The following is a 45237-nucleotide window of genomic DNA, read 5'->3' as shown; positions in this document are numbered from 1 at the left end:
TACGTTGAGCTAACCAGTACTAATGACCCGAGAGGCTTAACCTTACAACACCGAAGGTGTTTTAAAGACTCATAGAGAACGATATTCAGCTTGTTCAGAGATTGGTTCTGGTGGTTGTGTGACACAAAAAAGTGAAACATAACGGCTGGAATGAAACAGAATTTGCCTGGCGGCGATAGCGCGGTGGTCCCACCTGACCCCATGCCGAACTCAGAAGTGAAACGCCGTAGCGCCGATGGTAGTGTGGGGCTTCCCCATGTGAGAGTAGGGAACTGCCAGGCATCAAATAAGTGGAAAGCCCTCGTCGAAAGACGAGGGCTTTTTGCTATGGGGAATTTTGGAGGTTATCTGCAACGATTTACTCACCGTTGTGGATCTATTGCGGTTTATCCGGCAGATAACCTGACCGCCAAGAGATATGGGGGCGAAAATCGACGTCCTACTAGACATTACCCAATGGTTCAGTGTGAGCGGTAGTCTATTCCGCACTACAGACTGTTATTTTTGAGCCATTGTCGGATAAAAGCAGCAACCTGTTCTGGTTGATTGATATCGAGCACAGGAAGTCGGGTGTCTATCTCCGTATCCGCTGCAATCGCAATGACATATTCATCGATCAAATCACTTAATTCTCTACCCAACGATTGGCGAAACAAGGTTATTTTAGCGATCTTCTCGTATTTGAATCCCTCAACCAGCACTAGATCGAGAGCTGATGCATCCATTTTCCCTGCTAGATCGTAAATATTGGGTTCTTCCTGATCAGGCGTCTCCGTCATCAGCGCCCACCGTTGGCTGCTGGCGACAATCGTTTGTGCTGCGCCTGCCTTACGGAGCTCATAGTTATCTTTACCTGGCGTATCAATATCCATCTGATGATGTGTATGTTTAATAAGCCCGACTCGAACGCCATGATGCGTCAGCAGCGGGATGACGTGTTTAAGTAATGTCGTTTTACCTGTACCGCTATAAGCAGTAATAGCGAGCAAGGGGACACGATTAGGATTCACGGTGTTGCTTCTCCCAATTGGATAAATCTTCAGGCGAATTCATATTGCGAAAAGCTTCAGGCTGATCGCTAAATGAAACGGCGTTTGCTCCAACCTGTTCCATAAATAGCATCAGCTTACGGTTTCCGAGATGCAGATAGGCCTCTAGTGATTCAATAAGGTTTTTATTGATTAAGAGTAATGTGGGATGTGGCCGTTCTCCATCAGTGGCATAAGCCGCATTAGCTTCCCCACGTGCTTGCCACAAGCGGTTTACCAGATCGCAAGGGAGTGCCGGGACATCGCAAGGGACGAATGCAACCCATTCGGATGGAGAGGCATGTAATCCGCTCAGAATACCCGCCAGCGGGCCTGGGAAGCTTGTATCAACGTCACTAATAACGTGGCAGCCACTTCGCGCATACACAGCCTGATTGCGATTAGCGCTGATCATGACTTCATTAACCTGTGCTTTAAGCCGAGACAGAACATGCAGATATAGCGGCTCACCGTTCAGTGCTATCAGACCTTTATCGTGCCCGCCCATGCGTGTTGCCCGTCCGCCTGCGAGAATAACGCCTGTAATCATTTCACTTTCCAATTATCGATGCCCACTTTCCTCTACCGAAAGTTTGTGGGGCTAAACCATACGCTATTCTCTGAAAACTTTCGCAGAAGACCAAATTCTTTCCTCATGTGAGCAAGGCTGTTATTTTTATCGCTATATACTCAATAGCGCTCAAGTCGCTTCCTGCATATTGAAATTTATTGAGTACAAATCGTTTTTAAGGAGAAAAAAATGAAATGTCATCGTGTTAATGAGTTGATTGAGCTGTTGCACCCAGCCTGGCAAAAAGAGCCCGATTTAAATCTGGTGCAATTTTTACAAAACCTTGCACAGGAGGCGGGGTTCGAGGGGCAGTTAAATGAACTGACTGATGATATCCTTATTTACCATCTAAAAATGCGTGATGCAGATAAAGAACAAGTCATCCCCGGGTTGAAGAAGGATTACGAAGAAGATTTTAAGACAGCTTTGCTTAGTGCCCGGGGAGCTATTAAAGACTAGTGGAAAGGAATAACACGTTCATGATGCTAACTATTGCACGCATACCTCTTACGTTGCCTCTAACCATTTGTGGCCGTGATGAATAGTTCGATATTTAATTTTCAGACACTATTCCCAGATCTGATCGTGGATGCCTTGCTGGATGTTGGGCTGCGCGTTGATTCTGGTTTGACGGCATTAAACAGTTATGAGAACCGAGTGTATCAGTTTGCGGATGAAGATCGTAAACGATTCGTGGTGAAATTTTATCGCCCGGAACGGTGGAGTGCAGCGCAGATTCAGGAAGAGCATATTTTTGCCCAGCAATTGGCAGAAGATGAAGTCCCTGTTGTCGCGCCCGTCTCGCTTAATGGGCAAACGTTGAACGTCTATGAAGGGTTTCATTTTGCCGTATTCCCCAGCGTGGGTGGGCGGCAGTATGAAATGGATAATGAAGACCAGCTAGAGTGGGTCGGTCGTTTTCTCGGCCGGATTCACCAGACGGGGCAGAAATCGTTATTCACCGAGCGTCCTACGATCGGGGTAAATGAATACCTGCATGAATCTTATCGGTTGTTGGAGACATGTCCGCTAATACCGAAAATACATCGACATGATTTTTTACAAGCGACCCGTCAACTGATTGATACAGTTGAAACTTATTGGCATAACGACTGGCGACCACTGCGTCTGCATGGGGATTGTCATCCAGGCAATATTTTGTGGCGTGATGGCCCGCTATTTGTGGATTTGGATGATGCCCGTAATGGCCCGGCAATACAGGATTTATGGATGCTGTTGCACGGTGACCGTCGTGAACAACGTATTCAACTGGATATCTTGTTAGAAGCCTATAGCGAATTTGCGGAATTTCAGGAGAAAGAGCTCTCGCTGATTGAGCCTCTTCGCGCGATGCGGCAGGTTTATTATTTAGCTTGGGTTGCCCGTCGCTGGGAAGACCCCGCTTTTCCGAAAAATTTCCCCTGGATGACGGATGCTGATTTCTGGTTGAAGCAAACGGCAATATTTATTGGGCAAACTCAGCTGTTGCAGGAACCTCCTCTACAGCTAATGCCAATGTACTGAAATTAAATGGAGAGAGTTAAATTTATGAAAAAGTTATGGCTTGCGCTGATTGGCGTTGTTCTGGCATTTAGTGCTTCTGCTGCAGAGTTTTCTGACGGCAAGCAATATGTAGAATTAGATAAACCTGCAACCCAAGAGCCTCAGGTTCTTGAGTTCTTCTCATTCTATTGCCCGCACTGCTATCAATTTGAACAGGTTTACCACGTTCCAGATGCAGTAAAAAAAGCGTTGCCAGAGGGTACGAAGATGACACGTTATCACGTGGACTTCCTGGGCCCATTGGGTAAAAACCTGACGCAGGCATGGGCTGTTGCTATGGCGCTGGGCGTTGAAGATAAAATTACCCCGCTGATGTTTGATGCGGTTCAGAAAACACAGACTGTACAAAAACCGGAAGATATTCGCGAAGTCTTTGTGAAAGCCGGCGTGAGTGCGGAAGAGTTTGATGGTGCTCTGAATAGTTTTGTTGTGAAATCTCTGGTTGCCCAGCAGGAAAAAGCGGCCGCCGATTTACAATTACGCGGTGTTCCAGCCATGTTCGTTAACGGTAAATATATGATCAAGAATGATGGTCTTGATACCAGTTCAATGGATGGGTATGTAAAACAGTACGCTGACGTGGTGAAGTTCCTCATTACCAAGAAGTAATTATTTAATAAGTCATGCGGGTAAAACCGCATGACTTTATACCTTCCCGCGGTTCATCTTCTTATCTTTTATATCTCATCAGTTCGCAATATCTATTTATCTGTTTGTTTATATCCACAAATTGGATGACGGTTTATCACGCCTTAAAAATAAACAGGTTATATTATAACTTCATGAAATTAATGGGTATAAAAAAATAACTTAAGATAATAGGGGAAATTAGCAATTAAGCGGATAAAACTATTCACAAAGTTATCCACAGGAAGATCTTGCGAGGATCCATGCAAAATCAGCCAATATCTCACGTTAAGGATCGTCTCTTTCCCTGACCTATGGCATGCTTAGCGCTATGACAGACCACAACGATCATGGCAGGCTATGGCTCAGATTGCAGAAAATCCTTTAATACTGGTAGACGGTTCATCCTATTTGTATCGTGCTTATCACGCTTTCCCACCGTTAACAAACAGCGCGGGAGAAGCCACCGGTGCAATGTATGGCGTACTGAATATGCTACGCAGTTTGCTGTTGCAATATCAGCCCAGCCACGTTGCCGTCGTTTTTGATGCGAAAGGAAAAACGTTTCGCGATGAACTGTTCGAAAATTATAAGGCTCACCGCCCACCGATGCCGGAGGATCTACGCGAGCAAATAGAGCCTCTGCATAAGATGGTGAAAGCGATGGGACTGCCGCTTCTGGCGGTTTCCGGCGTAGAAGCGGACGATGTGATTGGTACGCTCGCCGTTCAGGCTGAAAAAGCGGGTAAATCGGTGCTGATTAGTACCGGCGATAAAGATATGGCGCAGCTGGTGACGCCGAGCGTGACGCTCATTAATACCATGAATAACTCGATTCTTGGCCCACAGGAAGTGTGTGATAAGTACGGTATTCCTCCTGAGCTGATTATCGATTTTCTTGCGCTGATGGGGGATGCATCAGATAACATTCCCGGTGTACCTGGCGTGGGTGAAAAAACGGCTCAAGCGCTATTGCAAGGGCTCGGCGGGCTGGATTCGCTCTATGCCAATCTTGATAAAATTGCCGGGCTTTCCTTCCGTGGTGCGAAAACCATGGCGCCGAAGCTGGAACAGCACAAAGACGTGGCCTACCTCTCTTATCAGCTAGCCACTATTAAAACGGATGTCGAGCTGGAACTTAGCTGCGATCAGCTCACCGTTAATGAGCTGGATGTGGATGAGCTGCATCGTCTCTTTTCCCGCTATGAATTTAAACGCTGGTTATCAGATGTTGAATCAGGCATCTGGATGCAGGGTAAAAAGAGCAGCCAGCCTGTTCAGGCTGCGAGTAACGCGGTGGTTGAGCAAGTTGCTGAAGAAGATAATGCGCCTACACTTTCTGCCGACGGTTATGTCACGATTCTTGATGAAAAAACGCTGCTCGATTGGATTGAGCGTTTAAAACAGGCTGAAGTTTTCGCTTTTGATACGGAAACCGACGGGCTGGATACACTCACCGCTAATCTGATTGGGCTGTCATTCGCCATTAAGCCGGGTGAAGCCGCTTATTTGCCGCTGGCGCATGACTATCTGGATGCGCCGGAACAGTTGGATCGCACCAAGGTGTTGGCCTTGTTCAAACCGCTGCTGGAAGATGAGAAGCTGCTTAAGATTGGTCAGAATCTCAAATTTGATAAAGGCGTGATGCAGCGGTATGACATCGATTTACGCGGCATCGCGTTTGATACCATGCTGGAATCTTATGTGCTCGACAGCGTGGCGGGCCGCCACGATATGGATAGCCTGGCCGAACGCTATCTGAGCCACAAAACCATTACCTTTGAAGAGATCGCGGGTAAGGGAAAAAATCAGCTGACGTTTAATCAGATTGCGCTGGAACAGGCTGGTCCTTATGCAGCCGAAGATGCGGACGTTACGCTGCATCTGCACCAGAAGCTCTGGGGGAAACTCCAGCCGCATGCCGATCTGTGCCAGGTTTTCCAGACTATTGATATGCCGCTGGTGCCGGTTTTATCCCGCATCGAGCGTACAGGCGTACTGATCGATCCTGCTATTCTCGCGGAACACTCAAAAGAGCTCACAATCCGTCTGGCAGAGCTGGAAACACAAGCCTATGAGCTGGCGGGCGAAGAGTTCAATCTCTCATCGACCAAGCAGCTACAGGGTATTCTGTATGAAAAACAAAAGCTGCCGATTCTGAAGAAAACGCCAAAAGGCGCACCGTCAACCAATGAGGAAGTGCTGGCTGAACTGGCGCTGGATTACCCTCTGCCGAAGTTGATCCTGGAATATCGTGGGTTGGCCAAGCTGAAATCTACTTACACCGATAAGCTGCCGCTGATGATCAATCCGGCGACGAAGCGTGTTCATACGTCTTATCATCAGGCTGTTACCGCGACCGGGCGTTTGTCCTCCAGCGATCCGAACCTGCAAAATATCCCGGTGCGTAATGACGAAGGGCGCCGTATTCGTCAGGCATTCATTGCACCGAAGGGCTACAGCATTGTTGCGGCGGACTACTCGCAAATCGAACTGCGTATCATGGCGCACTTATCCGGTGATAAAGGGCTGTTGAACGCGTTTGCTAACGGGTTGGATATCCACCGGGCAACGGCGTCAGAAGTATTTGGCACCGCATTGGATAAGGTGACATCGGAACAGCGTCGCAGTGCGAAAGCGATCAACTTTGGTCTGATCTACGGCATGAGCGCATTTGGTCTGTCGCGCCAGTTGAATATTCCCCGTAGCGAATCGCAGAAATACATGAACCTGTATTTTGAGCGTTACCCGGGTGTGCAGGATTACATGGAGCGTACGCGCCAACAGGCCGCAGAGCATGGCTATGTGTCCACGCTTGACGGTCGCCGTCTCTATCTGCCTGATATCCATTCTCGTAATGCGATGGCGCGTAAAGGCGCAGAACGTGCGGCGATTAACGCCCCAATGCAGGGCACCGCTGCTGATATTATTAAGAAAGCAATGATCGCGATTGACGATTGGCTACAGAAAGACACGCCGAAGGTGAAGATGATCATGCAGGTTCACGATGAATTGGTTTTCGAGATTCATGATTCGGTTATTGAAGAATCCATTAGTAAAATCAAAGCATTAATGGAAGGTTGTATGCAATTGAATGTTCCGTTACAGGTAGACATCGGTACGGGCATGAACTGGGATGAAGCACATTAATGGCCGATTCTTGCGCTATTTCTGTAATTAAATAACAGTATTGTGTGACCTGGTTTAACTTTGTGTAATCGATAACCATTTTCTATGAAAGTAAACAACAAAAAAGCCTTTGTTCCCGTGAAAAAATAGGGTAGAGTTAAAGACGTAGGGTACAGAGGTAAGATGTTCTATCTTTCAGACCTTTTACTTCACGTAATCGGATTTGGCTGAATATTAGCCGCCCCGCTCAGTTTTGAGCGGGGCGTTTTTTATGGGCTTTATCCAGAGTTTTTACCCTCAAAACGCCGGTAGCCGTGTAGCAGACAGCAACATGTAAGCACGGTTTCGTGTGTGAAAATAACGTCTCGGGTGGGCGATCATTGCGGGAAAGCGGGGCGTGATGCGAGTGATGATACTCTGCACCACGCGAAAGGATTACTCTGCTTCTTGTTCTTCTTCAGCGTGTTCCAACGTGCTGAACCAGTTATCCAATTTCTGCCGTAGTTTATCGACGCCGAGCTTTTTCAGTGACGAAAATGCTTCGACCTGAATATCACCCATAAATGGCAAGACAGCCTCGCGAACCATGTTCAACTGTGTCTTACGCGCGCCTGAAGCCAGCTTATCGGCCTTGGTCAGCAGCACTAAGACTGGAAGCTGAACATCAACAGCCCACTGAATCATTTGCTGATCGAGATCTTTCAGCGGATGGCGAATATCCATCAGCACAACCAGACCCTTAAGGCTGTTACGCTTTTGCAGATATTCACCGAGCGCACGTTGCCATTTGATCTTCATTTGCTCCGGCACTTCGGCATAGCCATAGCCGGGAAGGTCGACCAAACGCACGCCGTCTACCACCTGAAACAGGTTAATCAACTGAGTACGGCCTGGCGTTTTACTGGTTCGTGCCAGGTTTTTCTGGTTGGTCAGCGTGTTCAGTGCGCTGGATTTTCCGGCATTAGAGCGCCCAGCAAAGGCCACTTCAATACCGCTATCTGTTGCCAGATGGCGAATATCCGGGGCGCTGATGATAAAACGCGTCATGTGGTAGTTATATTGCTGGGTCACGATGGTTATCTCTATCTGGATCTCTGTCTGGTTGGGGATTATACCTGTAACTGACAATAAAGGCGGCTTTATCTGTCGTGAAATGCAGCAGACTGATGCGAAAAGAAAAGCTCAGCTGTCTGATGTGGACGCTTTTTTATTCGCGGGCTTTCTGCTAGATTCCGCCGCACTTCCCTTATATCTGTGTACCTGAGAACAATATTATGAACCGACCTGTCAAAGGGGCTGCCGATAAGGCAGGGAAACCCAAAGTAAAAAGAAAGACCCGCGAAGAGCTGGAGCGTGAAGCGCGCGATCGGAAAAAAGATAAAAAGCATCGTGGCAACGCGTCGGGCAGCCGAACTCAGGAAAAAGCGTCCAACGATCAGCGTTCTGGTCAGCGTAAAGCTGTCGATCCGCGTATCGGCAGCAAAAAGCCGGTACAGCTTGGTGTGTTAGACAGCGCTGTGGCTAAGCCGAAGCCTAAATCGAAGCCTTCTGAACCAGTGGAGAAAGCCGTTGCTGCGAAGCCGACAATGTCGCCGGAAGAAGAGCTGGAAATGTTAGAAAACGATGCGCGCCTGGATGCCTTGTTGGATCGTCTGGATAGCGGCGAGACGCTAAGCGCTAAAGATCAGTCATGGGTTGATGAAACGCTGGATCGTATTGACATCCTGATGGAAGAGCTTGGAATTGAGCTGGGTGATGATGACGAAGAAGAGCCGCAGGAAGATATGTTGCAGCTTTTGAAACGTAATAACCCGAAAGACACGTTCTAATCAATGAAATGGCTGTTTCTGTTCCTGATATTGCTGGTTGCGTTTTATCTGCTCTGTCTGTTCAGTAAACTATGGCTATTGTCGAAGCGTAAGCATCGGTTGCACCGCGCCCTGTTTAACGGGCGCATGAATCAGGTGCGACGCCTACGCCCAAGACAAAAACGCCGGGAGCGTTTTTGAACGTCACAACGTGACGGCCCTTTAGGGCGAGTCTCATGGATGAGACGAGTAACAAAACGCCGGGAGCGTTTTTGAACGTCACAACGTGACGGCCCTTTAGGGCGAGTCTCATGGATGAGACGAGTAACAAAACGCCGGGAGCGTTTTTGAACGTCACAATGTGACGGCCCTTAGGGCGAGTCTCAAGGATGAGACGAGTAACAAAACGCCGGGAGCGTTTTTGAACGCCATTTTTGGTGATCTGAAGGAGGGGAAGGATAACCCACCGAGTAAAAACTGGAAGGAGTGAGCGAATATGTCGATACCGTCCGTTGACTGGGATCTGGCCCTGATTCAAAAATATAACTATTCTGGGCCGCGTTATACGTCTTATCCCACAGCGTTAGAATTCAGTGAAGCTTACGATGAGCCGGCGTTTCAGCAGGCCATTGCCCGTTATCCGCAGCGACCGCTGTCGCTGTATATCCACATCCCTTTTTGCCATCGGCTGTGCTATTTCTGCGGCTGTAATAAGCTGGTTACGCGTCAGCAGCATAAAGCGGATGAATACCTTGATGTGCTGGAGCTGGAAATCCGCCAGCGTGCGCCGCTATTCGCTGGACGAACGGTGACGCAATTGCATTGGGGTGGCGGTACACCAACCTATCTGAATAAAGTACAAATCAGCCGACTGATGTCACTGCTGCGCGAGCAGTTCTCTTTTTCCGATCAGGCTGAGCTGTCGCTTGAAGTCGATCCGCGAGAAATTGAGCTGGACGTCCTCGATCATCTGCGTGCCGAAGGGTTTAACCGCCTGAGCATGGGCGTGCAGGATTTTAATAAAGACGTGCAGAAGCTGGTCAATCGTGAGCAGGATGAAGACTTTATTTTTGCCCTTATTGAACGGGCAAAAGCGCTAGGCTTCACCTCAACCAATATTGATTTGATTTACGGCCTGCCGAAACAAACGCCGGAAAGCTTCGCCTTTACGCTACAGCGCGTTGCGGAATTAAGCCCGCATCGGCTTAGCGTCTTTAACTATGCGCATTTACCCAGCCTGTTCGCCGCACAGCGCAAGATTAAAGAAGCGGATTTACCGAGCGCCGAGCAAAAGCTGGACATTCTGCAACAGACGATTGGGTCGCTGACGCAATCGGGCTATCAGTTTATCGGTATGGATCACTTTGCTCGCCCAGACGATGAGCTGGCGGTGGCGCAGCGAGAAGGGAAACTGCATCGCAATTTCCAGGGCTATACGACGCAGGGCGACAGCGATCTGCTTGGGATGGGCGTTTCGGCGATTAGTATGATCGGTGATAGCTATGCTCAGAACCAGAAAGAGCTGAAGCAGTATTATGCGCAGGTCAAAGACCAAGGGAATGGCTTGTGGCGTGGGTTACAGCTGACGCGTGATGACTGCCTCCGCCGCGATGTGATTAAGACGCTCATTTGTAATTTCCAGCTCAGCTATGCGCCCATTGAGGCGGAATATGCTATCGATTTTAAAACCTACTTTGAGCAGGATTTAGCACTGCTTGCTCCGCTGGTGGCCGATGGGCTGGTGGAGAGTCAGGAGGACGGGCTGGTGGTGACGCCGAAAGGACGGTTGCTGATCCGCAATATCTGTATGTGCTTTGACGTTTATCTACGTAGCAAGCTCAGAACACAGCAATTTTCCCGCGTGATTTAACTGCTCGGAGAGGGTGGCTATCCTGGGAGGAAAAAGGCTTTAATGACAAGGAGATCGCATGTTTTCAGATAAAGAGATAGCCAGAGAATATCGGGATAAGGCACTTAACCTCGCGAACCTCATGTACAACGAGGTAAAAACATTACAGGGGAAAGTGCCTGAAGACGAGCACAAAAAATTTCGTGGCGTTGTAGGGAATGGCATTGTGGACGTATTCGATAAGCTGATTAAAGAGATTGAAGCGATGCATCCTGACCTGAAAGTGGCTGACATGCCAGCCTATGCGGACGCTGAAAAACGTAAATAAAAAACAGCCAGTCGATGTTAGTACCGACTGGCTGTTCTCAAACGTTTATAGCCGTCATACTTCAAGTTGCAGGTGTGTTGGCTGCGTTCACTCACCCGAATCACTTACCTGAGTAAGCTCATCGGGATTCCTTCTCTTGCCGCCTTCCTGAAACTCGAATTATTTAGGGTATATAGGATTAACTAAAGAAGTTAATCAGTGCGGCACACAAAACGGCGGCAATAGCAGCCTGCGGCGAATGGCTTGCCGCGGAGCCAATTTCAGCGCCGTGTGTTGCAACGGAAAGCGTTGCCGCAGAAATCAATGAATCCAGCATGGTGTTCCTCCCGAATCAGCGACACGATCATACTGCTGACTCGAGGCAAGTAAAGGACAAATTAATGACAATTTCGTGCGCCAGATTGTATTTTTTATCACCAGTTTGTTTGTTAACAATTGAGCAATAAAAAAGCAATCTTGCTACTCCATTCCCAGCTCTTTTAATTTACGCGTCAGGGTATTTCTGCCCCATCCCAACAATCTTGCCGCTTCCTGTTTATGCCCCTGCGTATGCCGCAGGGCCGTCGTCAGCAACGTCCTTTCCATTTCCGGCTGTGCCTCTGACAACAGGTTTTGATGACCGGAACGCAGTGCGCGATCGGCCCATTGTGCCAACAGCGTGGCCCAACTGTCTGGCAGAATATGCACAGTGGAATCCGGTGCAGTGGTCTCGAACAGTTCAGGCGGCAGATCCTGAATCAGCACTTCCTGACCGGCTGCCATGACCGTCAACCAGCGGCAGGTATTTTCCAATTGGCGCACGTTGCCGGGCCACGGTAAACGGGTTAGCGCCGTTTCCGCTTCTGGGTGCAGATTCTTCGGCTCGACGCCCAGTTCTTTGGCGGTGGCCTGTAAGAAATAACGCGCCAGACGAGGGATATCTTCCCGACGTTCGCGCAGTGGCGGCAGATGGACGCGGATCACATTCAGGCGGTGGAACAAATCCTCACGGAACTTGCCTTCTTGCACGCGTTGTTCAAGATTTTGGTGCGTTGCCGCGATAATACGAACATCCACTTTTACCGCGGCGTAGCCGCCAACTCGGTAAAACTGTCCGTCTGCCAATACGCGCAACAGACGTGTTTGTACGTCTAGCGGCATATCGCCGATTTCATCCAGAAACAGCGTACCGCCATCGGCTTGCTCAAAGCGGCCCTGACGAATCTGGTTGGCACCTGTAAACGCGCCTTTTTCATGGCCGAACAGTTCTGATTCGATCAGATCCTTGGGTATGGCCGCCATATTCAGCGCGATAAAAGGGGCTTTGGTACGCGGGCTGTGGCGATGCAGAGCGTGCGCTACCAACTCTTTACCCGTCCCCGACTCGCCATTAATCAGCACGCTGATCGACGAGCGAGACAGCCGACCGATGATGCGAAAGACATCCTGCATCGCGGGGGCTTCGCCGATAATGTCCGTCGTCGGGCCATTGATTGGCTGGTTACGCACTGGCTGCTGCTGTTCCAGATAATGGCTGATCGCGCGCTCAACCAGCGCAACGGCTTCATCAATATCGAACGGCTTCGGCAAATAGTCGAACGCACCCTGTTGATAAGCGCTGACGGCGGCATCCAGATCGGAGTGTGCCGTCATAATGATGACCGGGAGCATTGGGTGGCGCTGTTTGATTTGCTGTAAGAGCGCTAGTCCATCCATCCCTGGCATACGGATGTCGGACAGCAGAACGTCGGGCGTTTGTGTCGCCAGCGCATGCAATACCTGATTTCCGTTCTCAAACGTTGCGCAGGTTAAACCCGCACCAGCAAGCGCGCGCTCAAGCACCCAACGGATGGAGCTATCGTCATCGACAATCCAGACTATCCCTCGTTGCATTGTGAACCTCACTGGCGAATGGGCAGGTAAACCGAGAATTCGGTGTGTCCTGGCCAACTGTTAAATTCAATTTTACCGGAGTGTTGGTCGATAAGACTGCGGGCGATGGAAAGCCCCAAACCTGTGCCCCCTTCGCGTCCGCTCACCATCGGGTAAAACAGTGTGTCCTGTAGTTGAGCAGGTACGCCGGGGCCGTCATCTTCCACGTCAATACGCGCGGCGAGACGATAGCGCACACCGTGTAACGTAAGCTGAAAAGCCGTACGGGTACGTATCGTAATCGTCCCGCCTTCCTCGCCCAGCGCCTGTAGCGCGTTGCGGGTAATATTCAGCAGTACCTGTTCAATTTGATCGGGATCGTGCGTCAGCTCTGGCAGGCTAGGGTCATAGTCTTTCACCAGCGTCACGTTATCTGGCTTTTCCAGTGAGACAAGCTGACAAACGCGTTCAGCGACCTGATGGATGCTTTGGGTGACGTGCAGACCGGGTTGCTGTGGCCCCAGCAGGCGATCAACCAGATTGCGCAGGCGATCCGCCTGTTCAATGATGACCTTGGTATATTCCGTCAATGCCGGGTCGGGTAGTGCTTTAGCAAGCAACTGCGCGGCACCACGCAATCCGCCAAGCGGATTTTTTATCTCATGCGCCAGACCCCGGACCAAATCACGGGCGGCCTGCTGTTGTGCATGTTGAAGCTGTTCCTGACTGAGACGGCGCTGGTTATCCATCGGTGCCATTTCCAGTAGGATAAAATCGTTTTGTACCCGCTGAGCGGTGAGCGACATGATGTGCGCTTTGCCATCTACGACGATGGTGACTTCGTTATCCGTAAAACCTTGTCCTGAATCCAGACTTTCACGCAGTAAATCGATATTCAGAGAAAAGTATCCCAGCAAATCGGGCAGCGGCGTGCCGGATAATTTACGCGAACTTTGTGCCAGTAATTGCTGTGCTGCCGGGTTGGAATAGTGAATCGCCAGATCGTTATCCAGCAATAAGATGCTGTTTATCAGGGAATTTAGGATCTGCCCAGCATCGGGCAGCGTGCCTGTTGCCATAACGCAGACTCCCGCACCGTCGTGGTGCATTGTAGTGTGAATGATGGATGTTACGTCGCAACGGCCAATGCCAGTGGTGAAAAAAGCCCATCCGAAGATGGGCTGAAGCGTTTCCACGGCAACAAGAACAAACTTCTTAGTATTCTGTTGTTTATCGGTCATGGTCGGGTATCAGCACACCCAACCACGCCGAGGTAGAGATTAGATGCTGTAGTTATTAGACGCTGTAGTACAGTTCGAACTCAACTGGGTGCGGCGTCATACGAACGCGGTCAATCTCAGATTTACGCAGTTCGATATACGCTTCGATAGCGTCGTCGGTGAACACGCCACCACGGGTCAGGAATTCGCGGTCTTCGTTCAGTGCAGCCAGGGCCTCGTCCAGAGAACCTGCAACTTTTGGAATCTCTGCTTCTTCTTCCGGCGGCAGGTCGTACAGGTTTTTGTCCATTGCATCGCCAGGGTGGATTTTGTTGATGATGCCGTCGAGGCCAGCCATCAGCAGTGCAGCGAAGCACAGGTACGGGTTAGCTGCTGGATCTGGGAAGCGCGCTTCGATACGACGTGCTTTCGGGCTCGCAACCACAGGGATACGGATTGAAGCAGAACGGTTACGGGCAGAGTAAGCCAGCATAACTGGGGCTTCGTAGCCTGGGACCAGACGCTTGTAGGAGTTGGTGGTCGGGTTCGCCAGGGCGTTGATAGCTTTAGCGTGTTTGATAACACCGCCGATGTAGAACAGCGCCATTTCAGACAGGCCGCCGTATTTGTCGCCAGCGAACAGGTTAGTACCGTCTTTAGACAGAGACATGTGGCAGTGCATACCAGAACCGTTATCACCGAACATTGGTTTTGGCATGAAGGTCGCGGTTTTACCGTAGGCGTGAGCCACGTTGTGCACGACATATTTGTAGATCTGAATTTCGTCAGCTTTTTTGGTCATGGTGTTGAAGCGGGTAGCCACTTCGTTCTGACCAGCGGTAGCCACTTCGTGGTGGTGAGCTTCAACAACCAGACCCATTTGCTCCATGGTCAGACACATAGCAGAACGGATGTCCTGTGATGAATCGACTGGTGGAACTGGGAAGTAGCCGCCTTTCAGACCTGGACGGTGACCTTTGTTACCGCCTTCGTAGGCTTTACCGGAGTTCCAGTAAGCTTCGACATCGTCGATAGCAACGTGGGAACCGGAAGTGCTGCTGCCGAAACGGATGTCATCGAACAGGAAGAATTCTGGCTCAGGCCCGAACAGGACGGTATCGGCAATGCCGGAAGAACGCAGGAAATCTTCCGCACGTTTCGCGATAGAACGAGGGTCGCGGTCATAACCTTGCATCGTGCCTGGCTCGAGGATGTCACAACGAATGATCAGTGTAGAATCTTCGAAGAACGGGTCGATCATTGCGGTGCTGGCATCGGGCATCAGAACCATGTCTGACTCGTTAATACCTTTCCAGCCGCCAATCGAGGAACCATCAAACATTTTACCTTCTTCGAAGAAGTCGGCATTGACTTGATGAGCCGGAATGGTGACGTGCTGCTCTTTACCTTTAGTATCAGTGAAGCGTAAATCAACAAACTTCACTTCGTGCTCATTCAGCATCGTCAAAACATGTTCTGCGGACATACTTGGTTCTCCCGATTGGTCATTTATCGTCGTGGAACGAATATCGTTGTGGATTGATGTTGTTGCCGTGAGTAGACTAAAGCTAAAAGTGTGCCAACTTTTTAAATGTGTGCAATGTGTTGCTCCTTGGGGCTTTCTCACGGAAATCCACTGCACCATTATAGTCTAAAGCACCAAAATGGTGCTCCATATGTGAATTATTGCACTTATTTAGTGCATTCATGTTCGCTTGTAGCGCTTTTGCACCGTGAAAGGGATCACAAAGCAGGCAGCTCTAGGTTGTTTATCATAGATGCTTGTGATCTTGTTTAGTCCCTCGATTAATACGTGTACAATAGCGCGCTATTTCTAAATGCCTGAGGCAAAGCTGTGATCGAAAATTTGCGTAACATCGCCATTATTGCGCACGTTGACCATGGGAAAACCACCCTGGTTGACAAGCTGTTGCAACAATCCGGAACGTTCGGTGAACGTGTCGAAGCAACCGAGCGTGTAATGGACTCCAACGATTTGGAGAAAGAGCGTGGAATTACCATCCTCGCAAAAAATACCGCCATTAATTGGAAAGACTACCGTATTAACATCGTAGATACCCCGGGACACGCCGACTTCGGCGGCGAGGTTGAGCGTGTAATGTCGATGGTTGACTCGGTACTGCTGGTTGTTGATGCGATGGATGGCCCGATGCCGCAAACGCGTTTCGTGACCAAAAAAGCATTTGCCAACGGTCTGAAACCGATTGTGGTTATCAACAAAGTTGACCGTCCTGGCGCGCGTCCTGACTGGGTTGTCGATCAGGTATTCGACCTGTTCGTGAACCTGGATGCGACTGACGAGCAACTGGATTTCCCGATCATTTATGCTTCTGCGCTGAATGGTATCGCGGGTCTCGACCATACCGACATGGCGGAAGATATGACTCCGCTATATCAGGCGATTGTCGATCACGTTTCTCCACCTCAGGTTGAGATGGATGCGCCGTTCCAGATGCAGATCTCTCAGCTGGACTACAACAACTATGTTGGCGTTATCGGTATCGGCCGCATCAAGCGCGGCAAAGTTAAGCCTAACCAACAAGTTACTATTGTTGATAGCGAAGGCAAAACCCGTAACGGCAAAGTCGGTAAAGTTCTGACTCACCTGGGTCTGGAGCGTATCGACGCGACTGAAGCGGAAGCAGGCGATATCATCGCGATCACCGGTCTGGGCGAGCTGAACATTTCCGACACCATCTGCGATCCGCAGAATGTCGAAGCGCTGCCAGCACTGAGCGTCGATGAACCTACCGTTACCATGTTCTTCAACGTCAATACTTCACCATTCTGCGGTAAAGAAGGTAAGTATGTTACGTCGCGCCAGATTCTGGAGCGTCTGAACAAAGAGCTGGTACACAACGTTGCCCTGCGCGTTGACGAAACCGAAGACGCTGATGCATTCCGCGTTTCTGGTCGTGGTGAGCTGCACCTGTCAGTTCTGATCGAAAACATGCGTCGTGAAGGCTTTGAACTGGCCGTATCACGTCCGAAAGTTATCAACCGCGTTATCGACGGTCGTAACCAAGAGCCGTTTGAAAACGTAACGCTGGACATCGAAGAGCAGCACCAGGGTTCAGTCATGCAAGCCATGGGTGAGCGTAAAGGTGATGTGAAAGACATGATCCCAGATGGCAAGGGTCGTATCCGTCTGGATTACCTGATCCCAGCTCGCGGTCTGATCGGTTTCCGTACCGAATTCATGACCATGACGTCTGGTACAGGTCTGCTGTACTCCACGTTCAGCCACTACGATGACGTGCGTCCGGGTGAAATCGGCCAGCGTCAGAACGGCGTTCTGATCTCTAACGGTCAGGGTAAAGCTGTCGCGTTTGCGCTGTTCAGCCTGCAGGATCGCGGTAAGCTGTTCCTCGGACACGGTGCAGAAGTGTATGAAGGCCAGATCATCGGTATTCACTCACGTTCTAACGATCTGACAGTAAACTGTCTGACCGGTAAGAAACTGACCAACATGCGTGCATCGGGTACCGATGAAGCAACCACACTGGTTCCGGCGATCAAAATGTCTCTGGAACAAGCGCTGGAGTTCATCGATGACGACGAACTGGTTGAAGTTACGCCACAGTCTATCCGTATTCGTAAGCGTCACCTGACCGAAAACGATCGTAAACGCGCTAGCCGCGGCAGCAAAGACGTCTAATTTCAGACGGATTTGTCTTGTTACGCAACAGGGCACCTTCGGGTGCCCTGAATTTTATGCGCTTTCTTCCACTTTAACCTTTCCTTTATATTTCCTCCCTGTTCAGTTTCTCCATTTCCCGCTACAGTGAAAATCCTACGATTACGTCAGGAGGTCACTGCCATGCTGTATATCTTTGATTTAGGCAATGTCGTCATAGATATTGATTTCAATAGAGTATTGGGTGTCTGGAGTAATCTGAGCAGCGCGCCGCTCGCGACGTTGCAAGAGCGTTTTGTCATGGGCGACGCGTTTGAACAGCATGAGCGGGGTGAGATCAGTGACGAGGAATTTGCCACCAGACTGTGTCAGGAAATGGGCATCGCCCTGAGCTTCGAACAATTCACCGCTGGCTGGCAGGCTATTTTTGTCGCGTTGCGTCCTGAGGTTATCGACATCATGCAGCGCCTGCGTCAGGAAGGGCACCGCGTGGTGATTCTGTCGAACACCAATCGCCTCCACTGTTCACACTGGCCTGCGCTATTCCCAGAAGTGGCAACGGCGGCTGACAGACTCTACCTGTCGCAAGAGATTGGATTACGTAAGCCAGAGCTGGCGATTTACCAATATGTCCTGACAGAGGAAGGCGTTTCGCCTGCGCAAGCCGTCTTTTTTGACGATAATGCTGCGAACGTCGATGCGGCACAAAGCCTGGGCATTCACAGCATTCTGGTGACCGATCGTCAGGTGGTGCCGGATTTTTTCGCCATGCAGGCGACGACGGCTAAAGCATGATTTATATCGCAGGGGCGGACATCGCCCCTATTGGGAATGATGACATCAGGAGTAGTCGGGTTTTATGATTGCGCTAATTCAGCGAGTATCCAGCGCCAGCGTTACGGTAGAAGGCAGTGTGGTTGGGGAAATCGATAAAGGTTTACTGATCCTGCTGGGCGTTGAGCAGGGCGATGACGAACAAAAAGCCACGCGACTCTGCGAACGCGTGTTGGGTTACCGCATATTCGGTGACGATGACGGGAAAATGAATCTCAATGTTCGTCAGGCTGGCGGCAATGTGCTGGTGGTTTCGCAGTTTACGCTGGTGGCTGATACGCAGCGTGGCATGCGGCCTGGGTTTTCTCGCGGTGCGCATCCCTCAGAGGCCGATCGTCTCTATCAATATTTTGTCGGACAGTGTCGTGAGAAAGGCGTTCACACGGAAACAGGGCAGTTTGCGGCGGATATGAAAGTGGCATTAGTGAATGATGGCCCGGTGACGTTCTGGCTACAGACATAGGGCTGTGACGTCTGGGGTTGTAAAGTCATAGGTTTGTAACGCGATTGTCTTATGAAGAGCTATCGCCGTTGCTGTTTCGCGTATAAATTTGCTTCAACAGTCTGATCTTATGAACCCCGATGTCATGAGGCATCTCGGTATAGAGGAAGGGTTATGTATCATTTGAGAGTACCTGAAAGCGCGGAAGAACTGGATGCGTACTATCAATTTCGCTGGGAAATGCTGCGTAAACCTTTACGCCAGCCGCTGGGTTCTGAACGTGATGCTTACGATGCTCTGGCACATCACCAAACCGTGGTGGATGAGCAGGGAAGGCTGGTCGCGATTGGGCGCCTTTCTATCAATGCAGATAATGAAGCGGCAATCCGTTTTTTAGCCGTTCACCCCGATGTTCGGGGGAAAGGGCTAGGCACGCTGCTTGCGATTACTCTGGAGTCCGTTGCGCGTCAGGAAGGCGCCAAGCGCGTGGTTTGTAGCGCCCGTGAAGACGCAATGGATTTCTTCTCCAAGCTGGGTTTTGTTAATCAGGGGGAGATCACCGCGCCACAAACCACACCTGTGCGGCACTTCCTAATGATTAAACCGGTGGCGACGCTGGATGACATTCTGCATCGTCCTGACTGGTGCGGACAGTTGCAGCAGGCGTGGTACGAGCATATTCCCCTGAGTGAAAAAATGGGCGTGCGGATAAGCCAGTACACCGGAAAGCAATTTATTACCACCATGCCTGAAACGGGCAATCAGAACCCGCACCATACGCTTTTTGCCGGCAGCATGTTTTCTCTCGCTACGCTCACCGGGTGGGGATTAATCTGGCTGTTGCTGCGTGAGCGGCACCTCGGTGGAACGATTATTCTGGCGGATGCGCACATTCGTTATAGTACGCCAGTCAGTGGCCGACCGAACGCCATCGCTGATTTAGGATCGCTGAGTGGCGATCTGGATCGCCTCGCGCGTGGGCGTAAGGCGCGCGTGCAGCTCAATGTTGAGCTCTTTGGTGATGACAATAAAGGGGCGTTGTTCGAAGGAGTTTACATCGTGCTGCCTGCTCAACCGGATGCGCCACTGGAAGAAGGCGGGTCAGAAGTAGATTAGCCTGCCGCTCAGTATTATGACTGTCTTCTCATCAGTACATCACGCTTCACAATCTCTGGCAGTACCCTCGAAACAAGTCGTACCCCGTGATTTTCACGGGGTTTATGATGCTGTTTCAGCACGCAACAACGTTCGGATGTTTTGAAAGCTCTTATTTAAAAAACCGTATTTTGAAAACGTATAATTTTGAAAACGTAATAATTACGGCATTTCTGTCACGGTTCCCTGATGCATTTGCTGTCTGATGGGATGATCATTGCTATCCACACCTTGCAGCGTGCCAGTTAGCGTTGGCTTCAGCGGCGTATCAGCGGCAAGCCGTCCATTCAGTTGCAATTGCAGATTTGTATTGCCCGTCGGTGCGGTTGCGGGTTCTGGCCATCCCCAACGCGTCAGAACATCCAGCGGTACGGCGCGTCCTGTCAGTGACAGGGAAAAATTGCGTGTCGGTTGCTGGTTGATCGTTGCCTTGGCATCCAGCATGCCATTTTGTGTAAACGCGCTGAGTTCGTTAATGGCGATCTGATTATCGTCGGCTACCAGTGCCATCGAAGGACGGCGGACATCGACTTTATTAAACGTCGCGTCGCTGGCATTAAGATTCAACGATCCTGTCCACATTCCCCACTGGTGATTGCGAGCTAGTAGCAAATTGCTGCCGTAGCCATCTAATGCGGTTAGCTGGAAGGGGAAATCCGGGTTGATATCAATCAGCAGATTGCGGTTCGCCGTGAATTTTCGCACATTCACTTCTGCCAGCCATGATGGCAGGGTCGCTTGCCACCGCTGACGCCAGTCGCCGGGGAGCGTGTACTCCATTCCTGCGACAACAAACTCATTCAGCTCTAAACGGTGGTTACTACGCTGCCAACTGCCGTTGGTTCGCAGTAAACCGCCTTCCCAGCGCGTAGAAAACTGCTTGATGTTAACGCCCGCCGGTGACAAGTCCAGATTCACGATAGGGTCGATAAGGTGCATGTTGCCGTTCACAATGTCAGTTGCATTGAATGACAGCGTTCCACCCTCGCTCTGCCAGTCATTCTGCTTAAACGTGACATTTTGCAGGGCAACATCAAGATCGATAAACGCCCATCCCGGTCCTTCAATGCGGGCATCAATCAAATCAAAGCGGTCAACGGTCACAGAAGGCAGTTCGGTAACGGGCTGCCAGAAGGCCTCCGGCGTTCTTTGCGTTTGCAAACGGACATTGCTGAGTCGCAGGTTACCGATCTGCCAACTGCCGTCTTCTGCGCGGCTGGCATTGCCCGTTAGCTGCCCCTGAGCGACATCCGCGCCGAAATTGCTCAGAATCAGCTGATTGTGGTTGATTTCGCCCTGAACCAATACCTGACTGGCGGGAATATCGTTGAGTTCGAGTGAGCGGGCGCTGAGCTGGAACTGCCCCTGTTTGCCCAGCAGATAGCCTGCCTCGGGCTGCCACGGCATCATGCCGCCGTTAATTTGTTGACCGTTCAGACGCCAATCGCCGTCCTTTGCCTGCAGTGCCATTGTACGCAGCTGTAGCACATCGGCTTCGATAGGGAGTGTGGCGGCCTGTGAGGAAAGGTTTAGCGTACCGCCTTCCAGTTCGAGGCTGGCGAAGTGGCGCGGATTGGTAATTTGACGAGCGCTAAACCCGGCTGAAATTTGCTTTGCCGTGAGTGTCGGTGGCTGATTTTTCTGGCCAAAACTGACATCAGTGAGTTGGATATGATCGGCTGTTGACCAGTCATGATTAATTTTGCCCAGTGACAACTGGTAGTCGGTATTCTGGTTTACCCAATTACTCACCCAGCCTGCTGCCCAACTGGTTTGCAGTAATACATATACGACTACCAGCGCTAAAAAGGCCAGCAGCAGTAGGGTCAGCAATAATTTCCCGATAAATTTCATCGTGTCAGTCCATGCCAATCGTCAGGGAGAACTGTTCTTATGCCGCAATTTCCCTGAAGGCTCAATAGGTAATGCTGTTACAGACAGTAAAAAGCGAGCGGTGTTGCATCACCGCTCGCTTTTACATGAACTGAACTGAAATTATTGCGGGCTGGCGCTATTTTTCTTCGTGTGGGAAGACAATATTCAGCACGATTGCCGTAATCCCGCCAGCGGCGATACCGGAAGACAGTAATGTTTTAATCCAATCCGGTGCGAACTGCAGAATCAGCGGCTGCTGCGATACGCCAAGGCCAACAGCCAGCGACAGCGCAATAATCATGATCGCACGACGATTCAGCGGCTCACGGGACACAATGCGCACACCAGAAGCGGCGATCGTACCAAACATCACGATAGTGGCACCGCCCAGAACCGGCTCTGGAATATGCTGCACAAATCCGCTAACGGCAGGGAACAGCCCCAGTGCGATCAGCATCAGCGAAACCACGAAACCCACATAACGGCTGGCAACGCCGGTAAGCTGGATGACGCCGTTATTCTGGCCGAAGCAAGAGTTGGGGAAGGTGTTGAATACGGCAGAAAGGCAAGAGTTCAGGCCGTTTGCCAGCACGCCGCCTTTTAAGCGTTTCATGTACAGCGGGCCTCTGACCGGCTGCTCTGAAACGTCGGAGGTCGCGGTGATGTCACCGATGGTTTCTAACGAGGTCACCATGAAGACCAGCATCAGCGGAATCAACAGGTTCCAGTCAAAGCCTAGACCGTAATGCAGCGGTGTGGGCACCATAATGACCGTGTCGTTTTGAGCAGGCGCATTTTCCGGCAGCATTCCCATCAACCAGGCGCCGAGATAACCCACCGCCATGGCAATCACCAGCGACGCGACGCGCAGGTAAGGGTTACGCTGGCGGTTAAGCAGAATAATAACCAGCAACACCACACCCGCTAAGAGTAAGTTCTTGGGAGCGCCGAAGGTGTTATTACCCATTGCGGCATAGCCGCCGCCGATGGAGGTCAGGCCGACTTGAATCAGCGACAGCCCAATGATCATCACCACAATGCCGGAAACCAGCGGGGTAATAATGCGGCGGGTTAAATGCAGGAAGCGTGAAAGAATGATTTCGGTGAAGGAAGCGACCATCAGTGTACCGAACAGTGCTGCCATCATCGTGGGAACATCTGCTCCGCCGTTTTTCAGCGCCAGTCCACCCATAATCAGCGGCGTCACGAAGTTAAAGCTGGTGCCCTGAATAGACAGCAGACCAGAACCGACAGGACCCCAGGTTTTAATTTGTAGAATAGAGGCCAGACCGGAAGCGAAAAGCGACATGCTGATGATGCGCTGCGTATCCTCAGCGGGTAAACCTAATGCCTGACAGATCAGTAGCGCGGGGGTAATCACCGCAACAAACATGGCAAGCAAGTGCTGACTGGCGGCGAACAGCGTTTGCGGCAGCGGCGGCCGGTCTTCAAGATGATAGATGAGTTCACTGCGCTGAGGTGCGGCAGCGGCTTCTGTTTGGGACGTTTCCGTGGTGGTAGTCATGATGTAAGTTGGCGTTCCTGAAACGACAAAGAGCGCATTTTAATGATCTCTTTGCTGAAAGCAAACGTTTGCTAACTCATCTTTTCGATATGAATTTTGTCTGATAAGCAAGGCCTTATTATTTAAGGGGATACTTTTAGGAAAAATGCAGAATACATAGCCGCAATCAGGCGTTGGTGTACCGTGCGCGCTCGGGTAGCCAGCGTTCGATTAGTGCAACGGCATGCTCGGGATAGTGCTCATGCAGGTGGCGAGCAACGCGCTGTACCTGTGGAATCAGGTCCTGATCGCGCAGGAGGTCAGCGACTTTAAACTCGGCATTGCCCGTCTGGCGTGTACCGAGTAATTCTCCCGGCCCGCGAATTTCCAGATCGCGCTGCGCGATAACAAAGCCATCGTTGCTATCGCGTAGAACCTGGAGCCGTTTTTGTGCAGTCTTGCTCATTGGCGTTTTGTAGAGCAGCACGCAGTGAGATGCCACCGCACCGCGTCCGACGCGCCCGCGCAACTGGTGCAGTTGCGCTAAGCCCAGGCGCTCTGGGTTCTCAATGATCATCAGGCTGGCATTCGGTACATCCACACCTACCTCGATGACGGTGGTCGCTACCAACAGTTGCAGTTCGCCCTGTTTGAAAGCCTGCATCACCGCCTGCTTTTCCTGCGCTTTCATGCGGCCGTGAACCAATCCAACCTTGAGATTCGGCAGGGCAGCCTTCAGCTCTTCGCTGGTGGCTTCTGCTGCTTGCGCTTCCAGCAGGTCGGATTCTTCGATCAGCGTACACACCCAATAGGCCTGTCGCCCTTCCTGCTGACAGGCATTATTCACGCGCTCGATAATGTCGCTGCGGCGTGAATCCGGTATGGCGACGGTGGTGACGGGGGTTCTGCCCGGCGGCAGTTCATCAATGACGGACGTATCCAGATCGGCATAGGCCGTCATCGCCAGCGTGCGGGGAATCGGTGTCGCGGTCATGATTAATTGATGGGCATGAAAGCCCTGTTCTTCGCCTTTTTCCCATAGCGCAAGGCGTTGATGCACGCCAAAGCGGTGCTGTTCGTCAATGATGACTAATGCCAGCCCGTTGAATTGTACCTGCTGCTGGAAAATAGCGTGCGTCCCGACAACCATGGAAACCTGACCGCTGGCGATAGCATCCTGCTGCGCCTGACGCGCTTTCCCTTTTTGTTTGCCAGCCAGCCAGCCGACTTCAAGCCCTAGTGGTTCAAACCACTGACGGAAATTGTGGGCATGCTGTTCGGCCAATAGCTCTGTGGGTGCCATCAGCGCGACCTGTTTGCCGTTGGCAATGGCGCGTAATGCTGCCAGTGCGGCGACCAGCGTTTTTCCTGAACCCACATCGCCCTGCACCAGACGCATCATCGGGAAATCTTTCGCCATATCCGCTTCAATTTCGGCTACGACACGTTCTTGCGCCTGCGTGGGTTTGAACGGCAGCGCAGCGAGCAACTGTTGCTTCAAACCCTCTTGCGCCTGTAGTGGCGAGGCTTTATGCCGTTGTTCCCCCGCCCGCACCGCGAGCATACTCAGGTTATGCGCCAGCAGTTCTTCCATAATCAACCGCTGCTGTGCCGGGTGTTTCCCGTGCTCAAGCTCGCTGAGCTGCATATCCGGCGGGGGACGATGTAAGGTGCGTAGTGCGTCCGGCAGGCTAATGAGCGAACGGCTTAGAGATTCAGGCAGCAGCTCATCGATGTGGTTGGCATCGAGCAACGCCAGCGCCTGATCGGTCAGTTTGCGGAGCGTGGCCTGACGAACGCCCTCTGTGGAAGGGTAAACCGGCGTGAGCGATTCTTGTAACTCGACCTGCGTACTATCCCCCTGAACTCGATATTCAGGATGGATGATCTCCGCGCCGATTTTGCCACGCTTGATTTCACCATAAGCGGTAACGCGCTGTCCCGGTGCGAGGCTGTTTTTCATCGCGGCGCTGAAATTGAAGAAGCGCATGGTCAGCATGCCGCTGCCGTCGCTGATTTGGCAGGTCAACATGCGACGGCTGCCAAAGGTGATGTCGTTGCGTAGGATTTCACCTTCCACGGTGGCGTACATACCGGGGAGGAGGTCGCCAATCGGGTAAAGATGCGTGCGATCTTCGTAGCGCAGAGGTAAATGCAGGAGGAGATCCTGTACGGTTTCCAGCCCGAGTCGCGCGAGCTTCGCTGCCTGACTTGCACCCACGCCAGTAAGTGTACTCAGCGGTTGGGTGTTCAGCAGGCGGCCTTTCATCAGCACTCCGACGATTGCATCGCGGCCCACCACGGGGTATCCGCTACAATCTGACCCTGATGGTCAATATAAGGGCGAGGTAGTCCTTTACGTTTTGCGACGCGTGCCAGCACCGGGTAGCCCCCTTCGAAAAGCAGGCGCTGCTGCTCTTCTTCATCTAACGGGCTGTCCTCACGCTGGTACATGCCGGCGATCTGGCGCTGGCGCTGCGCTTCATACAGGATCAACGCTGAGGCTACGGACACATTCAGCGACTGCACCATGCCGGTCATTGGAATAATGATGTCCCGATCGGCCAGTTTGAGCGCTTCGGCAGTAATCCCAGTTTTTTCTTGCCCGAGCAGAATACAGGTGGGACGGGTGTAATCAATTTCCCGAAAATCGACCGCGTGTTCAGATAAATTGGTCGCCAGAACCTGCATGCCTTCTGCTTTCAGATGGCCGACTGCATCACCAATATTGCGATGAGTTTTCACCTGTACCCAGCTATTGCTGCCTGCGGCGGAGGAAACCAGCGTTTTCATCCGGCTGGTGGGCCAAATCGCATGGACCTGATGCACGCCGACGGCATCCGCCGTACGGATAACGGCGGAAATATTATGGGGTTTATGCACCTGCTCCATGCAAATCGTCAGATCGGGCTGACGACAGTTGAGCATTTCTTTTATACGTGCATAACGTTGAGGGGTCATGACGATTAATTTCGGTTACGGTTAACTTTGATGACATCCGGCATCACGCGGATTTTACGCATAATATTGGCCAGATGAACGCGATCGAGAGTCGTGAGACGGATAAAGGCACTGTATACGCGGCCGTCCTTCTCTTCCGTATTGATGCTCTGAATATTGGAGTTCGCGGCGTTGATCGCTGCAGTCAGGTTCGCCAGCGCGCCCTGATGGTTGAACATATCGACTTTGATTTCGGCGATGAACTCTTGTTCTGTCACCTTATCCCACTCTACCGCCATGAATTTTTCAGGTTCTTTCTGATAGCCGCGAATATTGCGACAGGATTCATGGTGAATAACCAGTCCTTTACCAGGGCTGACGTGGGCAATAATCGGGTCGCCGGGGATAGGGCGGCAGCATTTGGCAAATGAGATCATGACGCCATCTGCACCTTTGATCGGCAACTTGCGCAGCCCAGTGGTTCCCAGTTCAGATTGTTCGTTCAGCAGATTTTTCGCCACAACGACGCTCATGGCATTACCCATACCAATTTCCGCCATCAGATCGTCCAGCGTAGCGAGCTTCATGCGCTCAAGCTCAAGCTGAATCGACTTTTCAGGGATGTCTGAGAGTTTACGACCATTACCCAATGCGTGGTTCAGCAAACGGCGACCGAGGCTCACGGAATCATCACGCTTGAGGTTTTTCAACATCTGGCGGATTTTGGAGCGTGCTCTGGAGCTCACCACGAAATTAAGCCAGGCGGCGTTTGGTCTGGCACCCGGCGCGGTAATGATTTCAACGGTTTGGCCGCTAGTGAGCGACTGTGACAGCGGGTAAGGCTGGCGGTCGACGCGGGCGCCGACGCAGGCATGCCCGATATCGGTGTGTACCGCGTAGGCGAAATCGACGGGCGTCGCGCCTGCGGGGAGTTCCACAATACGGCCTTCCGGCGTAAAGACGTACATCTCGTCAGGGAAGAGATCGGACTTCACGCTTTCGATAAATTCAAATGAGCTACCGGCACTTTGCTGGAGTTCCAGCAGGCTTTGCATCCAGCGTTGAGCGCGTACCTGTGCGGTAGTGCTGCTTTCGCCTTCTTTATAGGCCCAGTGCGCGGCAACACCCATTTCTGCCATTTGATCCATGTCGTCGGTACGAATTTGTACTTCGACCGGCACGCCGTGTGGGCCAATCAGAGACGTGTGCAGCGATTGATAGCCGTTAGCTTTGGGAATGGCAATGTAGTCTTTTACCCGACCTGGGCGCGGCTTATACAGGCTGTGAACCTGACCGAGTACGCGATAGCAGGTATCCAACTCTTTCACGATGACCCGAAACGCGTAAATATCCATGATGGAATGAAAACGCTGCTCTTTCAGGTGCATTTTGCAGTAGATGGAATACAGGTGTTTTTCGCGGCCGCTAACGCGGCAGGCAATCCCGGCTTCAGTCAAACGCCCTTCGATTTCCGACAAGATTTTCTGAATCATCTCCTTACGGTTACCGCGTGCGGCCTTGACGACCTCTTTAATAACGCGATAGCGGTTCGGATAGAGCGCCTCAAAACCCAGTTCTTCCAGCTCGGTTTTGAGGTGATGGATACCCAGTCGATGTGCCAGCGGGCTATAGATTTCCAGCGTTTCACGAGCAATGCGGCGGCGCTTGTCCGGGCGCAATGAGCCCAGCGTGCGCATGTTATGGGTACGGTCTGCGAGTTTGATCAGGATGACGCGAATATCTTGCACCATCGCCATGATCATTTTGCGAAAGTTTTCAGCCTGCGCTTCTTTCTTATCGCGGAACTTCAACTTGTCCAGCTTGGACACGCCCTCTACCAGTTCAGCAACGCTTTTACCAAAAAGCTGTTCCATGTCCTGATAGGTGGCGGGGGTGTCTTCTATGACATCATGCAGCAGTGCTGCCATCAGCGTTTCGTAATCGAGACGCATCTCCGCCAGAATACAGGCGACGGCAACAGGGTGTGTGATGTAGGGTTCACCGCTGGAGCGAGTCTGCCCCTCGTGAGCATCACGTGCAACTAAGTAAGCCTGCTGTAAACGTTTGATCTGATCTTCTGGCAGATAACGTTGAATCAGCAGATTAAGGCTTTCAAAAATGTACAAGGGCGACTCGTGGTGTGATTAACGACGGCCTTCAGCAATCGCGGTAACCGCCTGAATCTCTGCGGCTTCCTGCTCTTGCTGTTCCTGACGGTCACGAACATCCAGAATCTGGTTGTTGATCAGACCTTCTTCGATTTCACGCAGTGCGATCACGGTGTACTTATCGTTTTCTTCAGGAACCAGCGGATCTTTGCCGCCAGTCTGGATTTGACGGGCGCGACGAGCAGCGACCAACACCAGGTCAAAACGGTTACCAATTTTCTCTACAGCGTCTTGAACAGTTACGCGTGCCATAATGTGCTACTCCACAGGAAATAAAATGACTGCGCATCATACTGAAAGAGGCGTCAGTCTGCCAATAGTTTGGTGATTAATGCATCATGCCGAACCTGTTGTCTGCTCAAACGCAGACGTTCGGCGCGAATAATGGTTTTTAGATCGAGCAGCGCCAGATCGAAATCATCATTCACAATCAGGTAATCATACTCGCCGTAGTGCGTCATTTCAGCCACTGCCTGAGACATACGACGCGCAATGACTTCATCGCTGTCTTGTCCACGGCCACGCAGGCGGCGAGCCAACTCTTCTTTTGACGGCGGCAGAATGAAAATACTGCGCGCGTGCGGCATCTGGGCACGAATTTGCTTGGCTCCTTGCCAATCGATATCCAGAAAAACATCAACGCCAGTCGCTAATACCTGTTCAATTGCCGGCCGGGATGTACCGTAGTAATTGCCAAAGACTTCAGCGTGTTCCAGAAACTCGTTATCCTGAATCATACGCTTAAATTCATCGACTTCGACGAAGAAATAGTGTTCGCCGTGGTTTTCTCCCGGTCGTTTCGCTCGCGTGGTATGCGAAATCGATACCTGAGTGTCGTAAAGCGGCTGAGTTTTTAATAACGCCTGAATCAGGCTGGATTTCCCAGCTCCACTGGGAGCAGAAACGATATATAACGTGCCTTGAGCCATAATGAAGTTTTATTAACGGTTACGATGGTGAATGGTGATATGCAGCAGAAAAATGCGCATTTCTCTGCATTATACACGCCTATATGTCATCAGTCGCGCTGCGATAAATTCTCCTCTGACTGTTTTTTCGTTATGCCATCGGGAAAATTTTTTGCCAACGTTTCTTTTTTAGATTGCGAAGCGCGTTCCCGTCTTTTTTATCGCTGCTGTAAACAATGAATCATCTTGCGGCGCGTTTGGCATTTCTCCTTTTTTTGCCTCGTATTTTCCTCTCCGTTGCTATGTACTGCGGCCCTTCGCTAATGGATGGCAGGAGGGGTTATGTGGCTCAGGATTCATACATTTTTAATCATCATCGCCATGGGGGGCATCAGCAATTTCCCTGCCATGGCTGCGGTGTGCCCCGATTGGGATAGCACGCGTTCCGGCAAGGAAATTGATGCATTGCGTCACCAGCTAGAACAGTGGGATGACGTGTATTACACCGAAGGGAAAAGCCCGATAGAAGATGACGTTTACGATCAACTGCGGGACCAGTTAAACCAGTGGTTAGGCTGTTTTCAGCCTCAAAACGCTATTCCTGCTCGGTTGCCCGATAATGGCAAGCAGCCTCACCCCGTTGCCCATACGGGACTGAAAAAATTGTCCGACCGTCGACAACTGGTGCAATGGATCGCATCGCATGAGGATTTATGGATTCAGCCAAAAGTTGATGGTGTGGCTGTTACGTTGGTCTATCAGCACGGCAAGTTCGTGTCCGCAGTTAGCCGGGGTAACGGCCTGCAAGGTGAAGACTGGACGGAAAAAGTGCGCCTGATTCTGGGAATTCCTCATTTATTAACCGATGCGCCTTCCTCATTGGTACTACAAGGGGAGCTTTTCCTGAAGATGACCGATCATCGACAGCGTACCCAGGGCGGCGTTAATGCCCGCTCGGTCGTGGCCGGTGAGATGCGTCGTCATCAGCCATCTCCCGTGTTGTCGCAGATTGGTCTGTTTGTCTGGGAATGGCCGGATGGCCCAAAGACGATGCCCGAGCGTCTGGAGAAATTGAAGGAAATGGGGTTTGCGATGACGGCGGACTATACCCATGCCATTGGGTCATTCGCCGATGCGGAGAAATGGCGTCATCATTGGTATCACAGTCCGCTACCCTTCGTGACAGATGGCGTGGTGATTCGCCAGACTAAAGAGCCGCAGGGGCGCTATTGGCGTAATACATCAGCCGACTGGGCGATCGCATGGAAATATCCACCTGTTCATCAGGTTGCGGAAGTGGCTGATGTGGCATTTTCTGTCGGACGGACGGGTAAAGTCGCCGTCGTACTGAAGCTTAATCCTTTGAAATTGGATGACAAATCGGTCAGCCGGGTGAATGTGGGCTCGCTGTCGCGTTGGAAACAGTGGGATGTGTTACCCGGCGATCGGGTGAGTGTCAGTCTGGCAGGGCAGGGGATTCCACGTCTGGATAATGTGGTATGGCGTGGTACTGAGCGGCCTGCCATCGTTTCCCCTAATGAACATGATTTCCATGCTCTTAGCTGTTTTCGGTATAGCGTGGCTTGTCAGCAGCAATTTCTGGCGCGCTTAGTCTGGTTGAGTGGAGAGCATGGTTTAAATCTGACAGGAGTGCGTGAAGGGATGTGGCAGCGTCTGATACAACATGATTTACTGGAGGATGTGCTGTCATGGCTATCTCTGACGGAGGCACAGCTTAATGCGGTCAATGGCATGGGCGATAAGCGGGCGCGAGATATTTATACAAGCTTGCAGTCTGCACGGCAGATGCCATCATCCCGCTGGCTGCTTGCGCTGGGTATTCCTGTGCCTCGTTCCGCCAGTAGCGCATTGGATAATGTGGGTTGGCTGGCGTTACAGCAATGGACAGCGCAACAGTGGCGACAGTTCTCCGGTATTGGGGAGCGACGTGCGGAAGAGATTATGGCGTTCCTGAAGCACCCTATCGTGGTGGAATTAATTGCCCGATTAGGTCGTGAAGGCGTACATAGATAAGCAGTGGTAATTTTTCATAACAGATTGGGAGCGTGCCTTTTATTTTTTCATGGATTCATTCACATAAAAGGACAATTTTTTTCTGTTCTCCCTACTTAATCATAAGTAAAATTTACGAATTAAAGATCTACGCCTATTTGCTGTTTTGCGATATAGAAATGCCTGTGAGTCTGATTATTTCCGTTGAACTCAGGCATACGGATGTTGTCGTATAACTTCAGATAATAAGAAAGGTTTGTTGGAGCACTTGTCATAATGAAGTTTGTAGCATCTTTTTCGCAACCCAAATTATCGTTTGTCCTGGCAGTCTATATTGGTCTTTTTCTCAATATCTCAGTGTATTATCGCCGGTTTGATTATTTTTCACTCTCTGCTGGTAGCCAGGTTCCAACGTTTATTCCTGCTCTTGTCGAATTGACCGCGAGTATCTTATTTACCTTTTTCCTGATGAGGATTATTTCACTCGGGGGACGCCGTTTTTATCGGATAATTGCTTCTCTCTTGGTGCTGATCTCCGTTGCTGCCAGCTATTACATGACGTTTTTTAATGTTGTGATTGGCTATGGCATTATTGCTGCGGTCATGACCACGGATATTGATCTTTCTAAAGAAGTGATTGGTTTTCGTTTTTTCCTGTGGATGCTGGTGGTAAGTGCACTGCCGCTGTTTTTGATCTGGAAGAACTCGCTACGTCATACGCTGATCGAACAGCTTAAATCACCGGGAAAGCGGCTGATTCCTCTTCTGGTTCTTATCGCCGTTGTTGCGCTGGTTTGGATGCCGCTTCGCTATATGGACAACGTTCAGTCAGTGTCCGAGCGAGAATCCAATGTGGATTTGCCCAGCTATGGTGGCGTGGTGGCTCACTCGTATCTTCCTTCTAACTGGTTGTCTGCGTTAGGGTTATTTGCGTACACCAAGTATGACGAGAGCCAGGATTCTTCTAATCTTTTCGATCCGGCTCAGCATTTTACCTATGTCCCGCCGAAAGGCATTGACGATACCTACGTCGTTTTTATTATCGGTGAAACCACCCGTTGGGATCATATGGGGCTGTTAGGCTACGAGCGAGATACGACGCCGAAGCTATCAAAAGAAAAAAACCTGGTCGCATTCCGTGGTCAGTCGTGTGATACCTCAACCAAGCTTTCCATGCGCTGTATGTTTGTGCGAGAAGGCGGTACGGAAGACAACCCGCAGCGAACCCTGAAAGAGCAGAACATCTTTGCTGTGCTGAAAGAGCTGGGCTTTACCTCTGAGCTGTTTGCTATGCAAAGCGAGGTCTGGTTTTACAATAGTATCGAGGCAAACAACTATTCTTTCCGTGAAATGATTGCGTCAGAGAAACACAATGACGGCAAGTCGGTGCAAGATATGTTGCTGGTCGATGAGGTCAAGGAATCGCTGGCACGCTACCCCAAAGGTAAGCACCTGATTGTGCTGCATACCAAAGGTTCCCACTATTTGTATTCCATGCGCTATCCTCGCAGCTATGCGCGCTATCAGCCAGAATGTATGGGCGTTGATGCCTCTTGCACGCGTGAGCAGTTGATTAATGCTTTCGATAATAGCGTGCTCTATACCGATAGCTTTATTGATAGCGTGATCGATCAGGTGCGGGATAAGAAAGCGATTGTGTTTTATGCCTCCGATCACGGTGAATCCATCGATGATAACTATCATTTGCACGGCACGCCGCGTCAGATGGCACCGCCTGAACAGTTCCGTTCACCGATGATGGTGTGGACATCGGATAAGTTTCTGGCTGATCCCGATAACCAGCATGCGTTTGAGCAGTTGAAGGCTCAGCAGCGCGTTGGCAAAACACATCGCCATGAAGAGCTGTTTGATACGATTCTTGGATGTGTGGGATACACATCGCCTGACGGCGGTATTAACCCTAAAAATAACTGGTGCCACAAACCCGCAAATTGACATGAATCACGGACAAGGACGTCGGTTTCAGGCTGTAAATACAAGAGATGGATACTTTAACGACAGCCGGAATCCTTTTGCTAAAAAGGTATTGACGCTCTAATAAGGTAGCAGTAATATGCGCCCGCATTCGGCGAGTAGCGCAGCTTGGTAGCGCAACTGGTTTGGGACCAGTGGGTCGGAGGTTCGAATCCTCTCTCGCCGACCAACTTTCTTCCTCAGTAAGCCATTCTCAAGTAAGTCATCCTCAATTTTTCTCCTGTTTCGAATCATCGTCTACTCATACTATCGGTTTAAAAATAATCTCGTTTTAAGAACGTTTTTGTTTAAAAAATAGTCGTTTTGAAACGTTTCCCTTTATGAGTGTAGGGTTTTACCTCCGTATTCTTTGGCGTCGAAAATTTCCATATTTCCTCGGTCTTCAGTTCAGAATGTTCCCAAAAATAGTGTTGAAACTCGCACGTTAATTACCATGAATAATATATATCTTTTTGTTTTTTAATGATTTAAATAAATTTCAATTCGATTGTTTAAAAATAAGTCTGACTTTACCTCTTCGTATTTAAATGTAAGTTTATGTGCGGACAACATTCGCGATACTTATATATTCGCTTTGTTGAAACCGTCTTTTTATTCAAATATGGAAGATGTTTCGATCATGAAAAAAACAACACTGCTACTCTCCACTTTGATTGCTTGTGCCATGGGAATGTCTGCTGCTCAGGCGACACAAACGGTGTCTTTGGGTTATGCTCAGGCGAAAGTCGATGACTTTAAAGATGCAAAAGGGATTACCGCTAAATATCATTATCAGGGCGATTCTGCGCTCGGTATTATCGGCTCTTTCACTTATCTGGGGGCAAAAGAAGATTATTATGATCGTGACTTCAACTCCAATGATACGACTAAAATTAAATACTACTCCTTGATGGCGGGGCCATCTTACCGTTTTAATGATGTCGTCAGTGTTTATGGCCTGGCGGGCGTTGGTCATGGCAAAGCGGATTGGAAATACGATTACGGTGCTTTTGCTGATTCCGGTAGTGAGAAGGAAACGCGCTTTGCTTATGGTGCCGGTATCCAAATCACGCCAGTAGCAAACTGGGCGATTGATATTGGCTACGAAGGCACGAAGATTTATGAAACACGCATCGATAGCTTTAATATTGGCGTCGGTTACCGTTTCTGATTTTCCTATTATTGAATGCCGGTGGACAGCCTTCCGCCGGTTATTACTGCTTTTCCCCTTCTTTGTTTTTATTCATAAAGCTCTCAATCGATTTATTGCCATTATAGTGAAGCCAGACCAGCAACGATTCATTGTCCATTGGCTTGGCATAAAGGAATCCCTGTATATATTTGACGCCGCGTCGTTGTAAATACAGGAGCTGTTGTTCGGTTTCCACGCCTTCCGCTACGGATTGAAGCTTGATGCGATGGCTCAACGTAATAATGGCATCAAGAATAGGGGCTTCTTCATCCGGTGATGAAACCGCGCCAACAAATCCCTGGTCTATTTTCAGGCAATCCAGCGGAAAATTTTGCAGGTAAGAGAGTGAACAGTGGCCAGTGCCGAAGTCATCAATGGCAATCATAAAGCCATCTTCACGCAGCTGATGCAGGCGCTGTATGATTTCAGGGCCGTTGCTAATGAGGTTACGTTCTGTCAGTTCCAGCGTAATGTTTAATGAATGAGCGGCGACTTTCTCTGCGAAGCGGTGTACGTCTGATACGAAACTTGGGTGATGCAAATGCTCTGCTGCAACGTTGAGCCCCAGATGGAACCCCGGTTTTACCTGCCAACTAGCAATATCTGACGCTACCAGCTCAAATAAATGTCGTGTGATGGGAATGATCATACTTTCTGCTTCGGCGGCAGAAATAAATATATCGGGTCTAATCCACTGCCCGTCGCTGCGTCGCCAGCGCAGTAGCGTTTCTACTCCAGTACAGGCTCGTGATTCCGTGTCATAGATAGGCTGGTAATAGACGGAAAATTCGCCGTTAGCGATACCCTTACGGATTTCTTCGCGGAAGAATAATTTACGTTTTTGCCAGTACCACATTGCCGTAGTGAAAAGCAGAGAGAGGATAATAGCCAGTGGCAGAAACGTGAAAAATGCCTGCTTCCAGTTGGTGATTTCCTGGGTGGCAGGGGCGGTAACATTGAGGGTAATCGGAAAGCGGCTCGACTTGATTTCAAGCGCAGAGGTAGAAAATAGGCTTCTGTGCGGCGTAATGGTTGGGCCCGTTTGAATCGGGTGACCGTTATCCATTTGCAGGATGAGTTGATAGCCGCGAATCTTGCTAATCGCAGTCATGAGGTCGATCAGATATTGCGCATCGACCATGGCATAAGCGCCGTAACCCGTAGGAGGCATCTGGACGAAGATCAGCGCCGGGCGTTCTTTCACGTTATCTGAACCGGCAATCGACAGGCTCCAGCGTTCAGAATAGGTCTCCGGTAGCGGCTGTTGAATGACGCGGCTTATGGGTGTCAGCGTGCTGCCAAACGTTGAAGAGCAATAGACGTCGGTATTATGGATAACGCCGATAGCGCGGAAGTAAGAAAAGACCGAGCCAAGACGTTGCAGTTCATCGCCGATGACGTCGCAGGGCTGACCATGAAAGCGCTGGAGGCGATCCACCATCTGCCATGCCTGTGTCGAAATATTCTCAGCATGATTCATTGCGATTTGCGCGGTGGATTCCAAATCGCGTTTTACCATTAATCTGGACTCAACAAACGTGAACAATAAACCAAGCAGCAGTGGCAGCATGCCTGCAACCAGCAACTGCAATATGTTGATTTTAGGTTTACTACGTCTAGGGCTCATCCACATCTCCTTTCTGGCAGCAGAGGCCTATGTAGAGACGTCCTTTTCTCCGTGAATCAAAGGAGAGTGCTGAATAGAGATTATTATAGTGCCTATTTGCTAAAAGGCAGTGCCTGCGCGCACGCCCATGCTGAGCTCCACGCCCATTGGAAGTTATAGCCGCCGAGCCAGCCGGTCACATCGACCACTTCGCCGATGAAATACAGCCCCGGCACCGCGCTGGCTTCCATGGTTTTTGAGGATAGCGCGCGGGTGTCAACGCCGCCGATGGTGACTTCGGCTGTGCGATAACCTTCCGTACCGTTTGGCTGCACGCGCCACTGTTGCAGGCTCTGTTCAATCTGCGTTTGCTGTGTGCTGTTGAGCTGTTTCAGTGTGACGTCCGGCAGTTGTCCTAACTCCTGTAGGCATTCAACCAGTCGTTTAGGTAGCCACTGTGCCAGCGTGTTTTTCAGGCTTTGGTTCGGGTGAGCGGCGCGCTCGTCATTAATAAGTTGGGTGAGATCGCGATCGGGCAGCAGATTGATGGTGACGAATTCACCCGCTTGCCAGTAGCTGGAGATCTGCAAAATAGCGGGGCCAGAAAGCCCACGGTGTGTAAACAGGATATTTTCACGGAACGTCACGCCGTTTTCTGCGGTGACGACGGTCGGCACGGAGACGCCGGAGAGCGTTTGCAGCTGTTCGAGCAGCGGCTTGTGTAGCGTAAAGGGTACCAGTGCAGCACGAGTTGGGAGCACGTTGATACCGAACTGTGCGGCAAGCTGGTAGCCAAACGGCGTCGCGCCCAGGCCGGGCATCGACAGGCCGCCGCAGGCAACGACCAGCGATGCACTCTGGAATGATGTGCCGTTGCTTAGCTGGACGGTGAACCGATCGTCTGATTTCTCCACCGAGGTCACTTCACTGCGCAGACGGAGGGTGACATTCGCCCGCTCACATTCTGTTACCAGCATGTCCACGATTTGCTGTGCGGAATCATCGCAGAATAGCTGACCGAGCGTTTTCTCGTGATAAGCGATGCGGTGGCTGTTGACCAGGCTGATGAAATCCCATTGGGTATAACGCGCCAGCGCTGATTTACAAAAGTGAGGATTGTGAGACAGATAGGCCGCCGGCTCTGCATACATATTGGTAAAGTTGCAGCGCCCGCCGCCGGACATCAATATTTTCCGGCCAGCCTTCTTGCCGTTATCGAGCAGTAGAACACGCAGTCCGCGTTGTCCTGCCTGTGCCGCACAAAACATGCCTGCTGCACCGGCACCGATGATGACAGCGTCAAACTGTTCCACAATGCATTTCTCCGATGAGTGATTTTATCTTCTTGGATTGCCACAGGCCGATAAGCCATAGGGCGGCAAATTGTAGTGTTGGTTTTTGTTCGATACCAGCGTAACAATTTGCATATTTTAGTAAAAATATATAATTATTTGATTTTTATTGATTAAGTGATTTATCCACCGATCGTCGTCACATATTAAGTCAAAAAAATGTCATATTTCGCTTTTCCCGACCCCTGCTTGTCGCCGATAATGCGCCGCGTTCATGACCACTAAATGGCCTAACGTTTATGCTACATTTATTTGCCGGTTTGGATTACTACACTGGCCTGATGTTGATATTGGCTTTGTTGTTTGTACTGATGTATGAAGCCATCAACGGTTTTCACGATACTGCGAACGCCGTTGCCACTGTTATTTATACCCGCGCCATGCGTGCCGAGTTTGCTGTTGTTATGGCGGGTGTCTTTAATTTCTTCGGTGTACTGCTGGGCGGCCTGAGCGTGGCCTATGCAATTGTTCACCTTCTCCCCACGGATTTATTGCTGAACGTGAGTTCGGCGCACGGTCTGGCGATGGTCTTTTCCATGCTGCTGGCCGCCATTATCTGGAACCTGGGTACCTGGTACTTCGGTATTCCTGCCTCCAGTTCTCACACGCTGATCGGCTCCATTATTGGTATTGGTTTAACCAACGCGCTGTTGACGGATACCTCCGTTGTGGATGCGTTGAACGTGCCGAAAATGATCAGCATTTTCCTGTCGTTGCTGCTCTCGCCGATTGTGGGGATGGTGGTTGCAGGCCTGCTGGTGCTGGTGCTGCGTCGATTCTGGAACAACAGCAAAAAACGCAAGCGCGTGCATCTGACGCCTGTCGATCGCGAAAAGCAGGACGGCAAACGTAAGCCGCCGTTCTGGACGCGTACCGCGCTGATTTTATCGGCGATTGGGGTGAGCTTCTCTCACGGTGCAAACGACGGTCAGAAAGGTATCGGCTTGATTATGCTGGTGCTGATTGGCGTCGCGCCAGCCGGGTTTATTGTCAACATGAACGCGTCTGGCTATGACATCAGCCGTACCCGTGATGCCGTTGTCAATTTGCAGGAATACTACAAGCAGCACGGCGACGCGCTGACGCACGTTATCGACCTGTCTCCGCCAGTCATTCCTACGCCAGAAAGCACGATTCCCGGCAACGGTCAGAAAGAGTTTCACTGTGACAGTTCACGCGTGATGATTGCGATTGACCGTACACAGGGTCTGCTGAATAACCTGAAAAGTTACGACCAGCTGAACCCTGACGATCGCAGCAGAGTGCGTCGTTTGCTGATGTGTATCTCTGACACAATGGATCGGGTGATCAAGCTGCCAGAAACGTCGGGCGAAGATAAGCGCTACCTGAGTAATCTGCGCAAAGACATGCTGCAGACGATTGAGTATGCCCCTCTTTGGATTATCGTCGCTGTCGCATTGGCGCTGTCTCTGGGCACCATGGTGGGCTGGAAACGCGTTGCAGTGACTATCGGTGAGAAGATTGGTAAGAAAGGCATGACGTACGCACAGGGCGTTTCGGCGCAGGTGACGGCGGCCCTGTCGATTGGTGTCGCCAGCTATACCGGTATGCCAGTTTCCACCACGCACGTATTGTCCTCGGCGGTTGCCGGGACGATGATTGCGGACGGTGGTGGCGTACAGGGCAAAACGATAAGAAGTATTCTGCTTGCCTGGGTGTTGACGCTGCCTGTCTCAATGCTGATGTCCGGTACGCTGTACTGGCTGGCGTTGAAGCTGATCTAATTGCGGTAATTCATCACGCATAAATAAAAAAGGCGATTCTGTGGGGAATCGCCTTTTTACTTTTTATCGACGTTCATGGTGTTAATACCAGAGAGTGTAAGTACCAATAATTATATAAGTACGATGTTTTAATACCATATCATCATGGCAATCAGGCTGATGACAATGAGGCCACACAAGGCGGTCGTGAGCAGGAATTGTCCCCGCACCCGCTCGCAGCGGCGAATAAACTCAGGGTCGTGATGATCAAGATAGCGTTGTGCGTAGATATAGCCTACCAGCCTGATTTGCTTGCTTGGCTGGCCGTGCGAGGTAAAGAATCCCCCTCCGTCAACGTATTGGTAAAGCAGCGGGTCACAGTCACGCAAAACCAGCAGTAACACGCGCAATGAAGAGTAGTACCTCGCCATATTGATGATGCAGACGATACATAAAGCCCAGAAAAGCGCAAATGTACTAATCATGCTTCCCTCCCGGTCGTTCTATTCGTCAGATTCGATGGCCATACCTTCCCGTTGTCCACCTGTCACCGATGACAAGCGCTACTCTTTATCCGCGACGCTTATCTACGACGTTTGTCTGTGACATTTTTCTACGAATAGTTATGCCACGCGCTTGCGCACGATTTTATTGTCATTTTGGATAGCCAACGGCATCACGGCTAGCCCCATTCTCGTTTTCCATCCCAGGGTGCAGCGGACAGGCTCACCGCTCCCTACTTGTAGTGTAGAAGAAGAATGTTCGTTTGTGCCAGAGAGGCAGGTGCAATCGGCATGAAGGACGATTTTCGACGAGATAATGCCCTTTCTGAAAGGAGAAGCTACGCGATTTGACTGTGAAAAGGAGGGGTTTCTACTACACTTATCAATAGAATTAACAGGTTTGAAAACGGGTTGTGATCGACTGAACAGTCCGATAGCGTGGACGAGTGCTATCCTATAATCCGCTGGTAAGTATCAGATTGGCAGGAGAAATATCTGCTAACCCTTAATTAGTCTTTACGGAAGGAGTCTTATTATGGCTTACAAACACATCCTTATTGCTGTTGACCTTTCTCCAGAAAGCAAAGTGTTAGTGGAAAAAGCGGTTTCAATGGCAAGACCGTACAATGCGAAAGTGTCGTTAATCCACGTCGATGTGAACTACTCCGATCTCTATACTGGGCTTATTGACGTCAATCTGGGTGACATGCAACAGCGTATCTCCGAAGAAACCCAGAATGCGTTGGCTGAGCTGTCCCAGAACGCGGGCTACCCTATCAGCGAGACGCTGAGCGGCAGCGGCGATTTAGGGCAGGTGCTGGTTGATGCGATTAAGAAATACGATGTCGACCTCGTGCTGTGCGGTCACCATCAGGACTTCTGGAGCAAACTGATGTCTTCTGCTCGTCAGCTGATTAATACCGTACATGTCGACATGCTCATCGTGCCGTTGCGTGATGATGAAGACGAATAAAAATTAGCTTTTTTTGCATTTTTTTTCAGTGATGAAAGGCACGGCTTCTTAGCTGTGCCTTTTGTTATATAACAAAAACTTATGGCAAATTTTTCTTCTCAAAACGCCAAAAAACCCTTCCTATCCCATTGGATTATAACGTTTATCTGAAAAGAAAACGCTTGCTTAAATATCCATCGCCAGTGTTATAGTCCAGAGGACACAACATCATTTTCACCGATCCCACAAGCTTCTGCGTGTCTAAAAATAAAGAAGCAGACGGGGACTTATTCGTTCAATCAGGAGCTGTTCATGGCACAAATCGTATCTCTGGCAAGTTTTCTTGATTCTGTTCAACAACGCGATCCGCATCAGCCTGAGTTTCTACAGGCCGTTAATGAAGTCCTTTCCACTCTGTGGCCTTTTCTGGAGCAGAACCCTCACTATGCGGATTACAGCCTGCTGGAACGATTGGTAGAACCGGAACGCGTGATTCAGTTCCGCGTCGCATGGACGGACGACAAAGGTCAGGTACAGGTGAACCGCGCCTGGCGTGTCCAGTTCAGCTCCGCGATTGGTCCGTACAAAGGCGGCATGCGTTTCCACCCGTCCGTTAACCTGTCGATTCTGAAATTCCTCGGATTCGAGCAGACCTTCAAAAATGCGCTGACGACGCTGCCAATGGGCGGCGGCAAGGGCGGCTCGGACTTTAACCCGAAAGGGAAAAGCCAGGGCGAAGTCATGCGCTTCTGTCAGGCGCTGATGACGGAGCTGTATCGTCATCTGGGCGCGGATACGGACGTTCCGGCAGGCGACATCGGCGTGGGCGGCCGTGAAGTCGGTTTCATGACCGGCATGATGAAGAAACTGACCAACAACACGGCGTGCGTCTTCACGGGTAAAGGATTGTCGTTCGGCGGCAGTCTGATCCGTCCTGAAGCGACGGGCTACGGCCTGATCTACTTCACGGAAGCGATGCTGAAACGCCACGGTCTTGGCTTTGAAGGCATGCGTGTCGCGGTATCCGGTTCTGGTAACGTGGCGCAGTACGCGATTGAAAAAGCGATGGAACTGGGTGCACGCGTGGTTACGGCATCGGATTCTAACGGCACGGTGGTGGATGAGAGCGGATTTACCCCAGAGAAACTGGCGCTGCTGGAAGAGATTAAAAACAAACGCTATGGCCGCGTGGAAGATTACGCGCGCGAAGCGAAGCTGACCTACCTCGCAGGTAAAACGCCGTGGGAAGTACCGGTAGACATCGCGCTGCCGTGTGCGACGCAGAATGAGCTGGATCTGCCTGCGGCGCAGACGCTGATTGCTAACGGTGTGAAAGCCGTGGCAGAAGGTGCCAACATGCCAACCACGATCCCAGCGACCGACGCGTTCTTGGATGCAGGCGTACTGTTTGCGCCGGGCAAAGCGGCCAACGCCGGCGGCGTGGCGACATCCGGTCTGGAAATGGCGCAGAACGCAGCACGTTTGGGCTGGAAAGCCGAGAAGGTGGATGCGCGTCTGCACCACATCATGCTGGATATTCACAATGCCTGTGTGCAGTACGGCGGTGAAAACAGCCAGACTAACTACGTGCGCGGTGCTAACGTGGCGGGCTTTGTAAAAGTGGCCGACGCGATGCTGGCGCAGGGCGTCGTGTAACGCTTTAGTCCTTCTGAGCGCCTGTATTCGCAGGCGCTTTGACTTTTCACCTATTTATCTAAGTGTTAGCGACATTTCTTGCTGGACACCGCTTCCTGCCTTTCTTTATCTTAATCAGCATTGCGTATCGTCAGTCTTCTGGTACAACCCGTTCTCTTCAAGGCTTACACCATTGTGAAAATCAAACATCTTCCTTTCGATCAGAATCGTAATGGCTGGTCGGCAGATCTTATCGATAAACCGAATTATCCGCAGCAGCGTGGAAAAACAACGGCGGACTGGCTGGTGATCGGCGCGGGCTATGCGGGGATTGCCTTTGCACAGCGTCTGGCTGAGCAGCGCCCGGATAAACACATTATCCTGCTGGATGCGGGTGAGATTGGCGACAATGCCTCTGGGCGTAACTCCGGTTTCGTGATCGATTTGCCGCATAACATCGGCAGTTCGACGGCCGAACTGGAAAAAGCGGCGGCGTATCGTCGCCTGTTGCAGTCCGGCGTCGCGCATCTGAAAGAGAAGGTGGATCGCCATGCGATTGCGTGCGACTGGAGCGTGGCGGGGAAATATCACTGCGCTGTCAGTTCGACGTTTGACGGCCTGATCGATACCTATGTCCGTGAATTGGACGATTTGGGTGAATCCTATCAGGTGGTGGAAAAAGACGAGCTTGCTCGCCGCCTCGGCACATCTTTCTATCATCGTGCGGTGTACACCCCCAATTGCATTTTGCTAAACCCGGCGGCGCTGGTGGTCGGGCTGGTGGCGAACCTACCGAAGAACGTGACGGTCTACGCCCATTCTCCGGCGTTGAATATCGAAACGGGATCGCGCATTCGCGTGGAAACGCCGTACGGCGAGATTCAGGCAGATAAGCTGATGATGGCGATTAACGGCGCGGCGCGCGGCCTGCCGCTGTTCAATGGTCGGGTGTTTGCCGTGGCGACCTTCGCGACGCTGACGGAACCGCTAAATGCGGAACAGCTAGCACGTATGGGCGATATGCCGGACTGGGGGCTGACGCCGGTCAATGCGCTGGCCAGCGCGACGCTGCGCTATACGCGTGACCATCGTTTCCTGATTCGGGAGCATGTGAAATTTACCCCGGAGCTGGTCAATAGCGCGGTAGAAACCGGACGCCACGCGCGTCGTCACGCGGCTATTTTTGCCCGGATGTTCCCGCAGTTGAGCGATGTGAAGATGGCGCATACCTGGTCAGGCTTGATTAGCGTCACGCGCAACGGCGCGCCAATTTGGGGGCAGTTAAGCGACAATGTATACGCGTCAGCGGGCTGTAACGGGGCGGGGCTGTCGAAGCAAACCGCTGCCGGGCATATTCTGGCGGATTTGGCGCTATGTGAAGACAACCCGCTGATTAGCGATATGCAATCGCTCGGACAGGCAAATTACTTGCCGCCACGCCCTTTCCTGGATGTGGGCGTGAACGGCTACCTGACGAGCGAACGCTGGAAAGCCCGCAGCGAGAGATAATACAGCCTGCCAATGGCAGGCTGTGCAGCCTCTTTACGATCTATCCATTATCACCGCTCGACGCACATCGTCAGCGATCTTGGATTCCCGCTGAAGCGTCGGTTAGTTAATGGCCGCGATAATAGTCAGTTGATCGTTCAACCGCTGTTTGGTCAATGCGTTGGTGGCGCTGTCGCGCTGTTGCGTCAATTCCGCTACGCGTTTCTCCTTCTGCGCGGTATCCGGCAGTAGCAGCGATTTCACGTTGATGGATTGCACGTTGCTGTAGCGACCGTCGTCTGAGGTTGGCACGCTGATTTTCCCGCTGTTGAGCAGCGATTCGATAATGCGGCGTTCGCGCTCATAGCCCTGCAATCCTGCCAGCTTCCAGCGCTGCGGCACCGTACCCTCGTATTGGCCTTTTTTCACCTCGGTCAGATAGCGGATAGTCAGGTTACGAATTGTGCCTGCCTCTTCGCCATATTCCGCTTTGGTGTCCGACAGTACCGGGAACTGCATGCCTTCCAGCACGCCGCCTTTCTGCGTCAGGTGGCCCATGCGGTAGCTGTTCATGCCCAGACGAATCGGCATGTCGTCGGTAACCGGCGTGCCGTTATTCATTTTCAGGTCGGTAATGCGCTGCCCAGCGGGTTTTGTCAGGTCGATGGTGTACGTCACGCCGTCGAAGAAATCATTGGTGGAATACTTGGACGCGCGGCGCTGCGGATTGAAGCTGTAAGTCACATCGCCGTCCTGCAACTGGTTGAAGTAACCCGCAGACCATTCCATGTATTTCTTCAGTTCTTTACCGGTGAGCTGATAAACCGTGATCTCACCGCCAGCGTATTGATAGTTAAAGGCAATGTCCTTCGCGGCGATGGTGCCGACGTTCAGCTTGGGCCGATCGTTATCAATTTGCAGCGCGATGACCTGCGCTTTAGGGGCGTAATGGCGGCTGGCTTCCTGGAACAGGGCGCTGATACCGGTGTCCTGCACGTGTACCTGAGGAATGCCTTTCACGGCATCTTGCGGCACCAGATCGTGCCCAAGAAGCTGCGCAATCGGGCGATTAGCGTTGGCGCGCAGGGTATTGTGATAAGGCTCGTAGATGTCTTCCATCTTGCGGTCAGAATCCACGTCCTTGATCGAATAGGTATAGCTGTCTTTGTTGATCAGCACGTATTTGCCATTCTGCTGTTCAAACTGCAAATCGATGCGCGACAGTGCACGACCATATCTGTCCGGTTCGGTGACAATCACGCCATTAATCACCTCTTTGTCCACTTTTACGTGCATATGGCCCGCGACGATGGCGGCTAATTCAGGGTTGGCGCGAGCGA

General features: G+C 51.0%; 37 protein-coding genes, 1 tRNA gene and 1 rRNA gene (1 of these 39 only partly in view). 21 read left to right on the top strand and 18 right to left on the bottom strand.

Annotated features, from left to right (window positions below):
• Positions 1 to 165: 165 nt before the first annotated feature.
• Positions 166 to 281, top strand: a 5S ribosomal RNA gene (gene rrf / locus ACIPUG_RS13065).
• Positions 282 to 488: 207 nt separating this feature from the next.
• Here the strand turns inward: rrf and mobB are convergent.
• The gene (gene mobB / locus ACIPUG_RS13060; RefSeq protein ID WP_400338679.1) at positions 489 to 1010 is read right to left on the bottom strand and encodes a molybdopterin-guanine dinucleotide biosynthesis protein MobB; all 522 of its coding nucleotides are present in this window, start codon (positions 1008 to 1010) and stop codon (positions 489 to 491) included.
• Entirely contained in the window at positions 1000 to 1578 is a 579-nt protein-coding gene (gene mobA / locus ACIPUG_RS13055; RefSeq protein WP_400338677.1) for a molybdenum cofactor guanylyltransferase MobA, read from the bottom strand. The genes mobB and mobA overlap by 11 nt, the downstream gene beginning before the upstream one ends.
• A gap of 210 nt (positions 1579 to 1788) precedes the next feature.
• Between mobA and ACIPUG_RS13050 the strand changes: the two genes are divergently transcribed.
• The 4 genes from ACIPUG_RS13050 (at position 1789) to polA (ending at position 6939) form a co-directional block, all read left to right on the top strand.
• Positions 1789 to 2058 (top strand): YihD family protein, encoded by a 270-nt coding sequence (locus tag ACIPUG_RS13050; RefSeq protein ID WP_400338675.1) that lies wholly within the window; start codon positions 1789 to 1791, stop codon positions 2056 to 2058.
• Between the two features lie 78 nt (positions 2059 to 2136).
• The gene (locus ACIPUG_RS13045; RefSeq protein WP_285668351.1) at positions 2137 to 3123 is read left to right on the top strand and encodes a serine/threonine protein kinase; all 987 of its coding nucleotides are present in this window, start codon (positions 2137 to 2139) and stop codon (positions 3121 to 3123) included.
• A gap of 24 nt (positions 3124 to 3147) precedes the next feature.
• Positions 3148 to 3771, top strand: coding sequence for a thiol:disulfide interchange protein DsbA (gene dsbA / locus ACIPUG_RS13040; protein WP_010281626.1), 624 nt, complete (start codon positions 3148 to 3150; stop codon positions 3769 to 3771).
• 378 nt (positions 3772 to 4149) lie between these two features.
• The gene (polA, locus tag ACIPUG_RS13035) at positions 4150 to 6939 is read left to right on the top strand and encodes a DNA polymerase I (protein WP_400338673.1); all 2790 of its coding nucleotides are present in this window, start codon (positions 4150 to 4152) and stop codon (positions 6937 to 6939) included.
• 414 nt (positions 6940 to 7353) lie between these two features.
• Here the strand turns inward: polA and yihA are convergent, their stop codons facing one another.
• The gene (gene yihA, locus ACIPUG_RS13030; RefSeq protein ID WP_029367904.1) at positions 7354 to 7989 is read right to left on the bottom strand and encodes a ribosome biogenesis GTP-binding protein YihA/YsxC; all 636 of its coding nucleotides are present in this window, start codon (positions 7987 to 7989) and stop codon (positions 7354 to 7356) included.
• Between the two features lie 203 nt (positions 7990 to 8192).
• Between yihA and yihI the strand changes: the two genes are divergently transcribed.
• The 4 genes from yihI (at position 8193) to ACIPUG_RS13010 (ending at position 10903) form a co-directional block, all read left to right on the top strand.
• On the top strand, positions 8193 to 8747 hold the full coding sequence (gene yihI, locus ACIPUG_RS13025; RefSeq protein WP_400338671.1) for a Der GTPase-activating protein YihI: 555 nt from the start codon (positions 8193 to 8195) through the stop codon (positions 8745 to 8747).
• Between the two features lie 3 nt (positions 8748 to 8750).
• Positions 8751 to 8927, top strand: a complete 177-nt coding sequence (locus tag ACIPUG_RS13020; RefSeq protein ID WP_164669126.1) for a hypothetical protein — start codon at positions 8751 to 8753, stop codon at positions 8925 to 8927.
• Between the two features lie 295 nt (positions 8928 to 9222).
• Entirely contained in the window at positions 9223 to 10596 is a 1374-nt protein-coding gene (gene hemN, locus ACIPUG_RS13015) for an oxygen-independent coproporphyrinogen III oxidase (protein ID WP_039463576.1), read from the top strand.
• 58 nt (positions 10597 to 10654) lie between these two features.
• A complete protein-coding gene (locus ACIPUG_RS13010; protein WP_014913636.1) occupies positions 10655 to 10903 on the top strand; it encodes a hypothetical protein in 249 nt (82 codons plus the stop codon).
• A gap of 178 nt (positions 10904 to 11081) precedes the next feature.
• Here ACIPUG_RS13010 and ACIPUG_RS13005 read toward each other — a convergent pair whose 3' ends face one another.
• The 4 genes from ACIPUG_RS13005 to glnA all read right to left on the bottom strand — a co-directional run bounded on the left by ACIPUG_RS13005 (position 11082) and on the right by glnA (position 15460).
• Entirely contained in the window at positions 11082 to 11219 is a 138-nt protein-coding gene (locus ACIPUG_RS13005; protein WP_010281646.1) for a YshB family small membrane protein, read from the bottom strand.
• A 143-nt stretch (positions 11220 to 11362) separates the two neighbouring features.
• Positions 11363 to 12775 carry a nitrogen regulation protein NR(I) gene (gene glnG, locus ACIPUG_RS13000; RefSeq protein WP_014913637.1) on the bottom strand — a complete coding sequence of 471 codons (1413 nt, stop codon included), beginning with the start codon at positions 12773 to 12775 and terminating at the stop codon, positions 11363 to 11365.
• An 8-nt stretch (positions 12776 to 12783) separates the two neighbouring features.
• Complete coding sequence (gene glnL, locus ACIPUG_RS12995; RefSeq protein WP_010298136.1) at positions 12784 to 13833, bottom strand: nitrogen regulation protein NR(II); 1050 nt, start codon at positions 13831 to 13833, stop codon at positions 12784 to 12786.
• Between the two features lie 217 nt (positions 13834 to 14050).
• A complete protein-coding gene (gene glnA, locus ACIPUG_RS12990) occupies positions 14051 to 15460 on the bottom strand; it encodes a glutamate--ammonia ligase (RefSeq protein ID WP_014913638.1) in 1410 nt (469 codons plus the stop codon).
• Positions 15461 to 15829: 369 nt separating this feature from the next.
• Between glnA and typA the strand changes: the two genes are divergently transcribed.
• The 4 genes from typA to fabY all read left to right on the top strand — a co-directional run bounded on the left by typA (position 15830) and on the right by fabY (position 20024).
• The gene (gene typA, locus ACIPUG_RS12985; protein WP_010298147.1) at positions 15830 to 17653 is read left to right on the top strand and encodes a ribosome-dependent GTPase TypA; all 1824 of its coding nucleotides are present in this window, start codon (positions 15830 to 15832) and stop codon (positions 17651 to 17653) included.
• Between the two features lie 162 nt (positions 17654 to 17815).
• Positions 17816 to 18427, top strand: coding sequence for a glucose-1-phosphatase (gene yihX, locus ACIPUG_RS12980; RefSeq protein WP_014913639.1), 612 nt, complete (start codon positions 17816 to 17818; stop codon positions 18425 to 18427).
• Between the two features lie 64 nt (positions 18428 to 18491).
• Complete coding sequence (dtd, locus tag ACIPUG_RS12975; protein ID WP_205543714.1) at positions 18492 to 18929, top strand: D-aminoacyl-tRNA deacylase; 438 nt, start codon at positions 18492 to 18494, stop codon at positions 18927 to 18929.
• A 153-nt stretch (positions 18930 to 19082) separates the two neighbouring features.
• Positions 19083 to 20024: a fatty acid biosynthesis protein FabY gene (gene fabY, locus ACIPUG_RS12970; RefSeq protein ID WP_039498342.1), complete on the top strand. Its 942-nt coding sequence runs from the start codon at positions 19083 to 19085 to the stop codon at positions 20022 to 20024.
• 201 nt (positions 20025 to 20225) lie between these two features.
• Here the strand turns inward: fabY and ACIPUG_RS12965 are convergent, their stop codons facing one another.
• The 7 genes from ACIPUG_RS12965 to gmk form a co-directional block, all read right to left on the bottom strand.
• Positions 20226 to 21917: an AsmA family protein gene (locus ACIPUG_RS12965; protein WP_400338668.1), complete on the bottom strand. Its 1692-nt coding sequence runs from the start codon at positions 21915 to 21917 to the stop codon at positions 20226 to 20228.
• Positions 21918 to 22074: 157 nt separating this feature from the next.
• Entirely contained in the window at positions 22075 to 23463 is a 1389-nt protein-coding gene (locus ACIPUG_RS12960; RefSeq protein ID WP_010281660.1) for an NCS2 family protein, read from the bottom strand.
• A 166-nt stretch (positions 23464 to 23629) separates the two neighbouring features.
• On the bottom strand, positions 23630 to 25711 hold the full coding sequence (gene recG, locus ACIPUG_RS12955; RefSeq protein WP_400338688.1) for an ATP-dependent DNA helicase RecG: 2082 nt from the start codon (positions 25709 to 25711) through the stop codon (positions 23630 to 23632).
• The gene (trmH, locus tag ACIPUG_RS12950) at positions 25711 to 26403 is read right to left on the bottom strand and encodes a tRNA (guanosine(18)-2'-O)-methyltransferase TrmH (RefSeq protein WP_014913643.1); all 693 of its coding nucleotides are present in this window, start codon (positions 26401 to 26403) and stop codon (positions 25711 to 25713) included. Before trmH ends, recG begins: the two co-directional genes overlap by 1 nt.
• A 5-nt stretch (positions 26404 to 26408) precedes the next feature.
• The gene (gene spoT, locus ACIPUG_RS12945; RefSeq protein WP_010281663.1) at positions 26409 to 28508 is read right to left on the bottom strand and encodes a bifunctional GTP diphosphokinase/guanosine-3',5'-bis pyrophosphate 3'-pyrophosphohydrolase; all 2100 of its coding nucleotides are present in this window, start codon (positions 28506 to 28508) and stop codon (positions 26409 to 26411) included.
• 18 nt (positions 28509 to 28526) lie between these two features.
• Positions 28527 to 28802 carry a DNA-directed RNA polymerase subunit omega gene (rpoZ, locus tag ACIPUG_RS12940; RefSeq protein ID WP_005968230.1) on the bottom strand — a complete coding sequence of 92 codons (276 nt, stop codon included), beginning with the start codon at positions 28800 to 28802 and terminating at the stop codon, positions 28527 to 28529.
• Positions 28803 to 28855: 53 nt separating this feature from the next.
• Complete coding sequence (gmk, locus tag ACIPUG_RS12935; protein ID WP_039279976.1) at positions 28856 to 29479, bottom strand: guanylate kinase; 624 nt, start codon at positions 29477 to 29479, stop codon at positions 28856 to 28858.
• A 321-nt stretch (positions 29480 to 29800) separates the two neighbouring features.
• Here gmk and ligB point away from each other — a divergent pair, with 321 nt between their 5' ends.
• The 4 genes from ligB (at position 29801) to ACIPUG_RS12915 (ending at position 34616) form a co-directional block, all read left to right on the top strand.
• Positions 29801 to 31492, top strand: coding sequence for an NAD-dependent DNA ligase LigB (ligB, locus tag ACIPUG_RS12930; protein WP_400338666.1), 1692 nt, complete (start codon positions 29801 to 29803; stop codon positions 31490 to 31492).
• 255 nt (positions 31493 to 31747) lie between these two features.
• On the top strand, positions 31748 to 33427 hold the full coding sequence (gene eptB, locus ACIPUG_RS12925; protein ID WP_320696563.1) for a kdo(2)-lipid A phosphoethanolamine 7''-transferase: 1680 nt from the start codon (positions 31748 to 31750) through the stop codon (positions 33425 to 33427).
• A 131-nt stretch (positions 33428 to 33558) separates the two neighbouring features.
• A tRNA-Pro gene (locus ACIPUG_RS12920) sits at positions 33559 to 33635 on the top strand.
• A gap of 450 nt (positions 33636 to 34085) precedes the next feature.
• A complete protein-coding gene (locus tag ACIPUG_RS12915; protein WP_039463556.1) occupies positions 34086 to 34616 on the top strand; it encodes an Ail/Lom family outer membrane beta-barrel protein in 531 nt (176 codons plus the stop codon).
• Between the two features lie 43 nt (positions 34617 to 34659).
• On the opposite strand, the gene ACIPUG_RS12910 is transcribed toward ACIPUG_RS12915, so the two are convergent.
• Both ACIPUG_RS12910 and ACIPUG_RS12905 read right to left on the bottom strand, forming a co-directional pair.
• Positions 34660 to 36264, bottom strand: a complete 1605-nt coding sequence (locus ACIPUG_RS12910; RefSeq protein WP_110163173.1) for an EAL domain-containing protein — start codon at positions 36262 to 36264, stop codon at positions 34660 to 34662.
• Between the two features lie 92 nt (positions 36265 to 36356).
• Positions 36357 to 37556, bottom strand: coding sequence for an NAD(P)/FAD-dependent oxidoreductase (locus ACIPUG_RS12905; RefSeq protein ID WP_400338663.1), 1200 nt, complete (start codon positions 37554 to 37556; stop codon positions 36357 to 36359).
• Positions 37557 to 37834: 278 nt separating this feature from the next.
• Between ACIPUG_RS12905 and pitA the strand changes: the two genes are divergently transcribed.
• Entirely contained in the window at positions 37835 to 39340 is a 1506-nt protein-coding gene (gene pitA, locus ACIPUG_RS12900) for an inorganic phosphate transporter PitA (protein WP_014913650.1), read from the top strand.
• 128 nt (positions 39341 to 39468) lie between these two features.
• On the opposite strand, the gene uspB is transcribed toward pitA, so the two are convergent.
• Positions 39469 to 39804, bottom strand: coding sequence for a universal stress protein UspB (gene uspB, locus ACIPUG_RS12895; protein WP_014913651.1), 336 nt, complete (start codon positions 39802 to 39804; stop codon positions 39469 to 39471).
• Between the two features lie 553 nt (positions 39805 to 40357).
• On the opposite strand from uspB, the gene uspA reads away from it, so the two are divergent.
• From uspA to ACIPUG_RS12880, 3 genes are all read left to right on the top strand, one after another.
• Positions 40358 to 40795 carry a universal stress protein UspA gene (uspA, locus tag ACIPUG_RS12890; protein WP_014913652.1) on the top strand — a complete coding sequence of 146 codons (438 nt, stop codon included), beginning with the start codon at positions 40358 to 40360 and terminating at the stop codon, positions 40793 to 40795.
• 291 nt (positions 40796 to 41086) lie between these two features.
• Positions 41087 to 42430: an NADP-specific glutamate dehydrogenase gene (gdhA, locus tag ACIPUG_RS12885; RefSeq protein ID WP_014913653.1), complete on the top strand. Its 1344-nt coding sequence runs from the start codon at positions 41087 to 41089 to the stop codon at positions 42428 to 42430.
• 174 nt (positions 42431 to 42604) lie between these two features.
• Positions 42605 to 43918, top strand: coding sequence for an NAD(P)/FAD-dependent oxidoreductase (locus ACIPUG_RS12880; RefSeq protein WP_400338662.1), 1314 nt, complete (start codon positions 42605 to 42607; stop codon positions 43916 to 43918).
• A gap of 102 nt (positions 43919 to 44020) precedes the next feature.
• Here ACIPUG_RS12880 and ACIPUG_RS12875 read toward each other — a convergent pair whose 3' ends face one another.
• A protein-coding gene (locus tag ACIPUG_RS12875) for a bifunctional UDP-sugar hydrolase/5'-nucleotidase (RefSeq protein ID WP_039516172.1) crosses the window boundary here: on the bottom strand, positions 44021 to 45237 show its 3' portion. It continues 679 nt past the right edge of the window; only the last 1217 of its 1896 coding nucleotides appear in the window; its start codon lies off the right edge, out of view; the stop codon is at positions 44021 to 44023.

This window comes from Pectobacterium sp. CHL-2024 (assembly GCF_044751765.1).
Lineage (GTDB): Bacteria > Pseudomonadota > Gammaproteobacteria > Enterobacterales > Enterobacteriaceae > Pectobacterium > Pectobacterium brasiliense.
This window is presented reverse-complemented; position numbering and strand designations above follow the sequence as displayed.

What these genes read in the sequence shown, in the direction of transcription:
- ACIPUG_RS13005 (WP_010281646.1), bottom strand. Translation starts at nt 11,219, where the DNA reads ATGCTGGATTCATTGATTTCTGCGGCAACGCTTTCCGTTGCAACACAC.
- glnA (WP_014913638.1), bottom strand. Translation starts at nt 15,460, where the DNA reads ATGTCCGCAGAACATGTTTTGACGATGCTGAATGAGCACGAAGTGAAG.
- uspA (WP_014913652.1), top strand. Translation starts at nt 40,358, where the DNA reads ATGGCTTACAAACACATCCTTATTGCTGTTGACCTTTCTCCAGAAAGC.
- gmk (WP_039279976.1), bottom strand. Translation starts at nt 29,479, where the DNA reads ATGGCTCAAGGCACGTTATATATCGTTTCTGCTCCCAGTGGAGCTGGG.
- ACIPUG_RS12910 (WP_110163173.1), bottom strand. Translation starts at nt 36,264, where the DNA reads ATGAGCCCTAGACGTAGTAAACCTAAAATCAACATATTGCAGTTGCTG.
- ACIPUG_RS13010 (WP_014913636.1), top strand. Translation starts at nt 10,655, where the DNA reads ATGTTTTCAGATAAAGAGATAGCCAGAGAATATCGGGATAAGGCACTT.
- hemN (WP_039463576.1), top strand. Translation starts at nt 9,223, where the DNA reads ATGTCGATACCGTCCGTTGACTGGGATCTGGCCCTGATTCAAAAATAT.
- eptB (WP_320696563.1), top strand. Translation starts at nt 31,748, where the DNA reads ATGAAGTTTGTAGCATCTTTTTCGCAACCCAAATTATCGTTTGTCCTG.
- trmH (WP_014913643.1), bottom strand. Translation starts at nt 26,403, where the DNA reads ATGACCCCTCAACGTTATGCACGTATAAAAGAAATGCTCAACTGTCGT.
- yihX (WP_014913639.1), top strand. Translation starts at nt 17,816, where the DNA reads ATGCTGTATATCTTTGATTTAGGCAATGTCGTCATAGATATTGATTTC.
- dtd (WP_205543714.1), top strand. Translation starts at nt 18,492, where the DNA reads ATGATTGCGCTAATTCAGCGAGTATCCAGCGCCAGCGTTACGGTAGAA.
- ACIPUG_RS12960 (WP_010281660.1), bottom strand. Translation starts at nt 23,463, where the DNA reads ATGACTACCACCACGGAAACGTCCCAAACAGAAGCCGCTGCCGCACCT.
- ACIPUG_RS13020 (WP_164669126.1), top strand. Translation starts at nt 8,751, where the DNA reads ATGAAATGGCTGTTTCTGTTCCTGATATTGCTGGTTGCGTTTTATCTG.
- ACIPUG_RS13050 (WP_400338675.1), top strand. Translation starts at nt 1,789, where the DNA reads ATGAAATGTCATCGTGTTAATGAGTTGATTGAGCTGTTGCACCCAGCC.
- mobA (WP_400338677.1), bottom strand. Translation starts at nt 1,578, where the DNA reads ATGATTACAGGCGTTATTCTCGCAGGCGGACGGGCAACACGCATGGGC.
- glnG (WP_014913637.1), bottom strand. Translation starts at nt 12,775, where the DNA reads ATGCAACGAGGGATAGTCTGGATTGTCGATGACGATAGCTCCATCCGT.
- dsbA (WP_010281626.1), top strand. Translation starts at nt 3,148, where the DNA reads ATGAAAAAGTTATGGCTTGCGCTGATTGGCGTTGTTCTGGCATTTAGT.
- recG (WP_400338688.1), bottom strand. Translation starts at nt 25,711, where the DNA reads ATGAAAGGCCGCCTGCTGAACACCCAACCGCTGAGTACACTTACTGGC.
- yihI (WP_400338671.1), top strand. Translation starts at nt 8,193, where the DNA reads ATGAACCGACCTGTCAAAGGGGCTGCCGATAAGGCAGGGAAACCCAAA.
- glnL (WP_010298136.1), bottom strand. Translation starts at nt 13,833, where the DNA reads ATGGCAACAGGCACGCTGCCCGATGCTGGGCAGATCCTAAATTCCCTG.
- ACIPUG_RS12915 (WP_039463556.1), top strand. Translation starts at nt 34,086, where the DNA reads ATGAAAAAAACAACACTGCTACTCTCCACTTTGATTGCTTGTGCCATG.
- ACIPUG_RS13045 (WP_285668351.1), top strand. Translation starts at nt 2,137, where the DNA reads ATGAATAGTTCGATATTTAATTTTCAGACACTATTCCCAGATCTGATC.
- rpoZ (WP_005968230.1), bottom strand. Translation starts at nt 28,802, where the DNA reads ATGGCACGCGTAACTGTTCAAGACGCTGTAGAGAAAATTGGTAACCGT.
- ligB (WP_400338666.1), top strand. Translation starts at nt 29,801, where the DNA reads ATGTGGCTCAGGATTCATACATTTTTAATCATCATCGCCATGGGGGGC.
- uspB (WP_014913651.1), bottom strand. Translation starts at nt 39,804, where the DNA reads ATGATTAGTACATTTGCGCTTTTCTGGGCTTTATGTATCGTCTGCATC.
- fabY (WP_039498342.1), top strand. Translation starts at nt 19,083, where the DNA reads ATGTATCATTTGAGAGTACCTGAAAGCGCGGAAGAACTGGATGCGTAC.
- ACIPUG_RS12965 (WP_400338668.1), bottom strand. Translation starts at nt 21,917, where the DNA reads ATGAAATTTATCGGGAAATTATTGCTGACCCTACTGCTGCTGGCCTTT.
- pitA (WP_014913650.1), top strand. Translation starts at nt 37,835, where the DNA reads ATGCTACATTTATTTGCCGGTTTGGATTACTACACTGGCCTGATGTTG.
- gdhA (WP_014913653.1), top strand. Translation starts at nt 41,087, where the DNA reads ATGGCACAAATCGTATCTCTGGCAAGTTTTCTTGATTCTGTTCAACAA.
- polA (WP_400338673.1), top strand. Translation starts at nt 4,150, where the DNA reads ATGGCTCAGATTGCAGAAAATCCTTTAATACTGGTAGACGGTTCATCC.